The organism is Temperatibacter marinus (genome assembly GCF_031598375.1).
GTDB lineage: Bacteria > Pseudomonadota > Alphaproteobacteria > Sphingomonadales > Kordiimonadaceae > Temperatibacter > Temperatibacter marinus.
In genome coordinates, this window is sequence record NZ_CP123872.1 from 975193 (window position 1) to 1032863 (window position 57671).

51 protein-coding genes and 1 pseudogene (2 of these 52 only partly in view) are annotated in these 57671 nt (G+C 44.1%); 28 read left to right on the forward strand and 24 right to left on the reverse strand.

The genetic code is table 11. The features are described from left to right. The 3 genes from QGN29_RS04380 to arsC all read right to left on the reverse strand — a co-directional run. Positions 1–849 carry the 5' portion of a carbohydrate porin gene (locus QGN29_RS04380; protein WP_310799462.1) on the reverse strand. Its footprint begins 276 nt before the window's first position, so only the first 849 of its 1125 coding nucleotides appear in the window; the start codon lies at positions 847–849; the stop codon falls past the left edge of the window. Between the two features lie 46 nt (positions 850–895). Next, on the reverse strand, positions 896–2698 hold the full coding sequence (locus QGN29_RS04385) for a methyl-accepting chemotaxis protein (RefSeq protein ID WP_310799463.1): 1803 nt from the start codon (positions 2696–2698) through the stop codon (positions 896–898). Positions 2699–2880: 182 nt separating this feature from the next. Beyond that, a complete protein-coding gene (gene arsC, locus QGN29_RS04390) occupies positions 2881–3222 on the reverse strand; it encodes an arsenate reductase (glutaredoxin) (protein WP_310799464.1) in 342 nt (113 codons plus the stop codon). 198 nt (positions 3223–3420) lie between these two features. Between arsC and QGN29_RS04395 the strand changes: the two genes are divergently transcribed. From QGN29_RS04395 to QGN29_RS04410, 4 genes are read left to right on the forward strand one after another with little or no spacing between them, the layout of a single operon-like run. After that, positions 3421–4629, forward strand: coding sequence for a PLP-dependent transferase (locus QGN29_RS04395; protein ID WP_310799465.1), 1209 nt, complete (start codon positions 3421–3423; stop codon positions 4627–4629). Between the two features lie 2 nt (positions 4630–4631). Further along, a complete protein-coding gene (apaG, locus tag QGN29_RS04400) occupies positions 4632–5090 on the forward strand; it encodes a Co2+/Mg2+ efflux facilitator ApaG/CorD (protein ID WP_310799466.1) in 459 nt (152 codons plus the stop codon). Positions 5091–5147: 57 nt separating this feature from the next. Next, entirely contained in the window at positions 5148–6596 is a 1449-nt protein-coding gene (locus QGN29_RS04405) for a TrkH family potassium uptake protein (RefSeq protein ID WP_310799467.1), read from the forward strand. A gap of 21 nt (positions 6597–6617) precedes the next feature. Next, positions 6618–7376, forward strand: a complete 759-nt coding sequence (locus tag QGN29_RS04410) for a tetratricopeptide repeat protein (protein WP_310799468.1) — start codon at positions 6618–6620, stop codon at positions 7374–7376. On the opposite strand, the gene QGN29_RS04415 is transcribed toward QGN29_RS04410, so the two are convergent. The 3 genes from QGN29_RS04415 to QGN29_RS04425 form a co-directional block, all read right to left on the reverse strand. Then, entirely contained in the window at positions 7373–7789 is a 417-nt protein-coding gene (locus QGN29_RS04415; RefSeq protein WP_310799469.1) for a tellurite resistance TerB family protein, read from the reverse strand. The two genes, QGN29_RS04410 and QGN29_RS04415, sit on opposite strands and share 4 nt — an antisense overlap. A 94-nt stretch (positions 7790–7883) precedes the next feature. Next, positions 7884–10655 (reverse strand): ATP-dependent DNA helicase, encoded by a 2772-nt coding sequence (locus QGN29_RS04420; protein ID WP_310799470.1) that lies wholly within the window; start codon positions 10653–10655, stop codon positions 7884–7886. A gap of 82 nt (positions 10656–10737) precedes the next feature. Beyond that, positions 10738–11217, reverse strand: a complete 480-nt coding sequence (locus QGN29_RS04425) for a GNAT family N-acetyltransferase (protein ID WP_310799471.1) — start codon at positions 11215–11217, stop codon at positions 10738–10740. A 98-nt stretch (positions 11218–11315) separates the two neighbouring features. Here QGN29_RS04425 and QGN29_RS04430 point away from each other — a divergent pair, with 98 nt between their 5' ends. The 3 genes from QGN29_RS04430 (at position 11316) to QGN29_RS04440 (ending at position 13519) form a co-directional block, all read left to right on the forward strand. Next, positions 11316–12887 (forward strand): lysine--tRNA ligase, encoded by a 1572-nt coding sequence (locus QGN29_RS04430; RefSeq protein ID WP_310799472.1) that lies wholly within the window; start codon positions 11316–11318, stop codon positions 12885–12887. Beyond that, positions 12884–13186 (forward strand): hypothetical protein, encoded by a 303-nt coding sequence (locus QGN29_RS04435; protein WP_310799473.1) that lies wholly within the window; start codon positions 12884–12886, stop codon positions 13184–13186. Before QGN29_RS04430 ends, QGN29_RS04435 begins: the two co-directional genes overlap by 4 nt. Before the next feature lie 156 nt (positions 13187–13342). Beyond that, the gene (locus QGN29_RS04440; RefSeq protein ID WP_310799474.1) at positions 13343–13519 is read left to right on the forward strand and encodes a hypothetical protein; all 177 of its coding nucleotides are present in this window, start codon (positions 13343–13345) and stop codon (positions 13517–13519) included. Positions 13520–13529: 10 nt separating this feature from the next. Here QGN29_RS04440 and QGN29_RS04445 read toward each other — a convergent pair whose 3' ends face one another. After that, positions 13530–14150 (reverse strand): TetR/AcrR family transcriptional regulator, encoded by a 621-nt coding sequence (locus QGN29_RS04445; RefSeq protein WP_310799475.1) that lies wholly within the window; start codon positions 14148–14150, stop codon positions 13530–13532. Positions 14151–14433: 283 nt separating this feature from the next. Here QGN29_RS04445 and QGN29_RS04450 point away from each other — a divergent pair, with 283 nt between their 5' ends. From QGN29_RS04450 to QGN29_RS04465, 4 genes are all read left to right on the forward strand, one after another. Then, the gene (locus QGN29_RS04450) at positions 14434–17211 is read left to right on the forward strand and encodes a TonB-dependent receptor (protein WP_310799476.1); all 2778 of its coding nucleotides are present in this window, start codon (positions 14434–14436) and stop codon (positions 17209–17211) included. Between the two features lie 119 nt (positions 17212–17330). Beyond that, entirely contained in the window at positions 17331–18125 is a 795-nt protein-coding gene (gene dapB, locus QGN29_RS04455; RefSeq protein WP_310799477.1) for a 4-hydroxy-tetrahydrodipicolinate reductase, read from the forward strand. Between the two features lie 16 nt (positions 18126–18141). Continuing rightward, the gene (locus tag QGN29_RS04460) at positions 18142–18558 is read left to right on the forward strand and encodes a DUF350 domain-containing protein (protein WP_310799478.1); all 417 of its coding nucleotides are present in this window, start codon (positions 18142–18144) and stop codon (positions 18556–18558) included. A gap of 5 nt (positions 18559–18563) precedes the next feature. After that, positions 18564–19439, forward strand: coding sequence for a S1 family peptidase (locus QGN29_RS04465; protein WP_310799479.1), 876 nt, complete (start codon positions 18564–18566; stop codon positions 19437–19439). Here the strand turns inward: QGN29_RS04465 and QGN29_RS04470 are convergent, their stop codons facing one another. After that, positions 19440–20660, reverse strand: coding sequence for a UbiH/UbiF/VisC/COQ6 family ubiquinone biosynthesis hydroxylase (locus QGN29_RS04470; RefSeq protein ID WP_310799480.1), 1221 nt, complete (start codon positions 20658–20660; stop codon positions 19440–19442). Positions 20661–20805: 145 nt separating this feature from the next. Between QGN29_RS04470 and QGN29_RS04475 the strand changes: the two genes are divergently transcribed. After that, a complete protein-coding gene (locus tag QGN29_RS04475) occupies positions 20806–23292 on the forward strand; it encodes an FtsK/SpoIIIE family DNA translocase (RefSeq protein WP_310799481.1) in 2487 nt (828 codons plus the stop codon). A 63-nt stretch (positions 23293–23355) separates the two neighbouring features. Next, positions 23356–24054, forward strand: coding sequence for a LolA family protein (locus QGN29_RS04480; RefSeq protein ID WP_310799482.1), 699 nt, complete (start codon positions 23356–23358; stop codon positions 24052–24054). A gap of 41 nt (positions 24055–24095) precedes the next feature. Here QGN29_RS04480 and QGN29_RS04485 read toward each other — a convergent pair whose 3' ends face one another. The 4 genes from QGN29_RS04485 to QGN29_RS04500 all read right to left on the reverse strand — a co-directional run bounded on the left by QGN29_RS04485 (position 24096) and on the right by QGN29_RS04500 (position 29003). Next, a complete protein-coding gene (locus tag QGN29_RS04485; RefSeq protein WP_310799483.1) occupies positions 24096–26288 on the reverse strand; it encodes a TonB-dependent receptor in 2193 nt (730 codons plus the stop codon). Positions 26289–26374: 86 nt separating this feature from the next. After that, positions 26375–26866, reverse strand: coding sequence for a transporter substrate-binding domain-containing protein (locus tag QGN29_RS04490; protein WP_310799484.1), 492 nt, complete (start codon positions 26864–26866; stop codon positions 26375–26377). A gap of 361 nt (positions 26867–27227) precedes the next feature. After that, the gene (locus QGN29_RS04495; RefSeq protein ID WP_310799485.1) at positions 27228–28055 is read right to left on the reverse strand and encodes a transporter substrate-binding domain-containing protein; all 828 of its coding nucleotides are present in this window, start codon (positions 28053–28055) and stop codon (positions 27228–27230) included. 111 nt (positions 28056–28166) lie between these two features. Next, the gene (locus tag QGN29_RS04500) at positions 28167–29003 is read right to left on the reverse strand and encodes a substrate-binding periplasmic protein (protein ID WP_310799486.1); all 837 of its coding nucleotides are present in this window, start codon (positions 29001–29003) and stop codon (positions 28167–28169) included. A 341-nt stretch (positions 29004–29344) separates the two neighbouring features. Here QGN29_RS04500 and QGN29_RS04505 point away from each other — a divergent pair, with 341 nt between their 5' ends. Together QGN29_RS04505 and QGN29_RS04510 are read left to right on the forward strand one after the other, a co-directional pair. Continuing rightward, positions 29345–32107, forward strand: coding sequence for a bifunctional aconitate hydratase 2/2-methylisocitrate dehydratase (locus tag QGN29_RS04505; protein WP_310799487.1), 2763 nt, complete (start codon positions 29345–29347; stop codon positions 32105–32107). Between the two features lie 462 nt (positions 32108–32569). Continuing rightward, positions 32570–33739 carry a hypothetical protein gene (locus tag QGN29_RS04510; protein WP_310799488.1) on the forward strand — a complete coding sequence of 390 codons (1170 nt, stop codon included), beginning with the start codon at positions 32570–32572 and terminating at the stop codon, positions 33737–33739. Positions 33740–33746: 7 nt separating this feature from the next. Here the strand turns inward: QGN29_RS04510 and QGN29_RS04515 are convergent, their stop codons facing one another. Then, positions 33747–34043 carry a BolA family protein gene (locus tag QGN29_RS04515; protein WP_310799489.1) on the reverse strand — a complete coding sequence of 99 codons (297 nt, stop codon included), beginning with the start codon at positions 34041–34043 and terminating at the stop codon, positions 33747–33749. A gap of 106 nt (positions 34044–34149) precedes the next feature. Here QGN29_RS04515 and cobS point away from each other — a divergent pair, with 106 nt between their 5' ends. The 4 genes from cobS to QGN29_RS04535 all read left to right on the forward strand — a co-directional run bounded on the left by cobS (position 34150) and on the right by QGN29_RS04535 (position 39540). Continuing rightward, a complete protein-coding gene (cobS, locus tag QGN29_RS04520) occupies positions 34150–35139 on the forward strand; it encodes a cobaltochelatase subunit CobS (protein ID WP_375164677.1) in 990 nt (329 codons plus the stop codon). A gap of 70 nt (positions 35140–35209) precedes the next feature. Continuing rightward, the gene (gene cobT, locus QGN29_RS04525; RefSeq protein ID WP_445800654.1) at positions 35210–37018 is read left to right on the forward strand and encodes a cobaltochelatase subunit CobT; all 1809 of its coding nucleotides are present in this window, start codon (positions 35210–35212) and stop codon (positions 37016–37018) included. A 42-nt stretch (positions 37019–37060) separates the two neighbouring features. After that, the gene (locus tag QGN29_RS04530; RefSeq protein WP_310799492.1) at positions 37061–38173 is read left to right on the forward strand and encodes an esterase-like activity of phytase family protein; all 1113 of its coding nucleotides are present in this window, start codon (positions 37061–37063) and stop codon (positions 38171–38173) included. Between the two features lie 116 nt (positions 38174–38289). Beyond that, positions 38290–39540, forward strand: coding sequence for a CaiB/BaiF CoA transferase family protein (locus QGN29_RS04535; RefSeq protein WP_310799493.1), 1251 nt, complete (start codon positions 38290–38292; stop codon positions 39538–39540). Between the two features lie 160 nt (positions 39541–39700). Here QGN29_RS04535 and QGN29_RS04540 read toward each other — a convergent pair whose 3' ends face one another. Next, positions 39701–40384: a YggS family pyridoxal phosphate-dependent enzyme gene (locus QGN29_RS04540; protein WP_310799494.1), complete on the reverse strand. Its 684-nt coding sequence runs from the start codon at positions 40382–40384 to the stop codon at positions 39701–39703. Between the two features lie 158 nt (positions 40385–40542). Between QGN29_RS04540 and QGN29_RS04545 the strand changes: the two genes are divergently transcribed. Continuing rightward, positions 40543–41058, forward strand: coding sequence for a thiamine phosphate synthase (locus tag QGN29_RS04545; RefSeq protein WP_310799495.1), 516 nt, complete (start codon positions 40543–40545; stop codon positions 41056–41058). Positions 41059–41173: 115 nt separating this feature from the next. Next, entirely contained in the window at positions 41174–41776 is a 603-nt protein-coding gene (locus tag QGN29_RS04550; protein WP_310799496.1) for a DUF4136 domain-containing protein, read from the forward strand. A 51-nt stretch (positions 41777–41827) separates the two neighbouring features. On the opposite strand, the gene gshB is transcribed toward QGN29_RS04550, so the two are convergent. The 3 genes from gshB to rsmI are packed head-to-tail and all read right to left on the reverse strand — an operon-like array spanning position 41828 to position 44052. Beyond that, positions 41828–42769 carry a glutathione synthase gene (gshB, locus tag QGN29_RS04555; RefSeq protein ID WP_310799497.1) on the reverse strand — a complete coding sequence of 314 codons (942 nt, stop codon included), beginning with the start codon at positions 42767–42769 and terminating at the stop codon, positions 41828–41830. A gap of 48 nt (positions 42770–42817) precedes the next feature. Further along, positions 42818–43168, reverse strand: a complete 351-nt coding sequence (locus QGN29_RS04560; protein ID WP_310799498.1) for a YraN family protein — start codon at positions 43166–43168, stop codon at positions 42818–42820. Continuing rightward, on the reverse strand, positions 43165–44052 hold the full coding sequence (rsmI, locus tag QGN29_RS04565) for a 16S rRNA (cytidine(1402)-2'-O)-methyltransferase (RefSeq protein WP_310799499.1): 888 nt from the start codon (positions 44050–44052) through the stop codon (positions 43165–43167). The genes QGN29_RS04560 and rsmI overlap by 4 nt, the downstream gene beginning before the upstream one ends. 92 nt (positions 44053–44144) lie before the next feature. On the opposite strand from rsmI, the gene QGN29_RS04570 reads away from it, so the two are divergent. Further along, positions 44145–45617 carry a penicillin-binding protein activator gene (locus QGN29_RS04570; protein WP_310799500.1) on the forward strand — a complete coding sequence of 491 codons (1473 nt, stop codon included), beginning with the start codon at positions 44145–44147 and terminating at the stop codon, positions 45615–45617. On the opposite strand, the gene hemW is transcribed toward QGN29_RS04570, so the two are convergent. The 3 genes and pseudogenes from hemW to rph all read right to left on the reverse strand — a co-directional run bounded on the left by hemW (position 45586) and on the right by rph (position 48116). Beyond that, positions 45586–46782 (reverse strand): radical SAM family heme chaperone HemW, encoded by a 1197-nt coding sequence (gene hemW / locus QGN29_RS04575; protein ID WP_310799501.1) that lies wholly within the window; start codon positions 46780–46782, stop codon positions 45586–45588. The two genes, QGN29_RS04570 and hemW, sit on opposite strands and share 32 nt — an antisense overlap. A gap of 6 nt (positions 46783–46788) precedes the next feature. Beyond that, positions 46789–47310, reverse strand: a pseudogene (locus tag QGN29_RS04580) (non-canonical purine NTP pyrophosphatase); the annotation flags it as partial. 80 nt (positions 47311–47390) lie between these two features. Next, positions 47391–48116 carry a ribonuclease PH gene (gene rph, locus QGN29_RS04585; RefSeq protein ID WP_310799503.1) on the reverse strand — a complete coding sequence of 242 codons (726 nt, stop codon included), beginning with the start codon at positions 48114–48116 and terminating at the stop codon, positions 47391–47393. Positions 48117–48214: 98 nt separating this feature from the next. On the opposite strand from rph, the gene hrcA reads away from it, so the two are divergent. The 3 genes from hrcA to QGN29_RS04600 all read left to right on the forward strand — a co-directional run bounded on the left by hrcA (position 48215) and on the right by QGN29_RS04600 (position 50419). Further along, the gene (gene hrcA / locus QGN29_RS04590) at positions 48215–49255 is read left to right on the forward strand and encodes a heat-inducible transcriptional repressor HrcA (RefSeq protein WP_310799504.1); all 1041 of its coding nucleotides are present in this window, start codon (positions 48215–48217) and stop codon (positions 49253–49255) included. A 16-nt stretch (positions 49256–49271) separates the two neighbouring features. Continuing rightward, positions 49272–49877: a nucleotide exchange factor GrpE gene (grpE, locus tag QGN29_RS04595; protein ID WP_310799505.1), complete on the forward strand. Its 606-nt coding sequence runs from the start codon at positions 49272–49274 to the stop codon at positions 49875–49877. 176 nt (positions 49878–50053) lie between these two features. Continuing rightward, entirely contained in the window at positions 50054–50419 is a 366-nt protein-coding gene (locus tag QGN29_RS04600) for a TerB family tellurite resistance protein (RefSeq protein ID WP_310799506.1), read from the forward strand. A gap of 78 nt (positions 50420–50497) precedes the next feature. Here the strand turns inward: QGN29_RS04600 and dnaJ are convergent, their stop codons facing one another. Then, positions 50498–51640, reverse strand: coding sequence for a molecular chaperone DnaJ (dnaJ, locus tag QGN29_RS04605; protein WP_310799507.1), 1143 nt, complete (start codon positions 51638–51640; stop codon positions 50498–50500). A gap of 74 nt (positions 51641–51714) precedes the next feature. Then, positions 51715–53643: a molecular chaperone DnaK gene (gene dnaK / locus QGN29_RS04610; RefSeq protein WP_310799508.1), complete on the reverse strand. Its 1929-nt coding sequence runs from the start codon at positions 53641–53643 to the stop codon at positions 51715–51717. A gap of 354 nt (positions 53644–53997) precedes the next feature. Here dnaK and lepB point away from each other — a divergent pair, with 354 nt between their 5' ends. The 3 genes from lepB to QGN29_RS04625 are packed head-to-tail and all read left to right on the forward strand — an operon-like array spanning position 53998 to position 55487. Next, the gene (gene lepB, locus QGN29_RS04615; RefSeq protein WP_310799509.1) at positions 53998–54738 is read left to right on the forward strand and encodes a signal peptidase I; all 741 of its coding nucleotides are present in this window, start codon (positions 53998–54000) and stop codon (positions 54736–54738) included. Then, positions 54738–55226: a GNAT family N-acetyltransferase gene (locus QGN29_RS04620; protein ID WP_310799510.1), complete on the forward strand. Its 489-nt coding sequence runs from the start codon at positions 54738–54740 to the stop codon at positions 55224–55226. Before lepB ends, QGN29_RS04620 begins: the two co-directional genes overlap by 1 nt. 27 nt (positions 55227–55253) lie before the next feature. Further along, on the forward strand, positions 55254–55487 hold the full coding sequence (locus tag QGN29_RS04625; protein ID WP_310799511.1) for a hypothetical protein: 234 nt from the start codon (positions 55254–55256) through the stop codon (positions 55485–55487). A gap of 28 nt (positions 55488–55515) precedes the next feature. On the opposite strand, the gene glgX is transcribed toward QGN29_RS04625, so the two are convergent. Continuing rightward, positions 55516–57615, reverse strand: coding sequence for a glycogen debranching protein GlgX (gene glgX, locus QGN29_RS04630; protein WP_310799512.1), 2100 nt, complete (start codon positions 57613–57615; stop codon positions 55516–55518). A gap of 7 nt (positions 57616–57622) precedes the next feature. Further along, positions 57623–57671, reverse strand: partial view of a 1,4-alpha-glucan branching protein GlgB gene (glgB, locus tag QGN29_RS04635; RefSeq protein WP_310799513.1) — the final stretch only. It continues 2165 nt past the right edge of the window; 49 of the gene's 2214 nt are visible here — the last part of the coding sequence; its start codon lies off the right edge, out of view; the stop codon is at positions 57623–57625.

Sequence of the window (57671 nt, forward strand, 5' to 3'; positions counted from 1 at the left end):
AGCACTTACTCTTTTATCAGCATGGCCGTATTGAGCATAAACGCCAATTCCATTTTCTGTCAGTGTTTGATCATAAACGACATAATATCCATCTGTCCCGTCAACGGTACGTCCAGAGAAACGATCTCGGTCACCCTCTAAGCGCCACCCACCAAGTTTGACACCACCCGGTAAGCCGTTGATTCCTTGCTCCCATGTATAGCGTCCTTCAAGGAAAATGGCGAATTCATTGGCATCAAAGAAATTATGAAGTTTAAAGGTATTTTCATCCCGCCCACTGTTCCAGCTCGCATCGTAAACGCCCATGGCAAAGGTGAAGGAATCAGAGAGCTTCAAAAAAGTGTTGATGCTCATGGAAGGGGGACCTTGAGCAATAATAGTAGGGCTTCTTTCTGTTGAAAATCCAAGGTGATTGCGCGCATTTTCAGGCGCAAAAAATTCACTCTTAGGTTCAACTTTCCCAATTTTTACCCGCACGGCACCGTCCAAGAAAACATGTTGATACCAAAACATATGGATCCGGTCATATTCAGGATCATCTAATCCGTCAAATTGCTGAATATCAAAGATATTATTAACGCCGTGCTCACCGTTATGATTTTGATATTGGAAAAACAAAGTACCGTTTTCTAAGCCAAGCAATTTATTCATGTCGGCTTTTAGGTTTAGGGTGAATCGTTGTTTTGAGGACCCGCCTGCATCACTGCCTAAAGGCGCTGCTTGTAGACCCACTTCATATGAGCCCCCTAAATCTATGCCAACCTCTTCAAGGTCATTTGCTACTAGGGCTGTAGAATAGCTCATTGCAGCTATGCATACGAGCGTTGTAAACGCATTTTTATATGTCATGGTTTTCTTTCCAAATTATTGTTTCTGAGTAACAGAAAGGTCGCTTTTATCCTGAACGAATTTCAGAAAGAAAGGCCTCAACTTCTGTCTGAAGGGTTTCAGCTTGACGCTTCAACTCGATAGAAGATTGATTCACTTCTCCAGCGGCGGCACCCGTTTCATTCGCGATGGCCGATACTGCAGAAACATTCTGACCAACTGATTGAGTCCCTTCAGCTGCTTGACTAGAGTTTCGGCTAATCTCTTGGGTAGAGGCTGCTTGCTCCTCAACAGCCGATGCAATTGCAACAGAAATTTCATTTAAACGTGAGATTGTTGATGAAATATCTTCAACTGAATTAACCGCACTGCCTGTCACTGTTTGTAATTCTGTAACTTGCTCTGCAATTTCAGATGTCGCACTTGCTGTTTGATTGGCAAGAGCTTTCACTTCACTGGCGACGACTGCAAACCCTTTTCCAGCCTCACCCGCACGCGCTGCCTCAATGGTGGCATTGAGGGCTAAAAGATTTGTTTGCTCAGCAATATCATTAATCAAAGATACAACTTGATCAATTTTGCTGGTGGCATCATTCAAATTACCTACCTGATTGGCTGCAGTCTCAGAAACAGACAAAGCTTCCGTCGAAATTTTAGCCGCTTCATTCACCTGATGGCTAATTTCTGCCACAGAGGCTGACATTTCTTCAGAGGCGCTGGCCACCATTGTGACATTCTGACCTGCTTGTGAGGCAGCTTCAGCAGCTTTCTGTGCTTCATTATTGGTGCGATCCGCAGATTGTGTCATCACATTTGACGTTTCTGTTAATGACATGACCGAGTCGTTTACAGATCTTAAGACACCGCCAACACGGCTATCAAACTGTTCAGCCAGAGCCATTTGTGACTGTTTTTTCTCTGCTTCTGCTTCCTCTGCCACAACACGCTGTGCTTCGATCGCTGCCTTTTCTTGCTCTTCGCGCTCTCGAGCCCGCTGCTCTTTCATTTCAAACTCTTGCTGACGCTGCTTTTCAGCTTCTTCAGACAGACGCTTATTCTCAATAGCTGACTCACGGAAGATTTCAACGGCTTCAGCCATATCACCAATTTCATCCGCACGGCCAATGCCAGGAACAGTCAAGGTATATTCACCGCCAGCTAATCGCTTCATGCTCTCAGTAATCGAGATGATTGGATTAGCCACAAGACGACCAATATACATGGCCAGTCCTATCCCAAGAAGAAGACCAAGAAGAGTAAAGGTGTAAATATAAGTGTAAGTTGATGAAGCAGTCTCTTCATTTTTCACAAGACGCTCTTCCATCAGTCTTTGCTCAATCGAAGCAAAATTAGCCATCAGTCCGCGAAATTTGTCAAAATATTGTTTCCCGCGCGCTTCACCAATAAGAGAAGCAACCTCCTCCATAGTTCTGCTTGAACCCACGTCGCGTCTAAACTGAATGGCTGGCTCAGTCACATTAGACTGCCATTCTTTTAACACGTCTCTCACTTCATCTAGGCGCGCCATTTGGGGCGGGTTATCGCTCACAGTATTCTTTAATTCTGCTATTAACTTATAAACTTTTTTCTCTCCCCCTTCATAGGGCTCAAGAAATTCATCTTTTCCAGCGAGCATAAAACCTCGCATCCCGGTTTCCATATCAACAGCAGAAGCAACAATGGCAGTAGATTTTGCTAAAACATTTTGCGTGTGCTGCACCCATTTACTTGTTTCTAAAAGGTTCGCGATATTGCTGATAACAATAGCGGCTAGAAGAACAAGTAAAAGGAGAGGGGCACTTACCCCCGTGAGGATTTTTGATCGCGTTTTAAGGTTAGTAAAACTGAAAGATTTCTTCATCTCTGACATGACAAATTTTCCTATAATTCCCTAGATCCAAGTGAATGAATTCCTTGGCGATATTTTCGACCCCATATATGGGTATTAGACTAAAGTTAAAATAATGTTAAAGATGAAAGGCTTTCTTCAAAGTAGGCATTGCAAAATAGTAAGTATTATCAATAAATTACCGATAAACTGGAAAAATACACCTATAAAATTTCAAGAATACTTTCCGGCGGGCGCCCAACGGCTGCTTTCCCATTTGCAAAGACGATTGGACGCTCAATAAGCTTCGGCGTTTCAGTCATTGCCGTAATCAAAGCATCCCCTTCCTTTTCTGCAAGTCCCTGCTCTTTATAGGCAGTTTCTTTCACGCGCATCAATGACCGTGGCTCGCAACCCAACTGATCCAATACGCCCTTAACTTCGTCGACTGAAGGCACGTCTTCAAGATAAAGCCGAATAGTCGGTGAAATCCCTTTTTCCTCTAAAAGGGTTAAAGTTTGACGCGATTTACTACAACGTGGATTGTGCCAAAGAGTAACAGACATAGAAAAGCCTCCAGAATTAAAGTGTTTGCGAGCTTCTACAGATGAGAAGGAAACTTTGGGCTCGCTCATAGCAAGCCAACCCAATTTTCGTCACCTTAGCAATCTACTTTTTAATTTCAACCTCAAACACAGCCTTTGCTTGACTTTTTGCGGCGAAGAGGCAAGTTAGCCTTGCGTTTAGATTTAGGGAGTTTTCCGATGAAACATAAGACAGGTACTGACAAATCAATCACATCAAAATGGTCCCGTAAGACACAGCTCGTGCGCGGTGGATCCTTTAGAAGCGATATGGGCGAAATGTCAGAAGCTCTGTTCCTGACATCTGCCTTTGCTGTTGAAGAAGCGGAAGAGGCAGAAGGGCGCTTTGACGGCTCTCGAGAAGGCTTTGTTTATAGTCGTCAAGAAAACCCCACCGTGAAGATGTTTGAAAATCGAATGGCACTTCTTGAGGGAGCTGATGTTGGGCGGGCAACTGCCACAGGCATGGCGGCGATGCACGCCGCGATATTCTGTCAGGTTAAATCCGGGGATCATGTCTTAGCCTCCAAAGCTCTTTTTGGATCTAATCGTTGGTTCATGGATGAATTACTACCTCGATTCGGCGTAGAAACCACTGTGGTTGATGGGCCAAATCTTGATGAATGGAAAGCCGGTATTCAGGATAATACCACTGTCTTTTTTGCAGAAAGTATGGCCAACCCTACCTTAGATATGGTTGATATCCAGGCCTTGGCAGATCTTGCTCATAATGTCGGGGCGCGCCTTGTGATTGATAATGTCTTTTCTACGCCTGTTTTGCTCAACCCCTTAGATTTTGGTGCTGATGTTGTAGCTTACTCCACCACCAAACATGTGGACGGTCAAGGGCGATGCATGGGGGGTATTGTGTTATGCAGTCAAGCCTTTGATGAAGAATTTTTATATCCCTTCTTTCGTCATACAGGGTCCGCAATATCACCTTTTAATGCATGGGTACATCTCAAAGCCTTAGAGACATTGGATATGAGAATTCATGCCATGTGCGATAATGCAGAAAAAGTCGCAGCGGCGCTCGCAGAACGGCTTGAAGATGTACGGTATCCTTCCTTACCCTCCTATGCTCAATATGACTTGGCAAAAAAACAAATGAAACGGGGCGGCAATATGGTTACGCTCTCAATTCCTGGGGGGAAAGATCAAGCTTTCAAATTTATGAATGCTTTAGAGATTTTTGATATTACCAATAACCTTGGAGATAGCCGCTCTATTGCAACCCATAACTGGACAACCACACATAAGGCTCTCCCAGAAGAAACGAGAAGAGAATTGGGTGTAAATACAGGAATGATCAGGATGTCAATTGGTCTAGAAGACGGAGATGATCTCGTCAAAGATCTGATGCATGCCCTGGATCAAGCAGGAATATAAGAATGAGTGACGGCTCTAACCAAGTGGGTCAAGAAAAGCTATTTGAAGGCCTCATGACATATGAGGCCACCACGCACGCAATTCGCGTGAGTGTTCAAAGTTTTTACATGAATCATGAAAGCGATGTTGATCGGGGATATTACTTTTGGGGATACCGTGTTGAAATTGCTAATATCGGTTCAGAAACAGCTCAGCTCCTGAATCGTCATTGGATCATCATAGATGCCAAAGGCAAAAAAGAAGAAGTTGTAGGCGCTGGCGTGATTGGTGAGCAGCCAATTCTAGCACCGGGCGAACGCTTTACTTATACCAGCGGCTGTCCTCTATCAACACCATCAGGCTTCATGAAAGGCTCCTATGAATTCATCTGGCAAAGCGGGCCCTATGAGAATTCCATATTCCAGGTTGAAATTCCTGCGTTTTCGTTAGATAGTCCCTATGTTGTAAATGCTGTAAATTAAAAAGTCATACGCTTAATTGTTTGGGGAGACTTAATTGTTTGGGGAGACAGGGACGCCGTGATTGACCTACGCCCTATTTTATATGCTATTGGAATCCTGGTCATTTTCTTGGGGTTTGGTATGCTTATTCCTGCCTTGGTTGACGTCTTTATGGGCAATCCAGATTGGCTAACTTTTGTATCCTCAGCTTTTGTCACTTTATTCGTTGGTGCTGCCTTCTATCTTGCCAATAAAGGGACTGAACAAGCTCTTAACCTTAAACAGGCTTTTTTAATGACCACGGCGCTTTGGGTGGTATTGCCTTTTTTCGCGGCTTTTCCTCTTGCCTTCTCTGAATTAAACTTGAGCTTTACTGATGCCTATTTTGAAGCCATGAGCGGGCTGACGACAACCGGGTCTACTGTCCTGACAGGTTTGGACTCGATGCCACCAGGAATTTTGTTGTGGCGGGCGATACTTCAGTGGTTTGGGGGCATTGGAATTGTTGTAATGGCAGTCGCAATTTTGCCTATGCTACAGGTGGGTGGTATGCAACTTTTCCACATGGAAAGCAGTGACACCAGCGATAAAATACTTCCGCGTGCCCGACAAATCACAAGTGCAATTGGCGGGTTATACATTACCTTTACAGCTATCTGTGCATTGATGCTTATCATCGCAGGACTCACGCCGTTCGATGCCATCGCTCATGCGATGACCACTATTGCAACAGGAGGATTCTCAACCAGTGATGGATCCGTAGGGCATTTTGACAGTGCTTTTGTGGATTTTATTATCATCCTCTTTATGATCGTAGGCTCTTTGCCCTTTGTGCTTTATTTACAAGTCTTAAGAGGGAAACCTCTGGCTTTTTGGCGCGATGAACAAGCCCGGACATTCCTGTATATTGTGGCCATCCTCGTTGGAATCGTCACTCTCTGGCTCATATATTTTAAAGGATATGGCCCTTTTGAAGCCTTGCGATATGGAAGTTTTAACATCATCTCAATCATGACAGGCACTGGTTATGCTACAATGGATTATGGGGCTTGGGGCACTTTCTCGGTCACCATGTTCTTTTGTATTATGTTTATTGGCGGATGTGCGGGCAGCACCAGCTGCGGCATTAAAATCTTTAGATTCCAAGTTTTATTTAAAAATATGAAGAACTGGATCGGGAAAAGTATGCACCCAAACGGAATTTTCATTCCGCGCTACAACGGGGCTAAAATTTCTCCCGATGTCACAAGCTCTGTAATGAGCTTTTTAGCCTTCTTTTTAATCTGCTATATGATTCTGGCCGTATTAGTAGCATTAACAGGCGTTGATTGGGTAACGGCTTTTTCTGGTGCAGGAACCGCCATTGCCAATGTTGGCCCTGGACTAGGAGATACAATTGGCCCTGCGGGCACATTCCAAACGCTGCCTGATAGTGCTAAATGGATTTTATGTGCAGGCATGCTTTTAGGACGTTTAGAACTGTTTACTGTCTTAGTGCTTTTTTCAAAAACTTTCTGGAAGAGCTAAGAAAACCTATAAAGGATTATAATGCGCACTTTTATCTTGATGAGTATTTTCATTCTATTCACAGCCCCACTCTATGGAGCTGATGTAGCTCTCAAGGCATATATTCAAGGTGACCTAACCCGAGCTATTGAACTGGCAAAACAGTCTCAAGACATGGAAGAACAATTCCTAGAATGTAAAATCACTATGGTGCAATCAGGCTTGTACGGCGCTTACAAAGACTATAAATCCGAAATTGATCGGATCACGTCCATTTGTGAAAGCTTTCATGAAAAATATCCACAGCATTTTAACGGCCGCTTAAGCGTTGCCATGTCTTATGCTTTAAAAAGTAAGATTTATTCAAGCGCTTCTCTTGCTAAAAAGTCCAAAAAAATGTTTGAAGAAATTGTAGATAAATACCCCAACAACCCTGAAGCATTAGGGGCCTTAGCCACATGGCATTCTGAAATTGATCGAGCAGGATTTTTTGTCCGCATGGCTCTTGGTGGCAGTAAAAAGAAGGCTGATAAACTTTTTGCCAAAGCCGTGACTTTGGGCGATTTTTCTCTACCTCTTCAAATCAAATATCTTAATTATCTTGCTTACGGAAAAAAAAGAGAAGCAGCCGAAGTGCTGGCAAAGAAAATAGCTGCGAAAGCCCCTGTAGAGCCCTATGAGATTTTCATGCAAAGTCAAGCATCAAAAATTATCACAGCGATGCGCACTGGTAAAAAGAAGAAATTGATGAAAGCAATGGCCGCAGCCACTGCCTTTGCAAAAACTGAAAAAGACGGTTAACTCAAAATCACTTTTTGACGTGCCGCAATCCCACGTTCAATCGCCGCTGCAGTTAATCGGTCAATGTTAAAATAGTGCCTTATCATTTCCAATAAACGTAATTCTTCTTGGCTCAGCATACCATCAGACGCGGCAACTTCGCATGCAATAGAATACATCAGATCATAATGAGTCTCTGGCACAGCTTCTTCAATCAAACCAAAGACAGCGTCTAACCCTTCATCAGATTGAAGCAATTCTATGCAGCTCTGCGTATCTGTTCTCAACCGTTCCACATGATAGTCCATAAAGGCTGGAAGATAGCCAACCATACCTGTCATACGGGTTAGCTCACTATCTGTCATAGTTTCGTCGGATGCAGAAACAACAACCATTGTATAAACCAAAGCGGTTTCTGGACTGATGGTAGACATGTATTTTCTCCTCGCTGTCTTATCTTGTTACGATAAAAGGTAAGCGCTGAATTGTCGAGTTCAATATCCGGATAATAAAAAAGACGAAGAGCCTTTAAAGGTCTCTGAAAAAATCTCTTGTTTGCTGAATTGCCTCCCGAATACCAATCCGCTCTATCTCAACACCTTCAGGCATCGCTGAGAGCAGTCGTGTGGGCGTTGCGCCGTCTAGCATAACAAAAACACCTCGATCTGTGGCTCGGCGTACCAAACGACCATAGGCCTGTGCAAGTTTAAGTCTTGTGAGCATTTCATCATATCCACGCCCTCCAAAAGCAGTGCGTCTCGCACGGTGCAAAAGAGTCGGTCGCGGCCATGGTACCCTGTCATAGATGAGAAGCCTAAGTGATGACCCTGGAACATCCACACCGTCTCTCACTGCATCAGTCCCAAGCAAACAAGCATCTTTGTCTTCGCGGAATATATCTACTAGCGTTGATACATCAATCGGATCAACATGTTGGGCATAGAGCGGAATGTGATAACTTTCAAGATCCGCAGCCATAGCATGATACGTAGCCTTCAATCTAGAAATAGCCGTGAAGAGACCTAACGCCCCTCCGCCTGCAGCGAGCATCAGGGCTTTGTAGGCCCCAGCCACTTGTTTCACATCATTTTTATTCACATCACCCACGATTAGAATCCGTGTGTTTTTTGCATAATCAAAAGGACTTTCCAGGGAAAGCCTTTTTGCAGGAACTGCCATATGCGTTGCGCCAACACGCATATCAGCTGCACCCCATCGCTTGCTTGCTTCCTCTTCCCCTTCCAAAGATTTATCCCGCAATGTCGCGCTTGTAACAAGGACCCCGTGGGTTTCTTCTAGAACTTCTTGAGCAAGGGGTTTAGTGGGATCGATGAAATGGCGATGCATTCCAATGTCTCTTTCTCGTCCTTCAATGCGATCCAACTCAAACCAATCTGTAAATCCTTCAGGAATCTCCCCGCCAATATCACTGGCCATAACTTGCCACGTAAAAACCTGATCCGCCCTCAAGGACAAAGATCGTGCAGTGGATTCTAATTTGCCTCTTTCGCCCGCATCAAATTCATCAGCCTCTTCCGCAAGTTTGTTCAACATATGCTTCGCCAGCGCTTTCATGGGTTTGGTTAACTGCGAAAGCTCTTGAGCCAATATGGTGGCTGCTTCTGTTAAACCTTCAATTGGATTGAGAGGCGAAACTTCTATTGAATGAGGGCCTGTGTCCTGTTCACTCCGGGTAAGAATATGCGTCCGCAACACTTGAAGAAAGAGTTCAAAGGCGCCGTAAGGATCCTGACTTTGGAGCCTATTCTGCCACCCTTCCGCCGGGAGAATACGGGCAGCGTGGGTAATATGGCTTATAAGATCTGTGGCTTCTTCATCGCCGACAATCAATTCAGCAAGGCGTTTTTCTAAACCGCGCGCTCGACTTCTGGATCCTTGTTCTTTGCCTCGAAGCCAGCGCCGTAGATCCGTCCCCTCCATACCTGATAAATGGGCTGAAAAGCTGCTATCCGCGGCGTCGAATAAATGATGGCCTTCATCAAAAACCAATCTCTTAGGTAAGTCTGGGTCCCCTTTTCGCATCACAGCCTGCGCCATCACAAGCGCATGATTGGCAATAACAAGATCCGCTTGACGGGCTTTTCTGACCGCTTTCTCAATGAAGCATTTACGATAATGCGTACAACCCGTAAACAGACATTCTCCTCGCCTATCTGTGAGACCCATGATACGGCCATGACCAAAATGAGCGCCGAGCCAGTTGGGAAAATCTCCCCCAATCATATCTCCGTCACGACTAAATCTTGCCCACCGAACAACAAGCCCCATGAGTATCCGATCACGGTCTGCTCCCTGTCTAACCTTAAGAGCTGCAATGGTCTCTTCTATATTTAAAATACAGGCGTAATTTTCACGTCCTTTTCGCACAACCGCTCTTTTGGCTTTAATTTTTGGATCAGGGTAGAGTTTTGATAATTCTTGATCCAGCTGACGCTGCAAATTTTTTGTATAAGTAGATAACCACACCGAGCCTTCATTTTTTTCTGCCCATAAACTGGCTGGGGCAATATAACCCAATGTTTTTCCAGTCCCAGTTCCTGCTTCTAACAATTGAAAATTAGGCCCGGAAGCCATTTCCCTTGGCCGAAACCCATGAATAGCGGCACTTGCATAGCGCTGCTGTCCTTCACGACTTTCACTGGCAGGCCCGAGTAGAGCTTTTAGTCGGCTTAAGGCTTCTTTGCTTTCAACCGGCTGATCATCAGCTGGCGGTGGTGGTGCATGATCTTCTATTTCCGTAAGGTCTTGCCAAAAAGCCAATCCATTTTGTCGATCATATGAGGACAAGGGAGAGAGGGCTTGGACAGCCAACTGACCCCATGCCCATCCTGAACGGGCCATATCGGATGCCACAGACAAGGCACCTCCTCGGTAAGCATATGTTTCGCTCGCAAGGTCCGTTATTAAATGCTGTGCAACCTCTTGTAAGGCGATGACTTCATCTTCTAGATTTTGCGGCATATCCGCCTGTGATTGCATCAAGGCCTGCATTAACCCTTTAAGGGTTGGCAAAGCAAATCGAGCGGGTCTTGTGAAGGCATAAAGTTCAAGGATGTCATAACTGCGAAAAGGACCAAGACCCAATCGACGCGCCACAAGAGGCATGTTAACAACAAGATGCTGATCTCTAGAAATCGCATCTGCTGCCCCTATCAAATCAAGAAATGTCAGCTCACCGTCAGCACTGAGCCGCACGGCGGCAGACACTCCAACCGCCATGGCAGGGAGGTCTTTCAAAGAAATGTGTGTCTTATTTTCTCGTTGAGAAGGATTTGTCATAAAAGCCACTTTACTGGGTCTTTACTGAAAGAAAAGAAAAAAGAACAAAAGGGGAATCGTCGCAGCGCTTTTCTCTCTCGCCCTATTTTTCCAAAGTCAGTGCTGTCACTTTATATCCTAGCGTTTGAAAAAATTTCACAGCATCCTTATTCATATAAGTCACTTCCAATTTTAATTTTTCATAGCTTAACTTTCGGACATGGGCTTCAACGTCATGGTGCAACTTAGTGGCGATATAGGACAATCGATGGGCTTTTTTCACATACACCGTCGTCAGTCGGGCATAACTTTTATAGGCTTCTCTAACTGTTAGATCTTCCCTATCTTCAAATAAAACCAAAACAAACCCAACCAATATTTCAGCAACTTCTGCCACATAGATCAAACCACCATCAGCCATAACACGGCCTTGCAAAGCCTTCATCTGTGCGACAGCAGCAGCGGGCATGATGTCGAGTTCATTCGTATATTTAAATTGATCTCTTACGAATTCTGTCATCATCTTTTCGATAGCAGATTGATCTTCTGGTATTGTTTCCCGAATTAATAGTGTATGTGTCATTAGATAACCCTTGATAATTCTTGACCAAAGTCACTGAAATCCCTATTAAAACGGCAATTTGTGACTGAATGTCATCCGTGAACATAAAGGATAAAAGAATGACTGAAAACCGTGATCTTGCTCTTGCGTCAAAAACTTGGTGTTTTAAAGAAGCTGAAGCTTTGTTGAAACGCATCAAGGGCAAGACACCTGAAAAGGGCTATGTGCTCTTTGAAACAGGATACGGTCCATCAGGGTTGCCGCATATTGGCACCTTTGGTGAAGTCTCCCGCACAACAATGGTGATGCGCGCTTTTCAAGAAATTTCAGACATCCCTACAAAGCTTATCTGTTTTTCTGATGATATGGACGGCTTCCGAAAAGTTCCGACCAATATTCCTGACCAAGAGAAAATGGCCGCCTATATCGGACAGCCTCTAACAAAAGTACCTGATCCCTTCGGCACACACGCTTCTTTTGGCGAGCATAACAATGCACGTCTCCAAACTTTTCTAGATCAGTTTAATTTTGAGTATGACTTTTATAGCGCAACAGAATGCTATCAGTCTGGCAGAATGGACGCTACGCTCCTGAAAATTTGCCAACGCTATGAAAAAGTCATCAATGTCATTCTTCCCACTCTGGGCGAAGAGCGTAGAAAAACTTATAGTCCTTTCTTGCCTCTCTGCCCTAAAACCGGCGTTGTTCTGCAAGTTCCTGTAGAGATCGTCGATGCTAGTGCAGGGATCATTGCCTTTGATGATAGCGAAGGGGAGCGTCAAGAAGTCTCTGTAACGGGTGGTAACGTAAAATGTCAATGGAAGGTTGATTGGGCCATGCGCTGGGATGCCTTGGATGTGGACTATGAAATGTCAGGTAAGGATCTAAGCGAATCTGTAAAACTTTCTTCTATTATTCGAAGAATTCTTGGAGGTACACCGCCTGCAGGGATCACGTATGAACTTTTCCTTGATGAAAAAGGTGAAAAAATTAGTAAATCTAAAGGGAATGGACTTTCTATTGAGGAATGGCTTGCTTATGCCAGCCCTGAAAGTTTGAGTCTTTATATGTATCAATCACCAAAAAAAGCAAAACGCCTTTACTTTGATGTGATCCCTAAGGCTGTGGACGAATATCTCACTTTTGTGCAGAACTTTCCGACTCAAGAGATAACGGATCAATATAAGAACCCTGCTTGGTATGTTCATAACGGAGCCGTCCCTGCAACGACAGTTCCTGTCAGCTTTGCCCTCTTGCTCAACCTTGTCTCCGCTGCTGGAGCAGAAGATAAAGAAACTCTGTGGGGTTTTGTCTCAAAATATGCAGCCGGGGCAAATGCTGCTCAATTCCCTTACCTTGATCAACTTATGGGCTATGCTTTAAAATACTATGAAGACTTCGTTTTGCCGACCAAAGAATTTAGGACAGCAACTGCGCAAGAAATCACGGCATTTTCAAGTTTGAAGAATAGACTACACGCCTTGAATCCAGGGGAACAAGACGCCGAAAAAATCATGACTGAAGTCTATTCTGCTGGGAAAGATGCGGAATTTGAAAATTTGAGAAATTGGTTTAAAGCCTGCTATGAGGTTCTGCTGGGTCAAAGTCAAGGGCCACGAATGGGGGGCTTTATCGCACTCTATGGTATTGAAGAAACCCTCACCCTCATTGATGAAAAGGTTTTTTCATGACCCGCACGCTCAAAGTTCTTGTTTTAAAAGAAAAGCAAACTGTTCTTGAAGGTACATTTGATGTTGAAGATCAAGATTATCAAGTGGTGGTTGAATTGCTAAAAGAGATTACCCTTACTCGGGAAGGAGCTGAGGATTTATTGATCGGCTACATGCATGCAGAGCAGGCAGGGGCAATTACAGAGGATGTTGGTAAAATGGCCCTTGTGGCAGCAACCTATATCTTAAGTCAGGGCGAAACAGAAATTTCAATTTTCTCAGACCTAAAACCAACTTCTGATCTGGGATATGCCGGTTAAAAAATGACTTCAACTGCCCTAAGAAATAAATATTAAAACGGGAAACAACTCCTTTTTTGTCCTTTTTGTCGCAAAATTCCCGCACTTTATCGCATTGTAATTTCCTTCTTCGCCTCTTGCCCTATCATAAAGAGACGACAAAGAAAGTTACCGGCCATGAATAATCAAAAAGATAATAAGCCGATAAACTGGGCGGGGGTCGCCACCTTAGTAGGTGCTGGAATAGGCAGTTTTATTGGGCTAGAGTACGATCATATCATTCTATACACCCTGATTGGGGCGCTTATAGGCTTGTTGGTTGGTACCTATGTGACTAAAAAGAGAAAGTCTTAGCTTTAACGCATCATTGAGGGGCATAGGGTCCAATATAGCGAAGAACCATTTCAATGGCTTCTTCCATAAAGAGGGATGCTTGAGTTTCATCTTTTTCTTCTATTGCTAAATCAATACAGAGCGATAAATTTGCAATCATCACATTTAAAATTACTGAGCGTTTATTCTCCGGAAATTCAAAGCCAAGGAGAATAATAAATTTCTCAAACATTTGCCCCATAGGGCCTTCAAGGTTGGCCGTTGCGTCTAAAAGAGGTCGGGTTGCATTATGCCAACGAGTTAACACTCTAAAACTTTTATGATCCCGGGCAACGCGCCAAAAATTCTGTAACATTTTTTTGATGAACTCATCCCAGGCTGTTTGTCCTAGCAACTCTTCAGCTTTCTTGATCTGGGCTTGCTCTATGGAGTTATAGGCTTCGATATAGAGATATTCGAACATCGTATCCCGATCATCAAAAAACTGATAAAAGGATCCCACAGGAATACCCGCTCGCTGAGCAATTTCACTGGTTGTCGCGGCTTCAAAACCCCCACTCAACGCGAGGTCTTCCGCTGCTTTTAGAATGCCCTTCAGGCGCTCTTTCGACCTTACCTGCTTAGGGATTTTTTTGAGTAATTCTTTATTCATATGTCAAAATTGGCTTTCCTATAACCTTTAATGAGGTTTTAATGCCACTGTGATAAAAAAGCAAACGATGGGTAAAAATACTTCTTAAACGGCTGATTTTGAGCGATTTTTCCCTATACATTGTTAAAAAATAGGTTGAAAGTACCAGTTAGGACTTGCTTTTAGGACACGAACCCAATTACGGTAAAAAGTGAGCAGGTTTCACATTTGTAGAAATTTGACCTAAAAAAAAGAATTTATGCGCCATCATATATTTATGAGTCGTCATATCAGGAGGGAAATCATGACACCTAGTCGTTTAAGGAAATTTTTAGTATCGAGTGCCAGTGTACTGGCCCTTACCGCACCAACAATAGCTGTTGCTCAGGATGATGATGATGATCTGATGCTGGAAGAAATTGTTGTTACAGCTCAGAAACGTGAACAAAATTCACAGGATGTACCGATTGCGCTGACTGCTATCTCTGCCAATGATATTAATAAACTCGCTGCGGATAACATGCGCGACCTTGCTATTTTCACGCCTGGCTTAGAAGTCGGCGGTAACACACAAGCAAGCTTTAAAATCCGCGGTGTGCAAACATCTGATTTTGGTGTTGGAACTGATCCCGCTGTCGCAATTTACGTTGACGGGGTTTACTCAACTCGTTCAGGCGCTTCGCTTGTTATGTTCAATGATGTTGAGCGTGTGGAGGTTTTAAAAGGACCCCAAGGAACTCTCTTTGGCCGGAATACTGCTGCCGGTGCTGTTTCTATCACATCTAAGAAACCGACAATGGACGAACTCTATGGGTCTGTTGATCTGCGCTATGGTCGGTATGATAAAAAGAAATTCACAGGCATGATCAATGTGCCATTTACTGAGAATTTGGCCCTGCGTGCTAATTTAGTAGTTAACCGCAGAGATGGCTATGCCTCTGATGCCGTGACAGGCGATAAATACGGCACAGAAGCCAATGAAACAGGGCGTATCAGATTGCGCTGGGAGCCTTCAAGCACCACATCGGTGACATTGGGCTACGAATTCGATCACACCGATCAAGATGATGACAGTGTTCTTGTTGGTCTCGGCAATGGTCAAATTCGATTCCAAAGTGAACGCCTCGGCGATATTGTTGCGCATGGTGATGTTATTCCTCTGCTTGCACCAATGCTAGGCTTGCCTCTTACAGCTGATACACCAACATCTGTTCTTGACAGTATTCCCGTTTCAGCGATTTATGCTGGCCTTGCAGGCTTAGGTTATAACCCTGCAAATGCAGGTAATCGCTGGGACTTTGTGAGAGATGCAAACACTCTCGACGGGGCAAATGGATTTGGCCGTTTCACCTCGGATATTGGAAATGGCCGCGAAAGTCGTGATTTAGATGGATTCTCTCTTTCAATTGAGCATGAATTTGATTTTGCGACCATGACTTCTGTTTCTTCCTATAAGAAATTCACCACCTTCAACCGCCAAGAAGAAGATGGTACAGCGGATCCGAATTTCTACTTCGATACAGATAATGTTGAAGAAAATGAACACTTCTACCAAGAACTTCGCTTTAATGGATCAAACGATACTTTTACGTGGGCAGCCGGAGGTTCTTTCTATAAGGAAGATGCATATCAGCGGTCTGATACACACGGAACAACCAATTCAATTGATACAACACTTTATAATGTAGGGGCGACAGCTGGCGTTCTTGCAGCAGGTCTTGATTTTTCTGATGGAATTAACAATCCCTGTGAAAACCTCTATTTCGATAGTTGGACAAGATACCTTGGTTTCTCAGAGCTACCGCTTGCATGTTTTGATCCAGGTCTTGGCGCGCTCGCTGCCGGCCTAGGTCTTAGCCCCACAGCCAGCTTTGAAGATGCAATGCAAGGTCTTTATGGCTCTAGTTGGTATGGTCGTCGCTGGACAGAAGATATGATCGGCTACGGCGAAACTACAAGCTGGGGGGTCTTCTTTGACGGTACTTGGCATGTGAATGAACGTCTCAATGTTACTGCAGGTCTACGCTATACCAAAGACAAGAAAAGCTGGCGCTGGGTTAATGAAGGTCGCAGTGTAGAAGGCTCTGAATTCTTGCCCGCGCCGGCAGAATTAACAGGGGCTCTTGCCGCCGCAGGTATCCCTGGTGTGAATAGCTTTGACGATCTTCATGCCTACCTAATGTCAGCTGTCATTGGGGGCAATGGAGATCTGGTCTTTGATGGAGCTTATGACTTTGAACGCTCTGATTCATGGGACTATCTAAGTCCTCGCGTTGTTGTCGATTATCATATTACTGATGACATAATGATCTTTGGTTCATGGGCTATGGGCCATAAAGCCGGCGGTCATAATTCACAAGAGCTCAATTCTGTCTTTGACAACGAAGAAGTGACTAATATTGAAATTGGCTTTAAGTCTTCCCTTCTAGATGGACGCATGCGCTTGAATATGTCTGGGTGGTCCTATAAATATGATGACAAACAATCTATTCGACTTTCAGACGTTGATGGCTCTGGCATTCCTCAATATGTAACAAATACAGAAGACGTAAAAGGAAAGGGTGTCGATATGGACTTCCAATTCCTTGTTACAGACGGTCTACGTCTCTTTGCGAATGCCTCTTATCAGGAAATTAGCTGTGCCGAAAACTGTGAAGTCACACGCAGCGGTGTTGTCTATGATACGACAGGTCAGCCAAACGGAGAGCCTGATTTTATGGCAAGCGTTGGTCTTGATTATGCCTATGATCTTGGGGATAATGGGGTGATTGATCTAAATATTACTCATAGCTATAGAGCTGCAAACACTGTCAATGAAGTCTGCCAAAGCGAAGGCACTTGCGGGGTCTCCACATGGGGCCGTCAAACATGGACTACTGGTGTTTCTCAAAACAGAACAAATGCCCGCATTGCTTGGACAAATAGCGATGCAGACATCAAACTTTCTGTCTACGGCAGCAACATCTTTGACAATGTCTACCGCGGCGGCGCAGGCGGACTCTTGCTTTCTACAATGTTTGCCCCACGTACAGGTCTTGGTGTCGGGGCTACATATGGCTTAGATCTTGGCTTCAAATTCTAAGAACTCCGACAAAAAGTAAATAGGATCAGGCTCGTTTTTTTAGCGGGCCTTTTCTTTTGACTTTTATCCCATTGGCCATATGCTTAAAGGAACTATCTATTCTATAGGAGGAATTGGTAATGGCAGATCGCATACATGTAGGCATTCTCGGTGCCATGGGCCGCATGGGCCAGGAACTGGTTCAAGCAGTTCTAAAAACCAAAGGTCTTGATTTAGCTGCTGGCAGCGAAAGAGAAGACCATCGCATGGTTGGAGGGGCTATACCTGGTACAGATGCCCCCCTTTTTTCAAAAGCGAAAGACGTTTTCAAAGCCTCCGATGTGGTGATTGATTTTACGAGTCCCGGCAACACTGCCGTTCATGCTGCTCTTGCTGGTGATACGAAAACCGCTTTAATCGTTGGGACAACGGGTATTTCTAAAGATGACGATGCCCTTTTGGATGAAGCTGGTAACCTTGCTGTTATTATCCAAGCAGGTAACATGAGTATGGGAGTGAATCTTTTGACGGCTCTTACAAGACGTGTGGCCAAAGCCCTAGACAATGACTGGGATATAGAAGTTTATGAAGCCCATCACCGCAATAAAGTGGATGCTCCTTCTGGCACTGCGCTCATGTTAGGGGAGGCGGCGGCTGCAGGCAGAGGCGTAAATCACGATGACGTTTGTGATCGAGGTCGGGATGGCTTGACCGGTGCCCGAAAGAGGGGCGCTATTGGCTATAGCGCGATGCGCGGGGGCGGCATAGTCGGCGAACATACTGTTGGATTTTACAGCGAAAATGAACGTCTTGAACTGAGTCACAGAGCAGAAAACCGCGGCTTGTTTGCTTCGGGAGCCATGAAGGCCGCTCTTTGGTCAAAAGGCCAAAAGAATGGTCGATACGACATGCTTGATGTCCTTGGAATTGTGTAAAAAAGCGAAACTAATTATGAACATTCCTGAATTTGATGCCTTTCTAGCTGGGTTTCCAGTCTTTCTCACTCATAGTGCTGTGAGCCTGTTTATTCTTTTCATCGGCACCCTCATTTATATGAAACTCACGCGTCACGATGAAATGGCTTTAATCCGTGAAGGCAATATTGCTGCGAGCCTCTCACTCGGCGCCGCTATCGTTGGCTTAGCACTCCCTCTAGCCTTCTCGCTTGCGGCGTCGGCCAGTCTCTATGATTTAATCATATGGGGTGTTGTAGCCTTGTTACTTCAAATTGTCGCTTTTCGGGTTATGGATCTCTTTTTAAAAGACTTACCAGAGCGTATCGAAAAGGGGGAAATGGGATCAGCAATATTATTGGTTTCTGTTAAGCTTGGCACAGCGATGATTAATGCGGCTGCCATCGCTGGATAGGTTCAATGAAGAAATTTGAACTTCCTTTTTATTTTATCCTCATCCTCTTTGTGATCATCAAATATTCAGGGGATTCAAGCGATGAGCCAAGAGAAAGAAGGCCCTCTCTGCCGCCCCCTTCTGTAGGGGAAACTCCCCTGCCTGACCTCTCAATGCCCAGAAATCGTTTGCAACCAAAAGAAGGATATACAGTCAATATTAAGGGCCGGCAAGGGAACGGCACAGGGACTGGCTTCGCTTATGACGGCAAAGGGCAATATGTAACAGCGCGGCATGTAACGGAAGGCTGCCGTTCTGTTTTTATTTTAACAGAAGCCCGGCGCGGCAAACGAGCAACCGTCTCCCCTATGGTGAATAGCGATTTTTCAGTTTTAGACACGGCTGATTTATCAGCCCCTCGAGTTGTTGTCGCCGCAGACAATCCCCAACGCGGCGATGTTGGCTATTTTATGGGCTACCCACAAGGCCGCCCTGCAGATGTGGTCGCTGTCGCTTTTGGACGAAGTAATATGAATAGTGTAGGCAGCTACCGGATGCGCGAACCTGTAACAGTTTGGCATATTAAACAACGCCTGCCCCTTGCGAGCGGCCGTGCAGCAAAAAAACAACGAGGGTCTGAGTATGATCTAGCGGGCATGTCTGGGGGGCCTGCCTTTAATAGCAACGGTGAAATTATTGGTACAGTGGTTGCAGGTCAACCACGACGCGCGCGGGTAATCACAACGGATATCAGAAATTTTAATAGAAATACGAATTTAGCCCCAGAATCCTCTAAGACTTCTGCAATTGCACAACCCTCCCTTTCTTTAGAGAATTTCCATGTCATGGGAAAAAAGTTACGCGAAAACCTAACCATCGCGAAAATCTACTGCAAAGCTTAATTAAGGACGGTTACCTTTTAATAATTCTGGCAATTCACCGATTGTGCCTCGCGCATGAGACATGAAGAATTTTTTGGCCATAGGAATTTCATTCACAAGAGCTAAGCCTGCTGTTCGAGCCTGTTTTATAATCGAATGATCATTTGAGAAGAGATGTGTCAGGCCGTCGGTTACAGATAACAGCATCGCATTATCCATGCGTCGCCACATTTGGTATTCCTCTAATACGGTCAAGGACCCAATATCCATCCCCGAACGCGCATTCTTTGTTAACACCTCTACCAATGCAGCAACATCTCTTAGCCCAAGGTTCAACCCTTGACCTGCAATAGGGTGCATGCCGTGGCACGCATCCCCAATCAAAGTTACACGATTATCTACAAAATGATCACACCAATGTAATTGAAGCGGATAAGCCCAGCGCCCGCCAATCACAGAAACTTTGCCTAAAAAATCGCCCACTCGTCTTTGTAATTCACTTTCAAAAGCCCGATCACTTAATCCCATAACTGTGTCAACCAAATGCGTTTTTTCAGACCACACAATACTTGAGCGATTGCCTGTTAGAGGAAGAATTGCGAAAGGCCCGGAAGGTAAGAATTTCTCATGCGCAATGCCACAGTGACTTTCTTCATGTTCAATTGTACAAACAATCCCGCTTTGTTGATAAGACCAGTGAGTGAGCGGGAATTCTGCCCATTTTCTTACCATACTATGCCGCCCATCAGCACCAACGAGCAATGCCCCTGTTACCAAAGAGCCCGTTTCTAATTCAAGAGTTACCCGCCCAGTGTCACGCTCAATATTTTTAACTGATTGACCATCTAGCCACGTGACATTCTCGCACGCCTCCAAACGTTTCATCAAGGCAAGGCGGGTATGGCGATTTTCTACAAGATGTCCAAGGGGGCCGTCCCCTAATTCTTCATTATCAAAATGCAAGTGCATTAAACTTGGTCGGCGGCCATCCGTAACCCTAATTTCAAGAATTGGCTGGGCATGGTCTTTAATATAATCCCAAATTCCCAGCACATCCAAAAGCTGACACGGTGCATAGGCAAGAGCACTGGAGCGGCCATCAAAAGCTGAAAGCTCAAACTCTCCTTTAGGTAGGTGGTCAACCACTGTGACACTAAAACCAGCCTGCTCCAGGCCAATCGCTGTTGTCAGCCCTACAAGACCTCCGCCGAGGATAATTATATCAGATGAAACGACGTGCATAACTCTTCTTTTTCCTGTCAAACTATTGCCTCACTTATGTAGTGTCTTTGGACAGGAAAGTCCAGTTAACTCAAGACTTGTCAAAAGCCCATGAAGCACAGTATGATGTTATTTCATGGGCAACTGAAATAAAGGGCATCTATACGTGGCAACCTCTGGGGCAAAAACACGCAAAAAATCATCTTCAACGCAACCTTCTGCAGGGGATGAAACAAACGCACCTCTCTTACCGAAAGAGTGGATTGTTGCTTTTAAAAGCCTTGGATATCGATTGATAGGACTGCTCCTCCTGGTCCTGACACTCGGCCTTTTTGTCGCCCTCATTACGCATAGCCCAGAAGACAAAAGTCTAAACCTGTCGATAACCGATACAGGGGCTGTCTCTGTGATGAACTTGGCGGGCCCTATCGGTGCTATTGTCTCAGATATTCTTTTATCCACTCTGGGAATGACATCTTATTTCATACTTTTACCTTTGTTTATATGGGGACAGAAAATTTTACGCATGCTTTGGTTGCCAAAGTTTTGGATGAATCTATTGGCTTTGCCTTTTGCGATGATTATTGCTCCCGTTGCCGCAGCAAACCTTGAACCCCTTCTTCTTCCGTATCTAGCAATCCCACAAGATATTGCGATCGGAGGTTTTATTGGTCAAATTTTAGAACCTAAACTTTCCGGGCTAAATTTCCTCTCCACTATGCCTGCCTGGGTGATTGGGGCCACACTCACACTTCTTTTCATTCCCGTCTACGCTTATAGTTTTGCTATGAATTTATCGGAATGGGCTGGTGTCAGACGTGCAATCTGGGCCTTTGTAACCGGGATCTATCTTTCTCTTAAAGCCATGCTTACAGCCTTTATTCGCGGCATTGTAGGCACAGTGGAATGGATTCAAGAAAAGCGCGCCGATCGCTATGATGTCTATGATGATGACGACGAAGACTATGAAGCGATACCACCTGCTCCGTCTAAAAAAGAGAGCTTGGTCGCCACTCCTGAAGATAAAGTCGGTATTTTAAAACGGAAACGTGTAGCGAAAAAAGCCAAACCCAAACGCGGAAAAAGAGAAGTTCAAGAAGCACAAACAACGCTGGATTTTGGCGATACAAAAGGCTTTAAACTTCCGCCCCTTACATTGCTTGAAAATCCACCTGCTGATATTGGAGAACATCGACTCTCTGAAGAAGCGCTGGATGAAAATGCAAGAATGCTTGAAAATGTTCTTGATGACTTTGGAGTCCAGGGCGCCATTGTGCAAGTGAGACCAGGTCCCGTGGTAACTCTCTATGAACTAGAACCAGCGCCAGGCGTCAAAGCAGCTCGAGTGATTGGCTTATCTGATGATATTGCCCGGTCCATGAGCGCTATATCTGCTCGCGTTGCCGTTGTGCCAGGGCGCAATGTAATCGGCATTGAATTACCTAATCAAAAAAGAGAAATGGTTTATCTCCGTGAGCTTTTGGCTTCTGGTGAATTTGAAAGCAGTCGGGGCAGTCTGCCCTTAGTTTTGGGTAAAGATATTGGGGGATCCCCTGTGGTCACCGATATGGCTACAATGCCGCACTTATTAATGGCAGGTCGGACAGGGGCTGGTAAATCCGTCGGGGTAAACACCTTTATCCTTTCCCTCCTATACCGCCATACTCCTGAGACACTACGGTTAATCATGGTCGATCCCAAAATGCTGGAGTTGTCTGTCTATGAAGGAATTCCGCATCTTTTGACCCCTGTCGTAACCGAAGCAAAAAAAGCTGTGGTTGCTCTAAAATGGGCCGTGCGAGAGATGGAAGAGCGCTACCGGAATATGTCTAAATTAGGGGTCAGAAACCTAGCTGGATACAATAAACGAGTGCATGAAGCAAAAGCGAAAGGGGAAGCCTTAACGCGCGAAGTTCAGACAGGCTTTGATCGAGAAACAGGGGAGCCAATCTACGAAGAACAAGAATTCGATTTCGAGCCTCTACCACAAATCGTCATTATTATTGATGAAATGGCTGATTTGATGATTGTTGCAGGAAAAGATGTTGAAGCAACTGTTCAACGATTGGCTCAAATGGCCCGTGCTGCTGGCATCCATGTGATCATTGCCACACAACGTCCATCTGTTGATGTGATTACAGGCACTATTAAAGCTAACTTCCCAACAAGAATATCATTTCAGGTCACCAGCAAAATTGATAGCCGGACCATTCTAGGGGAGCAAGGCGCAGAGCAATTACTGGGCAAAGGCGATATGCTCTTTATGGGCGGGAATGGAACCATGATCCGTGTTCACGGTGCTTTTGTATCCGATGAAGAAGTTGAAGATGTTGTGAAACACCTTCAGCGTCAAGGAGCGCCTGAATATGTCGCTGAGGTCACAGAAGAGCCCGAAGAAGGCTTTGATAGTCCTTTCATTCCAGGACCTGCAGGCGATGGGAGCGATGCGGCAAACAGTTTGTATGATCAGGCTGTAGCAATAGTAGCTCGCGATAAACGCGCCAGCACCAGTTATATTCAACGTCGCTTAAAAATTGGCTATAACAAAGCGGCAAGTTTAATAGAAGAAATGGAAGAACAAGGGGTTATTTCAGCCCCAAATCATAAAGGGCAGAGAGAAATTCTCCTGCCTGATCACGAAAATGAATTCTAAACCATTCATCCTTTATTCATCCCAAAAGTCATAAGCTCAATAAAAATAAGAAAGCACAAGACGATGAAGACAGCATCCTATTTTCTAGCTTTGGCTGGGCTCACTTGGTTGGTCATAGGTTTAGCGCCAGAGGTGCTTGCCCAAGACACTGCTCCCGCCATTCAAGAAGAAGTAGAATTAAAAGTTGCCCCTGAAACTCAAGCGCTGGGGTCCATAGAAAAGACTTTAAATGAGCTGCAATCCATGCAAGCTCAATTTCGAATGGTGCCTCCAGAAGGCAAGCCCCTTACAGGCACCCTTTCTATGAAAAAGCCAGGCTTTATCCGATTTGACTTTGGCGAGTCGGCTAATCAGCTCTATGTCTCTAATGGAAAAACGCTTTCAGTCATTGATTATGAAATTGGCAAGGTGGAGCGTGTACCTGTCAAGGACACACCTCTTTCTCTTTTACTCTCTGAAAAATTTAGCCTTAAAAACTATAGAAGCCGGGTGATCACTAATCCAGACTCTCGCGCTGATCTTGGGTTGATGGTGGAAGACCCAAAACGCCCAGAAATGGGAATCCTCACTGTTTATTTTCGCTTTAAACAGAAAGAAACTCCCCAAATAGATCACTCCTTACTGGTTGACTATTGGACCATCGTAGACGGTCAAGGGCGACTGACATATGTGATTTTGGAGAATCAACAAATGAATGTGACTCTCTCAGATAAACTTTGGAATTTTAAGGACCCACGGGGCCGGGCACGACGCCGCAATTAAGTCTTTTCAAGAAGAACTATTCATCTTTGATGAAATAACCTCTAGAATTTATAGCCAACGGCTGAGTACCATGTACGAGGCGCTCCGTAATAGCCCGTTTGAATATTGCCCAAACTTCTAAATTCTAATCCCCCTTGCAAAACAATCTTGTCGGTTACATTTCTAATTCCTGCACGAATGTAAAGGCCATTTGTAGATTGCCATTCAACACCAATATTGATGTGCTGATACGCTGGCTGATAGAGTTTGTCTGTATTTTCTACAGAGGCAAAGTAACCCGACCGATGCTTTAGAGATCCTGAGAAACTCACTGTGCGCCCCTGAGCAAGATCCATCTTATAGCTCGCTGTTATCCCGACTGTCAGTTTTGGAGAAAAAACAGGAGTATTGCTACTGCGATCCCCGCTGTCGTCTACAAATTCTCCGTATTCGCTATGCAGATATCCCCCCGTAAAAATAAGGGACAAGGGTCCGAGTGTCGCCGTTACATCCCCTTCTAGGCCGTATATCTTTAAATCTGCAGCATTCACTGTTGGATTGTCAAAACCCACTGTTGGATCTGTGAGGTCTGCAAGGCGAGAAATTCGTGCTTGGAAATCTGTATAATCATTATAAAACGCCGCCATGTTCATCCGTATATTTGGGGCGACATATTTGAGGCCAGATTCGTAACTCCAGACATTCTCGGGCTTATAAGGTTCACTGTCCCCTAAGGATGAAAGTCTTCCATTAAAACCACCAGAGCGAAAGCCTTTGGCAATCCGACTATAGAAGGTGACTTTATCATTCACTTGATACGACAGAGCGACCGACGGCGTTAGACTGTTCCAGTTGTCACTGCCATTAAAAGTAAATTGACCCGTAACAACCCCGTTTAGCTGCTGGGTACTAACCCGGTAAAATGATTTTTCATCTCGAGACCATCTCAAACCTGCCTCCATTGAGAGGTGATCCGATACGCTATAACTTAAATGAGCAAAGGCGGCATAGGAACTTGTCTTATGCACATCCTCGCCAGGCTGTGAAAGGCCGAAAGACGTTCCAGCAACTTGAACTAGGTCTTTCAAATCAGAAAATTGACGCCCTGCGCTCTCTTCTGTCAAATAATATAGACCAAAGACAGCATCCAACTGATCGCCTTTATAATTTAGATTAATCTCTTCTGAGAATTGATCTTGATCCCACCTGGCCATCACATCCGCAATGACCAATGCCGTTCCGTCCAAATCCCAATTAATAGTCGATGTCATCTCTTTATAGGCCGTAACGCTTCTCAATTGCCATTGATCCGTCATCGTCCAGTCAATGGTGGCTGCGAGGCCTTTCTGATTAAAGGTCTCATTAGCATCATCATCAATGGATAATTCTAGTCGCCCATCAAACTCCTGTGTTGGAGCTGCTTGGGCGAGCACAGTTCCAAAGACAAGGTCTGTTATGAAAACATCATCTTCTGCCCGTTGACCAGGGGGAGCAAGTTCCATATCTGTAAGGTCTGCTGCCAACCGAATTGAGAGGGCTTCACTGGCTTGAATGTCCATTTTTACGCGCGCTGTAAAACTATCATCATCAGAATAGTCTTTGCCTGTCTTTATATCTTGATAAAAACCATCTCTGTGTGAATAAAACAAAGAAGCACTCATGCCAATTCTATCTGACATGGGCGCTGAAAGAAAAGCACTGATCTGTTTATGACTTGCTTCTCCAATGAGCGCTTCTAGCTCGCCTTCTAGTTTATCTCCAGCCGACTTTGTCGTAATATTGACCGCACCTCCTACAGCATTTTTCCCGAAAAGCGTCCCTTGGGGGCCGCGCAGTACTTCAATTGAGTCCACATCAAAAAGCTGCAAAAATAATCCTTGCATACGAGGATAGGGGACACCGTCCACATAAGTCGTCACCCCTTGCTCAAATGTTTGAAGACTGTCATTTTGACCAATACCCCGAATAAAAAGGGCTGTCGTTGCCCCCATACCTTGGCCATTCGTAGTTGTTAGATTGGGTATGAGCCCTGCAATATCTTTCAGGGAAACGGCCCCTGCGTTTTTAATGGCGTCAGCGTCAATCTGCGTAAGAGCGGAGGGAATTTTATTGATGGCCTCTTCGCGTTTGCGTGCGGTGACAACTATTTCTTCAACATCATCCCCAGCGTCCACAGAGTCCACAGCGGTCACAGGCTCTGACAAAGAAAGAACCGGCACAGTAAACCATGAAATGGCACCCTTGAATAAAGACATAAATAATATCCTGAACTACGTGAATTTGGTGTTTTAGAGCCGAAAGGTTTCTAAATGTTTAACAACTGATACTGAACAGGTACTTACTACTGACTTTGAATGAACTCTTCATGAGTATATCCGGAAAAAGGAATTCTATGAAAGGACATTCCCTCTAATGGAACTGGTTTTGCGTATTTTGATAATATTGCTGTCAATAAACCCTTCTTTTTTAGGTCAACAAGGCCTTTATTGAGGGATGACAGCATCTTTCTTCCAGTTTCAGAATCATTACAAGCAAAATGCGTGGTGATTTCAGTGATCAATAAATTCGGATTATATGTATAATTTGAGTAGTCTGCTTTATCCATTATAAGGCCTTGATCAGGATTCCACCCAATGATGTAATCCGCTCTTTTACGCATCAACATCTTCGATGAAACAAGATCATTGTTCGTGAAAAAAAGATTAATGTTATAAGATCCAAACATAGTTTCTGGTCTAAATGTTTGATTGGAAACCAACTTAGGCAATTTCTGAATATCTTCAATTGTCTTCAGTGAGGGGGACTCTTTCCTGTGGTAAATATAAGCACTCACCACATCCACGGGTATACTATAAACTATAGAAATCTTGCTCTCGGGCAGAAAGAAACGCTCTACTCCCCGAGGGGAGACCGGAAAAAAGCATGAGTCTTTATTGTCTTGCAAATTTCTAATGGCACGATTTGTATAATTTGGCTCTATCTTTATGGGAACGTCAGAGCGTGATTGTAGATAACGCAGCAAGCGTCCATAACCGCCCGTCAGGTTTCTCTCCAGACGATTATCTTGGAAAAAAGTATAAATTATCCCCGTCTTATCTTCAGCGGTCGACGATGATGTAAAAAGGCATATTAGGATTATAATTCTGAATATCATGGACCATACTGTAGCGATGTTCATGTCATTTGAAAACTATTTATCGTCGCTCATCATCGGACGAATTTCTAAAATGAGGCAATCTTGAATAATGCTCTGATCCCGCAACAGCCGGTTGAGAAAATTCTGACATCAGCGCTTTCATTTTTCCTGACTGTTGAAGATCAATAATGAGTTTATTCGCTTGATTCATAAAATGTTCTGTCTTTTCAGTTCTTTTACAAATAATCGCCGTGGTACTTTCAAAAAATAAAAAGTCTGGATCAAAAGTATACTCTTTGAAATTGATCGCCCGCATGCTCAACGCTATATCAGGCATGAATGTAATCATATAATTTACACGCCCATTCACAAGCATCCGAATATTGTTTGAATCTGACGGCGCTTTGACCAATTGATTTTGCTTGATATTTGGAAAATATCTCTTCACCAGAACTTTTCGGATGACACTGAATGTTTTACCTTTCATATCCTTAAGGGAAGAAACTAAAGGCATGCCTTTGCGGCTGATCACGCGGCCCGTCACAACATCAACTGGAACGCTAATTAGACTATTTGATTGCGAGAATTGCCCTGGGAAAAAAACATCTAATCCTGTATTGGCCATAGGAAAGAAACAGATATTACCCTGCCCCCTTTCAAAGTTTTTCAACGCGCGCGCTAAAAAGGTAGGACGAACAATTACAGGGCTATCGACGTGATCTCGTACATATCGAACGATCTTTCCATAATCTCCGTTTAGCTGTGTGTCCATGCGTTCCGGTTGAAGAAAAGAATGGATTGTAATAACCTTATCTTTGGTCTGCTGCGCCCAAGCCGATAGATCAACGAAGGTAACAAGGATCAAAAAGGCCATTAAAAATTTCATTGTTTACTCTTTTAACTAAGGTGGATGAAAACAGAGGACTTATTATCCCATAAACCTTCGAAACCAAAAATGACTATAGAGTATTTTTAAGCCTGAATGCGACAAAAAGATTTACTCAACTGGCTCTAGTTCAATATTAATCCCCGTGAAAGGATAGCGAACATAAGAGCGACTTCCATACTCAACCGGATTGGCATGCTTAGAGAGAATGAAACGAATTATCCCGGATGTTTGCAGCTGTTTGATCTGAGCGTTTATCGTAGACAAGACGGCGTCATTTTCAGGAGTTTTTTTGCAAACAACATGTGTGGTGGTTTCGAAAAACTTGAGGCTAGGATCATATGAAAACTCAGTAAAATCAAGGTCTTCCGCCATCAATAAATTATCAGGAGCCCACCCAAAAACATAATTGACACGGCGACGCATTAACATATTCATATTTTGACGGTCATTTCTCACCCTGACCAGTTCAATTGTGTTTAACTTGTCCCCAAATAACGGTTCAACAATACTATCATTCAACACGCCAAATTTGAGACCCTCAACCTGTTCAAAAGACGTGATCTTAGGAACTGAACTATGACTGAATAAATGTCCCGATATATAGTCGATAGGCAACGAATACCGAACTGATTGCCCCTTCATCGATGGAATAAGGACACCAATGGTTTCTGGGGGGCTGGGAAAGAAACACCCGCTGGGGTCATTTTCAAAATTTCGCAGAGCCCGCGTTAAGTAATAAGGCCTCATCTCAAAATTTTGGGAACTATTTTTTTGAATATACCGCAACAGTCGACCATAGCCGCCTGCTAAATTTGGCTCTAGCCGGTTTTTTTGAATGAAGGTGTGAAGAACGATAGGCTTTTTTTGTAAGGAGCTATCTTCTTGGGCCATAGCATATGATGTCAAGAATGACACGGCAATGAGGCTCAAGATCCATTGTTTCATCGTTTAACTTTCTCGAATATGCAATCTGTACGAAGTGGTAGAATCATCTGACTATAAATCTACTCCTTCTCAAGTATGAAGCCAAGATTTGCCTTCTCATACCCCTCTAAAGGTTAAGAATGTCCTAATCTTAGATAAAATGATAGAGGTTCGTGACTTGCTAGTGATGTATTATTGCTGCGCTGCAAGAAAAACTACCGTCTGAAGGATCAAAACCAAAAGATCTGACTTGCAACAAGCGCTTTGTTCCCATAGTATACGCGCCAAATGGCTCGCTCCAGTCTAGGGTTCCTCTAGTCTAGGGTTCAGCTAAGTCTAACAATATTATCGTCAGGACTGTCATGAGTTTATATACAGAATATTTAAACGAGATCGAAACACGTCACCTTCAAGGTCTTAACCCAAAACCGATTGAAACAGGCACGTTGGTCCAAGAATTAATCAACCAGATTAACGACACTGCAAATGAGCACCGCAAACAGTCGCTCGATTTCTTTATCTCGAACACTTTGCCTGGCACAACCAGTGCGGCAGGTGTGAAAGCGGCTTTTCTAAAAGAAATCATTCTCAGAATCTCTTCTGTTGAAGAAATATCAGTCGACTTCGCTTTTGAGCTCTTGTCTCATATGAAAGGGGGGCCTTCTGTAGAGGTTCTGATTGACCTTGCACTGGGCGGTGATGAAAAGATCGCAGCTCAAGCAGCTGGTATTCTTAAAACTCAGGTTTTCCTCTACGAAGCTGATACAGATCGACTAAAGGCTGCTTTTAAACGCGGTCATGCTGTTGCGATAGATTTACTTGAAAGCTATGCAAAAGCAGAATTTTTTACAAAACTCCCTGCCATAGAAGAAACCATTGATGTGGTCACTTTTGTATGTGCAGAAGGGGATGTATCCACTGACCTTCTATCGCCGGGGAACCAAGCTCATTCTCGCTCTGACCGTGAACTGCATGGGAAGTGTATGATTTCCGAAGCAGCTCAAGCTGAAATTCAAGACCTCCAAAAAAAGCACCCAAATAAGCGCGTGATGTTGGTTGCAGAAAAAGGCACCATGGGTGTGGGGTCTTCTCGCATGTCTGGGGTGAATAACGTTGCCCTGTGGACAGGCAAAAAAGCCAGCCCTTATGTTCCTTTTGTGAACATTGCTCCTATTGTAGGGGGAACCAATGGTATCTCTCCAATCTTTTTAACCACTGTAGGGGTGACTGGTGGTATTGGTCTTGATCTTAAAAACTGGGTGAAGAAAACTGACGCGAATGGCAACCCAGTTCTAGATGAAAACGGCGACCCTGAACTTCAGCAGGAATATTCCATTGATACAGGCACTGTGTTGACCATCAACACGAAAGAAAAGAAATTATATGATGCCTCAGGTAAAGAGCTTGCGGATATTTCAAGTGCGCTGACCCCACAAAAAGTGGAGTTCATCAAAGCAGGCGGCTCATACGCCATCGTCTTTGGTAAAAAGCTACAGAATTTTGCAGCTGCGACACTTGGCATTGACCTTCCTTCTGTCTTTGCAGCTTCTAAAGAGATCTCCCATGAGGGACAAGGGCTCACCGCTGTAGAGAAGATTTTCAATAAAAACGCTGTTGGCACAACACCTGGCGCCGTTTTGCACGCGGGTTCTGATGCGCGTGTACAAGTGAATATTGTCGGATCACAAGATACAACAGGCTTGATGACCTCCCAAGAACTAGAAGCAATGGCTGCAACAGTGATATCTCCTGTTGTTGACGGCGCCTATCAATCTGGGTGTCACACGGCATCCGTTTGGGACAGTAAAGCACAGACAAACATTCCAAAGCTGATGAAGTTTATGAATAAATTTGGCCTGATAACTGCCCGCGACCCTAAAAATTCCTATCACGCCATGACCGATGTCATCCACAAAGTTTTGAATGATATCACGGTTGATGACTGGGCTATTATTATTGGTGGCGATAGTCACACACGAATGTCTAAAGGTGTGGCGTTTGGTGCTGATTCAGGAACTGTGGCTCTGGCACTGGCGACCGGTGAAGCAACCATGCCAATTCCAGAATCAGTCAAAGTTACTTTTAAAGGGGCTTTGAAAGATCATATGGACTTCCGCGACGTGGTTCATGCAACTCAAGCGCAAATGCTCAAACAATTTGGCGACAATGTTTTCCAGGGCCGTGTTATTGAAGTCCATATTGGAACCCTTCTTTCAGACCAAGCCTTTACCTTTACGGATTGGACCGCTGAAATGAAGGCAAAAGCCTCTATTTGTATTTCTGAAGATGGCACATTAATCGACTCTCTTGAGATCTCTAAAAGCCGTATACAGATTATGATAGATAAAGGCATGGATAACGATAAAGGCGTGTTGCAAGGACTTATTGATATTGCTGATAAGCGGATTAATGAAATTAAGTCAGGGGAAAAACCAGCTCTTACCCCTGACTCTAGTGCCAAATATTTCGCAGAGGTTGTCGTTGACCTTGATGAAATCATAGAACCAATGATTGCGGATCCTGATGTGAACAATGAAGATGTTTCTAAGCGATATACCCATGATACTATTCGCCCCGTTTCCTTCTACGGTGGTGATAAGAAAGTTGACCTTGGTTTCGTAGGTTCTTGTATGGTTCATAAAGGCGATATGCAAATTATTGCTCAAATGTTGAGAAACCTTGAAAAGCAAAATGGTTCAGTAACATTTAAAGCGCCGCTCGTCGTTGCCCCGCCTACATATAATATTGTTGATGAGCTCAAAGCAGAAGGCGACTGGGAAGTCTTACAAAAGTATGCAGGCTTTGAATTTGACGATACTAACCCTAAAAATGCAGCTCGTACTGACTATGAGAATATCCTCTATCTAGAGCGTCCGGGATGTAACCTCTGCATGGGGAACCAAGAAAAAGCATCAAAAGGCGACACCGTCATGGCAACTTCTACCCGTCTATTCCAAGGGCGAGTTGTGGAAGATTCCAATGAGAAAAAAGGGGAGTCCTTGCTCTCTTCAACCCCTGTTGTTGTTCTTTCAACAATTCTCGGCCGAACACCGACGATTGATGAATATACAGCTGCAGTTGAGGGCATTAACCTTACCAAATTTGCCCCGCCCCTAGCGAGCTAAATAGAAAATAGCCTCTCTAAACCTTCTTAAAACCCTGGAATTTTTCTCCAGGGTTTTTCTTTGCTTATCTCTTTTTTTCTGAATTTATGTTTCTCTACCTCTCGCACTAGCAGAAAATTTTTAAGGTCTCAGTGTAAATAGTCAGCCTTATTCTGCCCTTTTCTATCAAATTACTGCCTTATTCAGGGCTTTATCATGACAATATTGGTCAATACTATTGACCCTGACAGCAAAAGAAGTGTCTGAAAAAAATGAATAAAAAGGATCATAAAAATGACGGATTTCACTCTAATCGACCTTATCGCTAGTTTTATACTATTCACCACAGCCATCATGGGGATTGGCTTCACGCATTACCATAGTAATAAATGGTATAAATAATCTACTTTAAACAGTAAGATCACCCGAGAGAGAGTTGGGGGAGGTTTTACGACAATGGTTTTACTTAGGGTTTTGACCCTCATGGTCAGCTTTCTTCTGCTTCTTGAAGCTTCTTCCCTTCGGGCCGAAGAAAGTCCCTACACTGTTATCTATTCTAAAAACTTGCCCGATTGGATTAAAGGCGCGGCTAAATCCCATTTAGAGAAAAGCTTTCATACCTATTCACAGGTCTTTTCTATCCAACAAGACACTCCCATCAATATCTTGATAGAATATCACCCAGAAGGGGATCTTTCTTCTGCATATGTCCAAACCAAACAGGGGATGCGGATCACTTTACGTGGCAGCATCTGGGAAAATAAAAAAACCGAAAAACTAGAACAGCTCCTTGAAAAATTTATCTGGCATGAGGGGTTTCATGTTTGGCATATCTTTTATTTTCCTCGAATTAATAAAGGGATTGATAGCTTTCTAATGGAAGGGGCAGCCGAATATTTTCATTGGAAATTTGCAGCCTCTGATAAAAATAAAACCCAGGATACTGTTGCTTGGCTTCAAGGGTGCGTGCTGAGCACGGCAGACCGTTCATTAATTAATGTATCAAAATATATTCCAGCCAAAGCCAACTATCTGTGCGGCGTTTTCATACAGTGGATGCTTGATCAATGGCTGGATCACTATTCAAAAGGGAATCTATCCGTTGAAAAATTATGGCAACATTTATTTACCTCCTCTCTCTCTTCTGATTTTAGAGAAAGACAACTCTTAGTCCGAATTTTCAGATATTTAGAATCTAGAGCGGAAACAGCTCATCTTTCAGAGAAATTACATCAATTTATTTTTGAAGAGGGCTCAATGAGGTGGCAAAAAATGGATGAATATTTTGCTCAAACTGGAATCAATATCAGGCTAAAAAAACTCGATGAATATCAACCGGACACATTAATTGAAACCATCATCCAAAATATAATTCAAAGAGAATGTACGTCTATTGCGCCGTGGATTTGGTCAGAAAACCGTGTCAGCACCCTTAATTCTAGATCCTGCGGGCTGCTCTCAAAATTAAATAATGTTAAAACAATCAATGGTGTTATTGTCCCCAAAGATGCCCCGAAAGCTTTTCTGCTCATCAAGCAGACCTGTGCAGAAAATGGGTATATTCTCCTTGGGCGCGGCAAAAAATTGGCCGCGCTAAAGTTTCAATGCGAAGAGGGTATAAAACATCCCCCTGCCGAATTTATCTATGGATAGAACGACTTTATATGGTCCCCGTGCATTCCATGCTAAGGGCGTGAATTTGACCACTTCGCACTTCTTCCTTTAAGGCTGCGTTCACGAGCCGCTGACAGTGCACACGGCCTTTCCCATTAAAGAGTTCACTCACAATAATGACGTGAAAATGACTCTCACGGTCACCGTCTGGATTTCCTGCGTGGCCAGCATGACTTGCACTGTCATCAATGACCTTTAAATCAGCCGGATTAAGAGCCGCTGATAATTTTTCTACTATTTTTTGCCCTACAGGGCCCAATTCTATGTGATCAGATGTTGCCATTTCGCACTCCTAAGCCTAGGTTATGGAGAAATTAATATACCCATAGATAGGAGCACCCTGTCTTCAGGACAAGGGTTGAAAGAGACTAGAGGATAGTTTTATGGAAATGAGTAAACAGATGGAAGCTGTAGGCTTGCCGGATACCACTGTAACTGTTAGGGAAGTTTTTGGCCTTAACATTGAAATGGATGTCCCAGCTTTCAGTCAAAGAACGCAACATGTGCCTGAAGTGGATGAAAACTATGTTTTCGATCACGATACAACACTTGCGCTTCTCGCAGGCTTTGCTCATAACCGCCGCGTGATGGTTCAAGGTTATCATGGGACTGGCAAATCAACCCATATTGAACAAGTCGCCGCTCGGCTGAACTGGCCTTGTGTCAGGATTAATCTCGACAGTCATGTGAGTAGAATTGATTTGGTTGGAAAAGATGTCATCGTTCTTAAAGACGGGAAACAAGTCACAGAATTCCAAGAAGGGATCTTACCATGGGCGCTCCAAAATTCTGTGGCGCTGGTTTTTGACGAATATGATGCCGGTCGCCCTGATGTCATGTTTGTCATTCAACGTATCCTTGAAGTTTCTGGAAAACTCACTTTACTTGATCAAAACCGAGTTATTCATCCTCACGGTTCTTTTCGGCTTTTTGCTACGTCCAATACCGTTGGTCTAGGCGACACAACAGGCCTCTATCATGGCACCCAGCAAATAAACCAAGGACAGATGGACCGGTGGAATATTGTCACCACCCTTAACTACCTACCCCATGACGTTGAAACAAAAATCATTCTTGGGAAAGAAACAGACTATAATGATACAGCAGAAGGGCGCGATACCATTGCCAAAATGGTGCGGGTTGCTGACTTAACACGAGAGGGTTTTATGGCTGGGGATATATCGACAGTCATGAGCCCAAGAACTGTCCTTTCTTGGGCTGAGAACGGTCGTATTTTTGGTTCCATTGGCTTTGCCTTCCGCGTTTCTTTCCTTAATAAATGCGACGAAGCTGAGCGTCCAATGATTGCAGAATATTATCAACGCTGCTTTGGAGAAGACCTGCCTGAAAGTGCCATGAATTTGGTGACAGAGGCCTAATGTGGCCCCTTTAGATAAACATAAAGGTCGTCAGTATTTTGAAGAGGCCCTTGCGGGAACCGTCCGGGCAATGACGGAAGAAAGTGACTTAGATGTTATTTTCACTGCTGACATTCCTGGTCAAGCTGGCCTTCAAGTTCGCCTACCACACTTACCCCACAAGGCCTCTGCTCGAGATGTCTCAGAAGTCCGAGGAATTGGTGATTCTATAGCCTTGAAACATCTTCACCACGACGAACAATTGCATAGAAAGCTTACTCCAGCGGGGAAAGTATCAAAACAAGTTTTTGATACACTAGAGCAAGTCCGATATGAAAGTATCGGTGCCCGTCAAATGCAAGGTGTTAAGGAAAATATCCGTATTCATACAGAACAACGGACACTGGAGGCTGGGCTGGGTCGGGCAGCACAAGAACCCCACCAACATCTTGCCCCTGTGATCGGCTTACTGGCACGTGAAAAACTTTTGGGGGAAGAAATACCATCCTCTGTCGCAACAATTGTTGCACGACATCGGTTGAAGCTAGATCCTATATTAGAACCTTTTTTCAATGATTTAGATAATAAGATTGAGAGCCAAAAAAGCGCTTCTGTTGTTCTAAGAACTCTTATTTCTGAGCTGCTGGGCGGGGTTGATGGAGAAGAGGCAGACGGTGATAACCAACAGTCTGATGAGAGCGACGAGTTCGGTGATGACCCTGACAACGGTCAAGAAGATCAACAAGGCTGCGATGACGGGGAAAATGGGGAAGGCGAAGGGGAAGAACAATCAGGAGACGGTCAGCCAGACGGCGATGACAATGAAAATGGGGATGATGTTGCCGTTAGCGATGAGGATATGACTGATGCTGAAACTGGAAAAGGAGCCACTGAAGGCGCTATTCCATGGCGACCCAATCGACCTTTTGAAGAAATCACTGACCCTGACTTTTACAAAATCTATACGGAAGAATTTGATGAAACTATTCGGGCTGAAGAATTAAGCGACACTGAAGAATTAGACCGACTCCGGAAATATTTAGACAACCAAATGGCTCATCTTGGCGGCGTTGTCTCTAAACTTGCAAACCGGTTACAACGCAGGCTCTTGGCGCAACAACAACGTCATTGGCAATTTGATCTAGAAGAAGGCTATTTAGATCCTGCCCGTCTTGTACGCGTTGTTACAAACCCAACACATGCCTTGTCATATAAAAAAGAAAGTGAAACTGACTTTAAGGATACTGTTGTAACACTTCTCCTTGATAATTCTGGCTCTATGCGAGGCCGTCCTATCTCAATTGCAGCCATCTGTGCAGATATTCTTTCGCGAACATTAGAGCGGTGCGGCGTGAAAGTAGAAATTCTTGGTTTCACCACTCGTGCATGGAAGGGGGGACAGTGCCGTGAGAAATGGCTAAAAGCAGGTCGCCCAGAAACACCCGGTCGCTTGAATGATTTAAGACATATCATCTATAAAAGAGCGGATGCCCCGTGGCGCCGCGCCCGACGCAATTTAGGTTTAATGATGCGGGAAGGTCTGCTGAAGGAAAATATTGATGGGGAAGCTCTCATGTGGGCTCATAATCGCCTCATAGGTCGCTCTGAAGAGCGCCGTATTATGATGGTGATTAGTGACGGCGCTCCTGTGGATGACAGTTCTCTAAGTGTGAATTCTGGTACCTATCTTGAAAACCACCTTAGGCAGGTTATTGATGTTATTGAAAAAAAATCTCCTGTAGAACTGTTAGCTATTGGAATAGGTCACGATGTGACACGCTACTACTCGAAAGCTGTGACCATTGTCGATGCTGAACAATTGGGCGGGGCTATGACCGAACAATTAGCCGCCTTATTTGAGGATGTCTTACCGACACCTGCCGGAACAAAGCGTCGATAACCACTAGAACCATAAATCTATTTTTAAAGAAAAGGCAGTTTCATGACTATAAAACCAATCAGTAGAATCCGCATCTTCTTTAGAAGTTTATTGCTTATAATTCCCCTCTCTCTTGCAGGATATTTTTTATGGCCCGCTGCTCCGTTAGAGCCACTAAAGCCTGTTACATCCCAGGAAAAAACAACAAACAATGCAGCTTATGTTCAATCTGTAAATCAATCCGGTAAAGATATTGCCGTATCAGTAAGTCCTTGGGTTTTAAACCCTGATAACCCAGAGCAAGCTCAATTTGGATCCTTGTCGTTGAATTGGGCGAAACGTCTCGAGACCACAGATCCTGAATTTGGTGGCGTTTCTGGGCTAAGCCTTATCGAAGCAACGAACCAAATAGTGTCTTTTAGAAGCATCACTGATACAGGATACGTCTTTTCCCTTCATGTATCAGAGCCTCGACAAGGGGACATGATGTCCATTAGCCACTTCAGACCTGTCCTTAATCGCGGTGAAGAAAAGGGTGATAGTGACAGTGAAGCAGTGATCGTAATGCCTTTTGGTTTTGATTTGATCACATATGAGCGTAATCACCGTATTATGGTTGGTGATATCCGTCTTAAAAACCCCCCAAGAATTGATCTTCTTCCCCTCAACGGCGGTATAGAATCTGCAGATATTTCACCGCTGACTAAGCGTCTAACCCTCTTGGCAGAAGACCCTCGAGAGGGCGAAGAGTATATCCCCCTTTGGATCAGCCGGATGCCACTTGATGAAGGCCGTGTAGACCTCACATATGATGAATATAAATATAATAGCCCTGAAGGGTATAAACCCACCGATATCACTTTTCTTCCTGATGGATCGATGCTTATTCTTCATCGGCGCTGGACACCTCTGGAAGGAACCAGCGCTAAGATCACCCATGTACCTGTGACCCAACTACAGAAACCGGAGGGTTCCTTAATCCAATCCATACTTCTTGCAGATCTTTCCAAAGAAATGGCTGTGGATAACTTCGAAGGATTAGAAGTTATAGAAGGAGAGGGTTTTTATACGCTTTTCATCATTAGTGATGATAATTTTAGAGACGCACAAGAAACCCTCCTGCTCTCTTTCCGCCTCGATAAGGCGATCTTGGAAAATATTAAAATTGACCCATAAAATTCATAGAATTTCTATTGTCCAAACTTATAAATTTGATTACTGTGCCGGCCTAAGGGTGCATGAATGAATTTAAAGGGCTGTTGAGACTGAGTGGGTCTCACATAGAGACGATCATGGCAAACCAAAACAATTCTGAGACATCGGCAAATTCTGGTAAAAAGTCTGGACCTCTAGACGGTGTAAAAATAGTTGAATTTACCAGTGTCGTGCTGGGTCCGTGGGCCTCTCAAACATTAGGGGACATGGGGGCAGACATCATTAAAGTTGAAGCGCCTCGTCATGACAGCAATCGAAACATGGGGGCCTATCACAAGCATGAAGACCTTAAGGCTCTTTATTTAACGTCAAACAGAAATAAACGCTGTATTGCCCTTGATCTTAAAGTTAAGGAGGGCTTAGACATTGCCCTTCAACTCTGTAAAGAGGCTGATGTTATCCTCCACAACCAACGCCCCCAAACTATTGAACGATTGGGTTTAGGCTATGATGCTATAAAAGCTATAAATCCTAAGGTTATTTACTGTGGCTCTTATGGCTATGCAAAAGACGGCCCCTACGGCGATAAAAGCGCTATGGATGACGCGATCCAAGCTGCCTCAGGCCTCGCCAATTTGATGGAGAAAGTTTACGGAGAGCCCCGATATTTACCTACTGTTGTTGCTGATAAAACCACAGCGATGGCTGTCGTACAGGGCATTCTGGCAGCCCTCTTCCATAGAGAGAGAACTGGTGAGGGGCAGGCAGTAGAAGTCCCCATGTTTGAGACGATGGTGCACTGGGTTCTTTGCGAGCATTCTTGGGGGCAAACCTTCGACCCCCCTAAAGGCCCTGCCGGCTACGATCGTATTATGGAAAAAGGTCGAAAACCATTTAAAACAAAAGACGGGCATATCGCCATGCTGCCTTATATGGACCATCAATGGCAATTATTTGCAGACTTGGCCCAGTGTCCTGAATTGGTACAATCTTCGCTTTTTGCTACAATGGAAAGCCGTTTGAAACATGGAAAAGAGACCAATCAAGCTGTGGCAAAGATTGTGGCAGAAAAAACAACGAATGACTGGATTGCTCTTCTGAAAGACACCAGCATTCCGCATATGCGAGTCAATAGTTTGGATGATGTTTTTTCTGACCCCCACTTGCAACAAACCGGCTTTTTTGAAACCCACAAGCATGAGGACCATGGCATATTAAAAATGCCGCGCACTCCAATTAATTTTTCAAAAACACCGGTTTCTATTCAACGGATGCCGCCGCGCTATGGTCAGCATAGTAAAGTCATATTACAAGAGCTTGGGTATGATGAAGAAACAATCAACAGTCTTCTTTCTGAAAAAACTGTCCAAACCCCTGAAGATTTTTAGCACTTCACTCCTTTTATAGAGTGGGTGTTCTATGATATGATTTTAACATACCGAACGATCGGTTGGTTAAAATAACCACAGCCTATAACGCTTTCACCAGGAAAAATTCACATCAATAGACCAAGACTTTGTTACGTGCTACGCTGATAAATGTAAATTTTTAAGTCGAAATACGCGCACCAAAAATTGCAGTTCCCACACGTATATCCGATGATCCCATAGCTGCGGCAAGGTCATAATCTCCGCTCATACCCATAGAAAGTTTTTCATAGCCATAGATTGTCGCCAATTTTTTCAATAAATGAAAGTGAAGACTTGGGTCTTCTCCTGCAGTCGGAATACACATTAATCCTACTACATTAAGATCTAAAGCCTCACACTCAGCAACTAATGCATTCAAATCCTGAGGCAGGCACCCGCCTTTTTGCTCTTCACACCCTGTATTCACTTGGATCATAAGAGGTATGTTTTTGCCTTGATTGGTCATTTCTTTTTTTAAGGAGCGTGCGAGTTTAATACGATCTAAGGACTGAATCTCATCAAAAAGAGCAACTGCATTTGACACTTTATTAGTTTGTAAGCTGCCAATTAAGATCAAAGTCAAATCTTTATAGGCCTCACGCCGCGGTGCCCAGCGCTCCTCTGCCTCTTGAACTCTATTTTCGCCAAAAACTCTCTGTCCTACCTCTAGTGCAGCATCAATTTTTTCTATTGGTTGTACTTTTGAAACTGCGATTAACCGCGGTTCGGAGTGATTCAGCAGAGAATAAGCGATTTTAGACGCAGTTTTATCACGGACTGTTTGAATATTTTTCTGAATTTCTTCTACAAGCTTACTGGCCATTGATCTCTACCTGTCTTCATAGTAAATCTAAGGGGGATCCACCTTCTCATTGCTTTATACTGATACCCTTTCAAAAAGGAAACCATTTGATGGGCCTCTTCCCTGAAAAAATAGACCACCCTTTATGTGCGGCTGCTAATGTTAAGGGGTTGATTTATATGACAGATGAAAAACGCACAGGCCCTACGGAATTCATCATCCCTGAACTCCCAAAAAATACAGTTATTCTTTATAGAGAGTATGAAAAAATCAACAGGGCTGAGGAGGCCTCCAAGCTGCAATATCTATCACTTAGTGCAGGGTGTCGGTTTTTTGTAGCTGGAGATATCCCTCTTGCTCGCTCTTTGAATGCTGAAGGTGTCCATATCCCACACTGGCTACTTGAGACAGTTAAACAAGACGATCTTTTGGGTTTGAAAACGACTGTTGCTTGTCATGATCAACAGGCTTTACATCGCGCAGAAGAGCTCAAACTGACCATGGCTTTGGTCTCTCCCGTTTTCCCAACATCAAGCCATCCTGGGGCGCCGGTTCTTGGAATAGATATGTTGACCAACCTGAGTGCCAACGCCAAGATTGAACTTGCTGCGCTCGGGGGGATCACAAAAGACACAGCGCCCCTCTTAAAAAATCTTTCTCTTTCGGCAATAGCAGGTGTATCAGCGTTTGTTTAAAAAATCGTTCATTTCCTGTTCAGGCGTCCTCACTATACTTAGACTTGATGAGATTAATATTGACCCCTAAGACCGACACTATAGACTAGGGCGTTAAATATATCAGGGGATGATGATGAAAAAAATTAAACTAGTAACGGCAACAATGATGGCTTTTGCCCTTTCTGCTTGCCTCAATACCTTTAATAGTGATGTGACAACTTTCCATCAACTTCCCGCCGCAAAAGGGGAAAAGGTCAGCATTGTCCCAATAGACCCCTCTAAAGAAAAATCTTTGGAATTCGCCGCCTATGCTGCCCAAGTAGGTAAACAACTGACTCAGCTGGGCTATATCCCTGCCAAAGATGCAAAGCCGGACCTGATTGTTGGCCTTGATTATGGCATTAACGATGGCCGTGAAAAAATCTCAACAGTTCCCGCAGTTAACAGTCACCTTTTCTGGAATCGTTGGTATGGGTTTGGATATTGGCACCGGTATGACCCCTTCTTTGATGATAAATTTGATAACGAATTAAGAGCTAAAACGGTCTATAAAACCACGTTGAATTTGGAAATTCGCAATCCTGATGGCAGCAAACTCTACGAAGGTAGAGCGGAAAGTGAAACGAGAGACAATAGCTTGCCCGTCCTCGTTCCCAAATTGGTGGAAGCCATTTTCATCAACTTCCCAGGTGAATCAGGCAAAACAACAAAAGTAATTGTTAAGCCTGCTGAATAAATCTGATGTGACAACGGAAAAGAAGCGCCTCTTAGGGCGCTTTTTTTATGACTAAACTTTGCTTTCAACCGCGTCCCAAATCATTCCAGCTACATTCACACCCTCAAAGTCTTTAATCCCCATCAAGCCTGTCGGGGATGTGACATTAATTTCTGTAAGATAATCACCAATCACATCAATGCCTACAAACAACAAGCCCCGACGCTGCAACTCCGGCTTTAGGCGTTCGCAAATCTCGCGCTCTCTGTCAGTCAGGCCTGTTTTTGCGGCACGCCCCCCCACAGCTAAGTTAGATCGAACCTCTCCTTCCGCTGGGATGCGGTTGATTGCCCCAGCAACTTCACCGTCCACTAGGATGATACGTTTATCGCCGTATTTTACTTCTGGTAAAAATTGTTGAGCGATCAGCTGCTCACGAGAAGACGCAAAGAAAAGCTCTGTCAGGCTATGTAAATTGCTGTCTTCAGGGCGCAGATGAAAGACCCCAGCGCCGCCCATACCATAAAGAGGTTTGACAATAATATCCCCGTATTTTTTTCGGAAAGCTTCGATATCACCGACATGGCGTGTGATCATAGTTGCTGGCATTAAATCACGGTACTGGGTGACAAAAAGCTTCTCTGGAGCGTTTCTTACCTCAACAGGATTATTAATAACCAATGTTTGATCTGCAATTAACTCTAAAAGGTGCGTGATTGTAATATAGTGCATATCAAAAGGAGGGTCTTGACGCATTTGGATCACATCGACATCTTGAGCAAGGTCCAAACGAATGGGGTCCCCAAAAGTATAATGATCCCCCTCTTCATATCGGACAGTTACCGGATGGGCATGCGCTGTCACTTTTCCTTCTTCATACGTCAGAGCATCAGGGAGATAATGATAAAGAGTATGACCCCTAGATTGAGCCTCCTCCATTAATGCAAAAGTGCTATCCCCTGCAAGATTAAGCCCGTCCATAGGGTCCATCTGAAATGCAATATTTAAAGCCATACTCTGTTCCTCGCTTTTAATTTATACTCTATATAAGGATAAAACCCTCTAGCGCCAAGCTGCCTCTATATGTTTCACAAAAAAATGATCGTCTGCCTTAACCATCGCATCAAATCTTACCGCCCCTTTATGATAAATTTTTTGACAATAAAGCAGGGCGGCTCTCTTAATTCTATCTTTTTGTCTATAGCTAATAGAGGCTAGTCCAGCATCAATTGTGGCCCGCGCTTTAACTTCAACAAAAACGAGGAGATGACCCTGTTTTGCAATTAAATCAATCTCGCCAACAGGTGTTTTATACCGTTGCTCTAAAATTTTATACCCTTTGAAGCGGAGGGTCCAAGCGGAATATCGTTCAGCCCACCGGCCTTTTTGCTCAGCTCTTCTCCGCTGTCTCACCGGTCTTTCATTTCTAAGGCTTTTTTGTACAAGTCTTTTTTCTTTTCACCTGTGAGAGAAGCAACAAAAGCACTGGCATCTTTCACGGAAAGATAGGTCAAAGCTTTAGTGAGAAGAGTTTCAGAATCCAACCCAATTTGCTCTGCTTTGCTCTGTGCAGCTGCACGGTCGATCACCAAAACCACCTCTCCTTTTGGATTGCCTACTTCTTCATAATAAGCGATCAATTCATTTAAAGGGCCCCTTTTTACTTCTTCAAATTTTTTTGTCAGCTCTCGGCATACTGCCGCTTGTCGCGACCCAAGAATTTGTTCAGCGTCTTTCAAACTCTCTGTTAAACGGCGAGCACTTTCATAAAAAACAAGGGTTGCCTGATTGTCTTTGACACTCTCGTAAAAACTCTGACGTGCGCCAGATTTATTAGGAGGAAAACCCGCGAAAAGAAAACGATCTGTGGGCATGCCTGACAAGGTTAAAGCCATTATCATTGCAGAGGGTCCAGGGCAGGCTGTGACATAATAGCCCTCTTCCTGAGCTTCATGGACAAGCTTATATCCAGGATCTGAAATGAGGGGTGTACCTGCATCACTGACCAGAGCGACAATCTCACCGCGGTCCATTGCATCCATAATTTTTGGCCGTTGGAGGTCACCATTATGTTCATGATAAGCAATTAATCGAGACTTTACACCATAAGCGGTTAAAAGCTTTGCTGTGACACGCGTGTCTTCACAGGCAATAAGATCCGCTTGTTTCAGTGTTTTTAACGCTCGTGAAGATAAATCACCTAAATTTCCAATTGGTGTTGAAACGATATATAAGCCACTACGTAGGTGATCTTCTATCAATCGATCTTGTTTAAAACTATTTTCATCACTTGCCATAATTTCATCCCTGAAATATTGTCTACTCACGGTATGGCGCTGATTTGATCAGCTCGCAAGTTTTTTTGTGGTTAACGATAGGAATAGCCTAGATGGCAAACACTAATAAACCTTTGTTTTTTCTCTTCCTGATTCCTATTCTCATCCTTCTGAGCGGTTGCGGCGGTGAAACGCGCCCTGAACCAAAAAGATCAACTCTTCATACCCCCCCGCCAGCAGAAGTTCTGACAAAGATAGACGGGGATCAAAGTGAAGACGAATTAGACGCATCGGCACCACTCCAACCTCTTTTGACTGACACATCAAAGATTAACGTGGCAGTCCTCTTGCCCCTTTCTGGCGCAAATAAGGAAATTGGCAGTGCTATGTTAAATGCTGTGATGATGGCCTTATTTGACAGCTATGACCCACGCATCACCCTCTTTCCTTTTGATACTAAAGGGACATCGGCTGGGGCTGTACAGGCAGCTGAGCGTGCCATAGACATCAAAGCAAGAATTGTGATTGGTCCACTTTTGTCGAACAATGTGCAAGCGGCAGGGCATGTCCTTTCCCAAGATAACATCCCGCTCATTGGCTTATCCAATGATCGTCGCGTTGCCGCACGCAATCGCTACCTTCTTGGATTCTTACCTGAAAGCGAAGTAGACCGAGTAGTGTCTTATGCGCTCTCTCAAAACAAAAAAAAGATGGCGGCTCTTATTCCTGAAAATGCCTATGGTGATCGAGTTCTATCTCGTTTTGGACGCTCACTCGACACTTTTGGTGGTGAAATTAAAGCCGTTGAAACTTACCCAATTGATGCAGATAATGTTCAGGAGTCTGTACGCCGCGTGAGTAATTATGATCGTAGACGACGGGACTATCAGGCGGAAATTAATTTTCTTCGCGGTCTACAACGCGATTTATCAGACCGTATTGCAGCAGACCTAGCACGCGCCGAACAAATTCAAGAGCCTGATTTTGACGCCATCCTCATCCCTGAAGGGGGAGATTTGCTTAGAACTCTTGTGCCTCTCCTACCTTTTTATGAGGTAGACCCTAAAAAGATTCAATTCATGGGTACAGGATTGATGAATGATCCTGATATTATGAACGACCCCCCTCTTCAAGGCACTTGGTTTGCAGGCATTCCTCCCCAAAACCTTGCGGCTTTCACTACACGCTATGAACAAACATTTAACGAGTCACCTCCTAGACTAGCCTCGTTGGCATATGACGCAATGGGATTGGTGGCAACTGTCTTGAGAAATGCGCTTGAAGAAAGACTACAAAGCGACAAAAGCACATCACCTATTGAGAGTTCAAGTGACCCAATTTTTACATATAAGACACTTGAAAACGCTCAAGGGTTTATGGGGGTGAATGGACTTTTCCGTTTCTTGCCTGATGGCACGAACGAGCGGATGCTTGCAATCCTTGAGATTAATAGTCGAGGGTTAAGGGTTGTGGATACAGCCCCAGCTCAATTCCCTGCCTTTGGCTATATCCTGCAAACTGTTGAAGATAACCAATTGATGGGTCAACCCCCAACTAAAGAAGAATCTTCTCCAGAAGGTGATTAAGCACAGGCAGGCCGTGTCTGGTCAGTTTAACAGAGGACTCTGACACTGTTATATATAATGGATCTAAGTGATCCTTATTGAGAAGTGTCAGCACATCACAGCCAAAAATTAGCCGGAATTTGGCGCGATTTATCCCCTCGGTTAACCGCAGCCCCATCATAACAGCCTCAATCATTCGGTCCTCATGATTAATTGGATCTACATGGCCAGTCCCCACCCCTTTCAGGGCAACTTGTTTAACCCAATCTTCAGGGCGCTTCATTTGAAAATGTGCTTGAGAGAATATCTCTGTCTGTAGGGGGCCAGGAGCACGCCCATGAGCCCCAGGACCAAGGCCAAGATATGGATCCCCTTGCCAGTAAGCGAGGTTATGCTGACTTTCTTGTCCGAGACCCGCATGATTTGAAATCTCATATGCAGGTAACCCTGCTGCGTTTGTGATGTCTTGAGTGAGGGCATATAAGTCCGCTGCCGCATCTTCATCAGGTAATGAAAATTGGCCCCGTTCATATTGATGATGAAAAGCGGTGCCTTCTTCAATGGTTAATTGATAAAGCGACAAATGCGATAAATCAAAGTCGAGAGCACGCCGCAGCTCATCTTCCCAGGAGTGATCTCTAAAATCAGGCCGTGCATAGATTAGATCAATGGAAACACGATCAAAAATTGAGCGCGCAATTTTTAAAGCAGCCAACGCTTCCTCGCTAGAGTGCAACCGCCCTAAAAACTTTAAGGCGTCATTATGAAGGCTTTGCACGCCCATAGAGAGACGATTCACACCTGCAGCTTTATATCCTTGAAAACGACTGGCTTCCACACTTGATGGGTTGGCCTCTAAGGTCACCTCAATAGAAGAACTTACCCCCCATGCTTGATCAATATCGTTGATGAGTTGTGCCACTGTCGCCGCTTCCATTAACGAGGGTGTTCCCCCGCCGAAGAAAATACTTTTAGGCTTCAGGTTTGGAAAGAGCCTCGCAAAACTTTTGACTTCGAAGGAAAAAGACTTTCGCCACTCTTCCTGGTCAACACTATCTCTCACATGGCTGTTAAAGTCACAGTAAGGACATTTTTTAAGACAGAAAGGCCAATGAATATAAAGAGCTGCAGGCCCTGCGTACTCTGAGGCCTGCAACGGCGTTTGATTATAAGCTGTGCGAACCAACTTTTCCTACTTTCTAAAACAAGCCGAAATGAGTTGCTGAAAAGCGTCCGCACGGTGGGACATGGCGTGTTTTTCCTGCGGCTCCATTTCAGCAAAGGTTATGGCATGGCCATTTGGTACAAAAATAGGATCATACCCAAACCCTTTTTTGCCGCGCATCGGCCATGTTAGAGTTCCAAAAACTTTACCTTCAAAACTTTCCATATGCCCATCAGGCCATGCAAGTGTTAAAGCACAGACAAAATGAGCGCCCTTGCTCTGGTCCCCCACTTCTGACATGACCCTTTGCATCGCCACAGAAAAATCCTTGGTTGGCCCTGCATAGCGGGCACTATAGATCCCTGGGGCTCCGTCAAGTGCATCAACGGAGAGACCACTGTCATCTGAAAGAGCAGGTAAACCTGAAGCCTTCGCGGCTGCTAATGCTTTAATTTGGGCATTGCCAATAAAAGTATCTGCATCTTCAACAGGCTCAGGCAAGTCAAGATCACCTGCTGAAATTGTTTCAACTCCGAACGGGGCTAGTAATTCACCAATTTCACGCACTTTGCCTTTGTTATGGCTGGCGATAACTAATCTAGAATCTGAAAAGTAACGCTGCGACATTCTTATTTCCCAATCGCTTTGAGCTGGGCTTTCTCAATAGATTGACAGCCGATACGAGCTAACCGCATAAGGCGTAAAAACTCTTCTTCAGAGAAAGGCTCTTCTTCTGCAGTACTTTGAATCTCTACAATGCCGCCTTTCCCTGTAAGAACAAAATTAGCATCCGTTTCGGCTGCGCTATCCTCAGGATAATCCAGATCTAAAACTGCCGCCCCCTCATAAATACCGCAGCTGATCGCCTGAATTGTATCTGTGAAAGGAATACTGTTTAAATACCCTTCATTATAGGCCCATTCAAAACACTGATAAAGCGCCACATAAGCGCCCGATATTGAGGCTGTTCTTGTGCCACCATCAGCTTGAATAACATCACAATCAATGCGTATTTGCTTCTCGTTCATTTTTGATAAATCAACAACAGCGCGCATTGACCGTCCAATCAACCGTTGAATCTCTTGTGTACGACCTGACTGCTTTCCGGATGTTACTTCACGGCGCATGCGACTATGTGTGGAGCGGGGTAACATACCATATTCTGCGGTGATCCACCCTTTCCCTGTATCTCTTAACCAACTGGGGGCTTTGTCTTCGAAGCTTGCGGTTACAAGAACATGAGTATCTCCAAATTTGACAAAACAGCTGCCCTCCGCATGTTTGGCAAACCCTGGGATCATTTCGATAGAGCGCATTTCATCGACGCGACGACCTGATGGACGAGTAACTGACATAAGAATTTCCTTGGTTTTTGCTAATTATTAGGTTTTCTTTTATTTAGACCTTTCGCAAACTCTTGGCAACGGGCGTCTTACCTATTACATAAAGAATTATGAAACTTAGTGAATTAAATGATCGATCCCAATTTATCTTTCGCCATATTGTCGAGAGCTACCTTGACACGGGAGACCCTGTGGGATCGCGCACCTTGTCAAAAGCGGATGGAATTTCAGTCTCCCCTGCGACAGTACGAAATGTCATGGCTGACCTTGAAGAGGTAGGCTTGTTAATGAGCCCTCATACCTCTGCAGGCCGTATTCCAACAGAGTCCGGGCTGCGGTTATTTGTTGACGGTCTGATGCAGGTGGGCGGCCTCACAGAAGAAGAAAGAGAGTCGATTAAAGGACAATGCAACGCTACAGGTCAAAGTTTTGATGCAACCCTTTCGGACGCCACCAAAGCGCTTGCGGGTCTTTCTAATTGTGCCTCTATGGTGATGGCCCCAAAAGAGGACGATCTTTTGATCCGTCATATAGAATTCGTTCCACTGGGCTCTGGCCAAGCTCTAGTTGTATTAGTGGGCGAAGATGGCAGTGTAGAAAATCGTATTATAAACCTACCTCTCGGCTTGCCGGCCCCCGCGTTGGTTCAGGCGGGTAATTATATGAGCGCCCGCCTAGCAGGAAAAACTCTTGATCAAGCAAAACGACAAATCAATCAGGAGTTAATACAACGCCAGCAAGAGATTGATACCCTCACAGCAACTGTCATTGAAAAAGGCCTTGCAGTCCTCAGTGAAAATACAAGTGGTGAACCCATGTTAATTGTATCCGGGACAAGTCATTTACTCAAAGACGACGAATCAATTGAAAATATGGATCGCCTAAAACTTCTTTTTGACGAACTTGAAAATAAAAAAGAACTTGTCAATTTGCTCTCAGCAGCGCAAACAGGCGCTGGTACACGGATTTTTATTGGGTCTGAGAGCAATTTATTTTCACTTTCGGGTTCAAGTCTTGTAATTAGTCCCTATATGAATGGGGCAAATAAAATTGTTGGTGTCGTCGGTGTGATTGGCCCAACACGTTTAAATTATGCTCGTATAATTCCTATGGTGGATTATACGGCTAAAGTAATAACAAAAATGTTGTAAAGTTAGAGTTAGTCACATGACCGAAGAAACAAAGAATGATCTCCCTGAGAATGAAGAAGTTGAGGTAAAGGCCCCTTCTGAAGAAACAGAAGCGCCTGCAGAAGAGAGCTCTGTTGAAGAAGATGCTGTTGATCCTGTTGAGGCCTTAACTATAGAAGTAGCAGACCTGAAAGATCGCCTCCTGAGAGCCATGGCTGAAACTGAAAATGTTCGCCGCCGTGCAGACCGTGATAAAACAGATGCCAGCGCTTATGCTGTCACCGGTTTCGCCCGTGATATGCTAGATGTTGCCGATAATTTAGGCCGTGCATTGGACAGTCAGCCAGATGAGATTGCCGATGATATGACTCCTTTTGTTGAAGGGGTTGATATGACAAAAAGAAACCTCCTACAGACTTTAGAAAAACATGGCATCAAAGAAGTAAATCCAGAGATTGGTGAAAAATTTGATCCCAATTTACACCAAGCTATGTTCGAAGTCCCTGTTCCGCCAGAAAACCCCGGAGGGGCTGTAATGCAGGTTGTTGCAAAAGGCTATGTCATTAAAGATCGCTTACTTCGCCCTGCGATGGTCGGCGTCTCTAAAGCCGCGCCTGCACAAAAGGTTGATCAAGAAGCTTAAGAATGATTTAGACGTCAGTAAAGACACATCGAAAGCCCTGCCTAGTGCGGGGCTTTTTCTTTTCCGTGAACAAATCTCCCCCAAGAGCTTCACAACTGTTGACAGCAGCCACGTTCTGCTGAATAGTTAGGAAAATCTTCTTATACATACTTTTTAGGCATACTGAGGAGGGCCCAATGAGTTTAACGCTACAGCAAGAAGCCGTATTAAAAACAATTTCTGTTATGACCCATGTTGACACCAACATTCATCCCGTTGAAGTGGAAATGGTTCAGGATATTATGAAACAAGATGTTGGGGTAGAGGTTGAATCTAAAGACGTTTATATCGCAGCAAAATCAGAATATATCGATGATGAAGATGTAGATAAATATCTTAAATCCATTAGAAAAGAATTAGGCGCTGATGATAAAGCACTTATCATTCGATCGTTAAAAAAAGTGGTTCTTGCGGATGGCAAGGCTCATAGTTATGAGCTAACGCTTTTCAATAAAGTGTGTGCAGCTCTAGAATACACACCTGCAGATATTATTCAGCTTTAAATTAATTCTATCGCAAAAGAAAAAGCCCCATCATCTCCTGATGGGGCTTTTTTATATTCAAACTCAAACAGCCTTCGCTTAATCAACAAATAAGTCTTTCACTTTGTCAAAAAAGCCTTTGGTTTGTGGTGATACCTCATCACCGCCTTCTCGAGCGAACTCCTCAAGAATTTCACGCTGTGCAGAAGATAAGTTGGTTGGTGTTTCAACCGCAGCTTCCAAAATCATATCGCCTACAAATCCTCCTGAATTTAAAGCTGGCATCCCCTTGCCCCGCAAGCGAAACTGACGGCCCGACTGAGTTCCTTCAGGCACCTTAACAGAAACACGGCCTCCGCCAATTGTGGGGACCTCAATCTTACCGCCAAGAGCGGCTGTCGTCATTGGAATAGGGACTTCACAAAAAAGCATCTCAGCATCGCGTTTGAAGATTTGATGAGGCTGAACACTCAAGAAAATATATAGGTCTCCAGTAGGCCCGCCTCTTAAGCCAGCTTCGCCACTGCCGCCGATGCGCAACCGTGTTCCGTCTTCTACCCCTTTTGGAATATTAACTTCTAATGTTTTTTCTTTAGAAATCCGACCCGCACCTGAACAAGGTCGGCAAGGGTTCTTAATGATCATACCCTGACCACCACATGAGTGGCAGGTGCGCTCTACCATGAAAAAGCCTTGGCTGGCACGCACTTTTCCGTGACCGCCGCACGTACCACAAACTTCTGGCTGACTGCCTTTTTCGGCGCCTGATCCACTACACTCACCGCAACTTTCAGACGTTGGCACGGTAATTTGTTCTTGCTTACCTGAAAAAGCGTCTTCAAGGCTAATTTCCATATTATAACGAAGGTCAGACCCGCGTGTAGCGCTTTGACCACCAGGCCCCCGCCGTCTTCGACCGCCGCCGCCCATGCCACCGCCAAAAAACTCTTCAAAAATGTCGCCGAAATCAAATCCTTCTTGGCCGCCAAAACCACCGCGGCCGCCGCCCATGCCGCCCTCAAAGGCTGCATGACCATATTGATCATAAGCCGCACGCTTTTCAGCATCTTTTAGAACATCATACGCTTCGTTAATTTCTTTGAATTTTGCTTCAGCCTCTTCATCACCAGGATTACGGTCTGGGTGATATTTCATTGCCTTTTTACGATAAGCAGACTTCAGCGTTTTATCGTCCGCGCTGCGGTCTACCTCTAATAATTCATAAAAGTCTTTTTTGGACATCAGTAATCTCTCTAGACCAAGAAACGCCACCACAAAGTGTAGCAGCGTTATCTTGTCTATCTTTCAAAAGGCATTTAGTCTTTCTTGTTGCCGTCAACTTCTTCGAAGTCAACATCAACAACATCATCTTCAGGGGCACCGTCTTGAGCCTCACCAGCTTGTGAAGGATCAAATCCTTCAGCGCCGCCAGCTTCAGATTGCTGTGCTTTATAGATCTCTTCACCGAGTTTCATAGAGGCTTGCGCCAATGCTTCCGTCTTTGCTTTGATCTCTTCTGCATCATCCCCCTCAAGGGCTGTTTTCAATTCAGCAATTGCTGTTGTAATCGCCGCCTTGTCTTCTTCACCAATCTTATCTCCGTGCTCTTCAAGAGATTTCTCAGTGCTGTGGACAAGAGCTTCCCCTTGGTTTTTCGCTTCGACAGCCTCTTTACGCTTTTTATCTTCTTCAGCGTTCGCTTCAGCGTCTTTTACCATGCTTTCAATATCATCATCGCTTAGACCGCCCGATGCTTGGATACGGATTTGTTGCTCTTTGCCTGTGCCTTTATCTTTTGCACTCACAACAACCAAACCGTTGGCATCAATATCAAAAGTCACTTCAATTTGCGGTACACCGCGTGGCGCTGGTGGAATACCTACAAGGTCAAACTGACCGAGAATTTTATTGTCTGCAGCCATTTCACGTTCCCCTTGGAAAACGCGCAGTGTCACAGCGCCTTGATTATCTTCTGCTGTAGAGAAAATCTGAGACTTTTTCGCTGGAATTGTTGTATTCCGGTCAATCAATCGGGTGAAGACACCGCCAAGTGTTTCAATACCAAGAGAAAGAGGCGTTACATCAAGAAGAAGGACATCTTTCACATCCCCTTGCAGAACGCCCGCCTGAATAGCCGCGCCCATCGCAACAACTTCATCAGGGTTCACACCTTTATGCGGCTCTTTTCCAAAGAAACCTTGAACAACTTCTTGAATTTTTGGCATCCGTGTCTGACCGCCCACAAGAATAACATCATCAATTTCGCCTGCAGAAATACCGGCGTCAGACAATGCTTTTTTGCATGGCTCAAGTGTCCGCTTTACAAGATCTTCTACAATACTCTCAAGTTTCGCGCGTGATAATTTAAGCTGCAAGTGCTTTGGACCTGAGGCATCGGCTGTAATAAAAGGTAGGTTTACTTCTGTTTGTGTAGACGACGACAGCTCGATTTTTGCTTTCTCTGCTGCTTCTTTTAAGCGCTGGAGAGCTAATTTATCGCTCTTTAGGTCAATGCCATTTTCCTTTTTGAATTCTTCAGCGAAATATTGAACAAGACGCATGTCAAAATCTTCACCACCTAGGAATGTGTCACCGTTTGTAGACTTCACTTCGAAAACACCGTCAGCAATTTCGAGAATTGATACGTCAAATGTACCGCCGCCAAGGTCATAAACAGCAATTGTATGGCTGGCTTCTTTTTCAAGGCCGTACGCAAGGGCAGCCGCTGTAGGCTCATTGATAATTCTTAGAACTTCAAGGCCTGCGATTTTACCTGCATCTTTTGTCGCTTGACGTTGAGCATCATTAAAATAAGCAGGAACAGTAATAACCGCCTGATCGACAGGCTCCCCAAGATAGGCTTCTGCTGTTTCTTTCATTTTTGTCAGAATCATTGCAGAAATTTGAGAAGGACTATAGTTTTCGCCTTTGGCTTTAACCCACGCGTCTCCGTTATCCGCTTTAACAATGTCATAAGGCACCATGTCGATGTCTTTTTTAGTTGTCGGATCATTAAAGGTACGACCAATAAGACGTTTAATTGCGAAAAGAGTGTCAGTCGGGTTTGTGACCGCTTGACGTTTTGCGCTTTGACCAACAAGGCGTTCCCCATCGTCTGTGAACCCAACCATTGACGGGGTTGTCCGTGCGCCTTCAGAGTTTTCGATTACTTTTGGCTTTGAGCCATCCATGATAGAGACACAAGAGTTTGTTGTCCCCAAATCAATACCAATTACTTTACCCATTTTTCTACCTTTTGACTTTTCCTCGGCGATCTATGGCTTGCCCATATAGGCGCATGGCCTAGACCCCTCGGGTAGTTAATTACTAATTACATGTGCAAGACACGCTTGCTTCAGGGCCTATATAGGGAGCAGCAATCCTTGTCGCAAGGGCTAAAATCGTAAAATAGTTGCAGTTTTTTATTTTATTTTTGAAAAAACAGCTTATTTAGGGGTCGAAACACTAAAAATGGCTTAAATGTCACACAAAATGTGTAAGCAATAGTCAGCAAAGATAGAAATCGTGCCTTTTGGTTGCCACTTTTGTTTTATATCGCCTAACTATACAGACAATAATTAATTATCGGATTCTTTTTTATGATCAGCAAGGAAACTAAAAACCTCATCAAGGATATCGTCTATATCGTTGCCTTCTTCCTTGTCTTCATAACGTTCGGCTGGATAGCCTTCCATATTCCGTCCAGCAGCATGGAACCAACCCTGGAAGTTGGGGATCGAATTTTTGTTTCTAAGTGGGCTTATGGGTACAATCGCTATAGTGTGCCAGGCGACCCCAGCTTCATCGGAGAAGGGCGCCTTTTTGAAGACATGCCTAGTCGCGGAGAAGTGGCTGTCTTTACAAAAAAGGGCGTAGATTATATTAAGCGCGTGATCGGTGTTCCTGGGGATAAAATCCAAGTCAAAGAAGGGCGCCTTTATATCAACGGTGTTCGGGTTCATAGAACGTTAATTCGTGAAGTTGATTATATTGACTACCGAGGCATTCCAAGAAGTATGAAAGAATATAATGAAACCCTCCCATCAAGTGAGGGGGGGGAGCCTGTTATTCACCGCATTTATGAAGCGTCTGATTATAACGATAATGACGACACCGTTGTTTTTACTGTGCCTGCAGATCATTTTTTTATGATGGGGGATAACCGCGATGTTTCCAAAGATAGTCGAGCAATGTGGAATGGAATTGGCTTCATCAGGAAAGAAGAGCTTGTTGGCCGTGCCCAAGTCACAACATTTAGTCTCTATGATTGTGATCAAGGAAAGCCCATTTATTGTCCAATGAGTGTGCCGCTCGGTCGATTCTTTAATGTGATTGACTAATGACAGAGGCGCTATCTATCCGCTTTGCCACACGAGAAGATGTACCTATCATTTTTTCATTTATCAAAGCCTTAGCAGACTACGAAAAACTCAGCCATGAGGTTGTCGCCTCAGAATCAGATATTGATCATTCCCTTTTCGGAGCACCACAAGGTCAGCCCGAAGTTATCCTTGCACGCCTAAACGGCAAAGATGTTGGCTTCGCGCTTTTTTTCCATAACTACTCAACTTTTTTAGGTCGCAAGGGAATATATTTAGAAGACCTTTTTGTCTTGCCTGAATACAGAGGAAAAGGTGTCGGTAAAAATCTTCTCTCCCGCTTAGCAGCCATTGCCGTTGAACGCGACTGTGGTCGACTGGAATGGTCTGTCCTGGATTGGAACACCCCAAGTATAGAGTTTTATAAATCCCTTCACGCTGAAGCTATGGATGAATGGACTGTCTATCGACTGACGGGCGATGCTCTTAAAAATTTGTCTCAACTGTGATAGACTATCTCAAACAAGGAGAGTGTTATGGCGGAGAATCAAGAAAACCAAGAAGAATCAGCTCCAGATATCTCAAAAAGCGCTTTACCAATCGGCTTATCCCTAGGGGCCGGGATTGGTGTTTGTTACGGAGCAGTCTTCGGCATGGTTTTTGATAATATCGGCCTTGGCATGTCTATTGGTATCAGTATGGGTGTTGGCACAGGGTTGGCTTTTTATTATGCTTTCAAAAATAAAAAAAACCGCCCCCCAAAAGATTAAATATGGGTGAGATCAAATCATTCTAATTTTAGCGCCAAGGATTTCCATTAACAAGTACCATCATGGCTCCTGCTTTGACATGAACTTTGGTTTGATCTTTTAAAACAACAGGCTCTAAATTAGAAGACCCACTGTCTAGTTCAATCGTCCAGGCTTGTTTTTTCATCATAGGTGGTAAGACAAAATCCTGATCAATCGCACCTGCATTAATGGCAAACATTACTGCATTTTTCTCCGTACACTCTTCTTTAAAAAGCATCACCAAATGACGATGAGCTACAAATTGCCATTGATCGTCTCGGATAGCGTTTCCATCATGATTTAACCATTCAATCCAATGGTCTAGTCCTTTGTTTTGCTCTGAAAAATGATCTGTATATTGATACAGATTCAATGCTTTTCTTAGCGCAAGCGTTTTGGAAACAAAGGCATGTAAATCTGCCCCTTGAGGTGTCTCTAGTAATTCCCAATTTAACCAATTAATGCTGTTATCCTGACAATAGGCGTTATTAGAGCCTAACTGTGAGCGACCAAACTCATCTCCCCCAAGAATTAACGGGGTTCCCACAGATAAAAGTGCCGACGCTAGGAGTGACTTTGATCGACGGTGACGCAATTCACGAATAAATGGATCTTGTGAAGGCCCTTCTTGCCCAAAATTGTCTGATAAATTGTGACTATCTCCATCGCGATTATTTTCACCGTTCTGCCAATTATGTTTTTCTTGATATTGGGTCAAATCAGCCAGGGTAAACCCATCGTGACAGGCCACAAGATTAACACTGGACTGAGGCTGTCTGTTCTGCCCTTCAAATAAATCTGATGAGCCTGAGAGGCGCTGAGCAAAGTCTCCTATGGTGGTTCCGCTGTTTTTCCAAAACCCCCTGTAAGTCATTCTGGCTTTATCATTCCATTCTGCCCACTCTTTTGGAAACCGCCCCAGCGCATAATCAACGGGTGCAGCACACCATGGCTCTGCTATCATCTTTGTATTTTTTAAAGTCTTAGATTTTTTAAGAGCTTTAAAGAATTTATCTTTCCGGGAAAAGGGGCCTTTTCCATTTCCAAGAACAGGAGCAAGGTCAAATCGAAACCCATCAATACCGTATGAATTTACCCAATGCTCTAAACTGTCAATAAACATCTGACGCACCACTTTATTGCCCGTGTTTAATGTGTTCCCGCAACCTGTAATATCATCATAACAATGCGGTGAGTCTTTATTGACGCGGTAATATAAATGATTATCAATCCCTCGAAAAGATAAGGTCGGCCCTGTTGCAGCACTTTCCGCTGAATGATTATAAACTACATCAAGAACCACCTCTAATCCCTTTTCATGCGCAGCATGGGTAAATTGACGGATAGATTGAGACCCTTCGGCACCTAGATAAGCTGGATGCGGCGCAAAATAATTTAATGTGTTATAGCCCCAATAATTCTTGAGACCCATCTGATGAAGAAAGTGATCATTTAAATAACAATGAACCGGTAATAATTCGATTGCAGTAATCCCTAATGCTTTCAAATAATCTAGCATTTGAGGAGCTTTAAGGCCGTCAAATGTACCTTGCTCCTTACGGGTTAAGTCTGCCCTTAATTTTGTAAACCCTTTAAGGTGAGTTTCGTAAAAAACTGTCTCTTCCATCTTATTGTAAGGGTGATTTTGACAATTTAAGGCTTGCTTTGGGTCAACAACAATCCCTTTGGTCATGAAGGCTGCATTATCACGACTATCAAGAATGCCATCCAGAACATCCGTCCCTTTTTGATATGAAAAATGCGCGCCCCGCCAACTGAATCCTTGATCAATCTCTAATGCATAAGGGTCAAGCATGAGTTTGTGAGGGTTGTGAAACAAACCTTTTTCAGGGGCGTATTCTCCATGAACTCTATAGCCATACTTCTGACCCGCTTTTATCCCAGGAACAAAAGTTGACCAATATCCATCGCCTGACTTTTCAAGTGGTTTTTGCTTTTCTTGACCAGAGAGATCAAACAGACATAACGTCACAGCCTCTGCAGAAGTTGATATTAAGCCAAAAAAACACCCATCATCAATTAAATGCGCCCCTAAATCCATAGTTGAATGAGTCTTGTGGCTTCTTAAAAATTCTACGATATTCATCAGAGGTTTATCCAAAACGATAAAGCGTGGTTGAAAGCGGCGGTACAGTAAGGCAA

What these genes read in the sequence shown, in the direction of transcription:
- QGN29_RS04440 (WP_310799474.1), top strand. Translation starts at nt 13,343, where the DNA reads ATGAATAATCAAAAAGATAATAAGCCGATAAACTGGGCGGGGGTCGCC.
- dnaJ (WP_310799507.1), bottom strand. Translation starts at nt 51,640, where the DNA reads ATGTCCAAAAAAGACTTTTATGAATTATTAGAGGTAGACCGCAGCGCG.
- QGN29_RS04395 (WP_310799465.1), top strand. Translation starts at nt 3,421, where the DNA reads ATGAAACATAAGACAGGTACTGACAAATCAATCACATCAAAATGGTCC.
- QGN29_RS04515 (WP_310799489.1), bottom strand. Translation starts at nt 34,043, where the DNA reads ATGGCAACATCTGATCACATAGAATTGGGCCCTGTAGGGCAAAAAATA.
- cobS (WP_375164677.1), top strand. Translation starts at nt 34,150, where the DNA reads ATGAGTAAACAGATGGAAGCTGTAGGCTTGCCGGATACCACTGTAACT.
- arsC (WP_310799464.1), bottom strand. Translation starts at nt 3,222, where the DNA reads ATGTCTGTTACTCTTTGGCACAATCCACGTTGTAGTAAATCGCGTCAA.
- QGN29_RS04485 (WP_310799483.1), bottom strand. Translation starts at nt 26,288, where the DNA reads ATGTCTTTATTCAAGGGTGCCATTTCATGGTTTACTGTGCCGGTTCTT.
- QGN29_RS04420 (WP_310799470.1), bottom strand. Translation starts at nt 10,655, where the DNA reads ATGACAAATCCTTCTCAACGAGAAAATAAGACACACATTTCTTTGAAA.
- rsmI (WP_310799499.1), bottom strand. Translation starts at nt 44,052, where the DNA reads ATGGCAAGTGATGAAAATAGTTTTAAACAAGATCGATTGATAGAAGAT.
- QGN29_RS04620 (WP_310799510.1), top strand. Translation starts at nt 54,738, where the DNA reads ATGACAGAGGCGCTATCTATCCGCTTTGCCACACGAGAAGATGTACCT.
- QGN29_RS04625 (WP_310799511.1), top strand. Translation starts at nt 55,254, where the DNA reads ATGGCGGAGAATCAAGAAAACCAAGAAGAATCAGCTCCAGATATCTCA.
- QGN29_RS04450 (WP_310799476.1), top strand. Translation starts at nt 14,434, where the DNA reads ATGACACCTAGTCGTTTAAGGAAATTTTTAGTATCGAGTGCCAGTGTA.
- apaG (WP_310799466.1), top strand. Translation starts at nt 4,632, where the DNA reads ATGAGTGACGGCTCTAACCAAGTGGGTCAAGAAAAGCTATTTGAAGGC.
- QGN29_RS04600 (WP_310799506.1), top strand. Translation starts at nt 50,054, where the DNA reads ATGAGTTTAACGCTACAGCAAGAAGCCGTATTAAAAACAATTTCTGTT.
- lepB (WP_310799509.1), top strand. Translation starts at nt 53,998, where the DNA reads ATGATCAGCAAGGAAACTAAAAACCTCATCAAGGATATCGTCTATATC.
- gshB (WP_310799497.1), bottom strand. Translation starts at nt 42,769, where the DNA reads ATGGCTTTAAATATTGCATTTCAGATGGACCCTATGGACGGGCTTAAT.
- dapB (WP_310799477.1), top strand. Translation starts at nt 17,331, where the DNA reads ATGGCAGATCGCATACATGTAGGCATTCTCGGTGCCATGGGCCGCATG.
- QGN29_RS04500 (WP_310799486.1), bottom strand. Translation starts at nt 29,003, where the DNA reads ATGAAACAATGGATCTTGAGCCTCATTGCCGTGTCATTCTTGACATCA.
- QGN29_RS04410 (WP_310799468.1), top strand. Translation starts at nt 6,618, where the DNA reads ATGCGCACTTTTATCTTGATGAGTATTTTCATTCTATTCACAGCCCCA.
- QGN29_RS04510 (WP_310799488.1), top strand. Translation starts at nt 32,570, where the DNA reads ATGGTCAGCTTTCTTCTGCTTCTTGAAGCTTCTTCCCTTCGGGCCGAA.
- QGN29_RS04430 (WP_310799472.1), top strand. Translation starts at nt 11,316, where the DNA reads ATGACTGAAAACCGTGATCTTGCTCTTGCGTCAAAAACTTGGTGTTTT.
- QGN29_RS04495 (WP_310799485.1), bottom strand. Translation starts at nt 28,055, where the DNA reads ATGAAATTTTTAATGGCCTTTTTGATCCTTGTTACCTTCGTTGATCTA.
- QGN29_RS04470 (WP_310799480.1), bottom strand. Translation starts at nt 20,660, where the DNA reads ATGCACGTCGTTTCATCTGATATAATTATCCTCGGCGGAGGTCTTGTA.
- glgX (WP_310799512.1), bottom strand. Translation starts at nt 57,615, where the DNA reads ATGAATATCGTAGAATTTTTAAGAAGCCACAAGACTCATTCAACTATG.
- cobT (WP_445800654.1), top strand. Translation starts at nt 35,210, where the DNA reads ATGACGGAAGAAAGTGACTTAGATGTTATTTTCACTGCTGACATTCCT.
- dnaK (WP_310799508.1), bottom strand. Translation starts at nt 53,643, where the DNA reads ATGGGTAAAGTAATTGGTATTGATTTGGGGACAACAAACTCTTGTGTC.
- QGN29_RS04415 (WP_310799469.1), bottom strand. Translation starts at nt 7,789, where the DNA reads ATGTCTACCATCAGTCCAGAAACCGCTTTGGTTTATACAATGGTTGTT.
- QGN29_RS04480 (WP_310799482.1), top strand. Translation starts at nt 23,356, where the DNA reads ATGAAGACAGCATCCTATTTTCTAGCTTTGGCTGGGCTCACTTGGTTG.
- QGN29_RS04445 (WP_310799475.1), bottom strand. Translation starts at nt 14,150, where the DNA reads ATGAATAAAGAATTACTCAAAAAAATCCCTAAGCAGGTAAGGTCGAAA.
- QGN29_RS04425 (WP_310799471.1), bottom strand. Translation starts at nt 11,217, where the DNA reads ATGACACATACACTATTAATTCGGGAAACAATACCAGAAGATCAATCT.
- QGN29_RS04550 (WP_310799496.1), top strand. Translation starts at nt 41,174, where the DNA reads ATGAAAAAAATTAAACTAGTAACGGCAACAATGATGGCTTTTGCCCTT.
- QGN29_RS04540 (WP_310799494.1), bottom strand. Translation starts at nt 40,384, where the DNA reads ATGGCCAGTAAGCTTGTAGAAGAAATTCAGAAAAATATTCAAACAGTC.
- QGN29_RS04435 (WP_310799473.1), top strand. Translation starts at nt 12,884, where the DNA reads ATGACCCGCACGCTCAAAGTTCTTGTTTTAAAAGAAAAGCAAACTGTT.
- QGN29_RS04535 (WP_310799493.1), top strand. Translation starts at nt 38,290, where the DNA reads ATGGCAAACCAAAACAATTCTGAGACATCGGCAAATTCTGGTAAAAAG.
- QGN29_RS04505 (WP_310799487.1), top strand. Translation starts at nt 29,345, where the DNA reads ATGAGTTTATATACAGAATATTTAAACGAGATCGAAACACGTCACCTT.
- hrcA (WP_310799504.1), top strand. Translation starts at nt 48,215, where the DNA reads ATGAAACTTAGTGAATTAAATGATCGATCCCAATTTATCTTTCGCCAT.
- QGN29_RS04530 (WP_310799492.1), top strand. Translation starts at nt 37,061, where the DNA reads ATGACTATAAAACCAATCAGTAGAATCCGCATCTTCTTTAGAAGTTTA.
- QGN29_RS04545 (WP_310799495.1), top strand. Translation starts at nt 40,543, where the DNA reads ATGACAGATGAAAAACGCACAGGCCCTACGGAATTCATCATCCCTGAA.
- QGN29_RS04460 (WP_310799478.1), top strand. Translation starts at nt 18,142, where the DNA reads ATGAACATTCCTGAATTTGATGCCTTTCTAGCTGGGTTTCCAGTCTTT.
- rph (WP_310799503.1), bottom strand. Translation starts at nt 48,116, where the DNA reads ATGTCAGTTACTCGTCCATCAGGTCGTCGCGTCGATGAAATGCGCTCT.
- QGN29_RS04385 (WP_310799463.1), bottom strand. Translation starts at nt 2,698, where the DNA reads ATGTCAGAGATGAAGAAATCTTTCAGTTTTACTAACCTTAAAACGCGA.
- grpE (WP_310799505.1), top strand. Translation starts at nt 49,272, where the DNA reads ATGACCGAAGAAACAAAGAATGATCTCCCTGAGAATGAAGAAGTTGAG.
- QGN29_RS04570 (WP_310799500.1), top strand. Translation starts at nt 44,145, where the DNA reads ATGGCAAACACTAATAAACCTTTGTTTTTTCTCTTCCTGATTCCTATT.
- QGN29_RS04465 (WP_310799479.1), top strand. Translation starts at nt 18,564, where the DNA reads ATGAAGAAATTTGAACTTCCTTTTTATTTTATCCTCATCCTCTTTGTG.